We start from the raw sequence: 56,636 nt of genomic DNA on the forward strand, positions 1-56,636 counted from the left end.
GCGTTGGTGATCGTCTCGATCGTGGTGAACGTCTTCGAGGCGATGATGAACAGCGTCTCGGCCGGGTCGAGGTCACGGACGGCCTCGTGGAGGTCCGCGCCGTCCACGTTCGACACGAACCGCACTGTCAGACCGCGGTCGGTGAAGGAACGCAGCGCGTCATGAGCCATCGCGGGCCCGAGGTCGGAGCCGCCGATCCCGATGTTCACGACGTTCTTGATCCGCCGGCCGGTATGACCGGTCCACTCACCCGAACGCACCCGCTCGGCGAAACCCGCCATCCGGTCGAGGACCGCGTGGACCGCCGGGACGACATTCTCCCCGTCCACCTCGACCACCGCGTCCCGCGGCGCACGCAACGCCGTGTGCAGAACCGCACGCCCCTCGGTCACATTGATCTTCTCACCACGGAACATCGCGTCCCGCAGCCCGAACACACCCGTCGCCACGGCCAGCTCACGCAGCAGCCGCAGTGTCTCGTCCGTGACCAGGTGCTTGGAGTAGTCGACGTGCAGATCGCCTACCCGGAGGGTGTACCCGGAGCCGCGCCCGGGGTCGGCCGCGAAAAGGTCCCGCAGATGGGTGTCCGCGAGCTCCTCGCGGTGCTCCCCCAGAGCGGTCCACTCGGGCGTCCGGTCGAGCCTGGTACGGGTGTCTGCGTTCATCTCTGACTTCCGCCTTCTCTCCTGCGTGTGCTGCTTCGTACCTCGCCCCGCTGCCGGTCCCAACCTAATTGATCAGGGCTTGACGTGAGCTGTCGTCACGCCGTCGTCCGGCTCAACAACAGATACGTCCGGCTTGAGCGCGGGTATCAGCGAAACGACGGCGAGTGCGAAGAGCGCGGCCGCGAACAGCGCGGGCCCGTTCAGCCCGTACACCGCCGCGACCGTGCCGCCGAGCAGGGCGCCGGCGGGGGCTCCGGAGGTGGAGGCCGTGCGGAAGGCGGCGCTGATGCGGCCGACCATGGCCTGGGGGCTGCGCTGCTGCATCAGCGTGACCTGGTTGACGTTCCACACCATGTTCATCACTCCGAGCAGGACCATGCCCAGCAGGAGGGCGCCCAGTTGACGGACCGTGCCGATGAGCAGGAGGGACGCCGTCTGCACACTCCCGCCCAGGAGCAGGCCGCGGACGCGCCCGAACCGGCGTGCGACACGCTGTGCCAGCAGTGCTCCACCGGCCAGGCTTCCGGCCGAGTAGGCCGTCATCGCGGCGGCGAAGCCGGTGGTTCCCGCGTGCAACCAGCTGGTCACATGCAGTACCAGCGTGGCGATCAGGGCGCCCATGCCGATGTTGCACAGCAGCGTGGCCGTGCAGACGGCGCGCAGCACCCGGTCGCGCCACAGGGCGCGCAGTCCCTCGGCGACCTCCGTCCGCAGGGTGCTTCCGGCCCGCCGGGGCTCCCGCTCGGGCGCGGCGATCCGCAGGGACGCCACGAGCGCGGCGGCCAGCAGATAGGTGGCGGCGTCGGCGACGAACGGCACGGCTGCCCCGGCGGCGAGCAGCAGCGGCACGAACGGGCCGGCCAGGAAGCCGCCGGCGAGCTGTTGGCCGGTCATCAGCCGGGCGTTGGCGCTGCCCAGGGCCTCCTTGTCCACCAGGGACGGCAGCAGGGCCGTGGACGCGTTGTCGAAGAGCGTCTGAAGGGTGGTCAGGGCGAACGCGAGCGCGATCAGCAGCCCGATCGAGGCGTGGCCGAGCCCCACGGCGAGACCGAAACAGGCGACGAGCGTGCCCCGCAAGGTGTCCACGCTCCACATCGCCCGGCGTTGGTCCACCCGGTCCGCGACCGCGCCGCCGAGCAGCCCGAAGAGCAGCCAGGGGAGGTACCCGCAGGCGGTGACGGAGGCGATCACGAAGGGGTCGTCCGTGAGGCGCACGGCGATCAGCGGCAGCGCGGCGGTGCGCAGCGCGTCCCCGAAGCGCGACACCACCGCCGCGCTCCACAGTCGCCCGAATCCCCCGCGCCACGCTGGCGCCCGCACGACCGTCGCCTCGCTCACCGCCACAACGCCCCCTCCACCGCCGCCATTTCGACAACCGTAGAGGCCACCACTGACAATCGGGCGGAGAGCGTGCGTGCTCGGGCCGGCCCGAGCACGACCGGACCGCCACGCACGGGGACGCCCGGCCCGAACAACAGTCCGACGCCACGGGGAGCCACCGGGACGAGCCTCGGCCGGGACGAGAAGCCACCGGAACGCGGACCCCGCTCACGGCCCCCAGGGGCCCCACGCACACCACATGCTCACCGACGGCACCACACCGGCCACGTACCGTTCGCGCGCGGCCCCGCGTGGCCGGCGCCGGCGGACGGCCCCAGCGCGACCGGAGGCACGGGCCCGCGGCCGGACGCGTACGGTCGCCGGGCGCCCGGTCGCGGGCACGCCGATTCCGTACGCGGCCGTCGTGCGAAACAGCTCCGGCCAGACACCTCTCGGTGTCCGGCCGGTTCGCAACTCCTAGATCTCGCCCCGCAGTTTGGCGAGCGCCTCGGCGAGAATCGCCTCGCCGTCCGCGTCGCTGCGCCGCTCCCGTACGTACGCCAGGTGCGTCTTGTACGGTTCGGTGCGCGGCGGGTCCGGCGGGTTGTCCCGGTCCTGTCCGGCGGGAAAGCCGCAGCGCGGGCAGTCCCAGGTGTCGGGAACCTGCGCGTCGCTGGCGAAGCTGGGCACCGTCTCGTGCCCGTTGGAGCACCAGAAGGAGATGCGCAGCCGGGGCGCGGACTCGCCACGCTCGGCCTCGCCCATCGGCCCCGCCCCGACCCGGCTTCCTCGGATCGCGTTGCCACTTGCCACGGTCGTAACTCCCTGCGTGATGGTGCCGCGAAGCGAGTCGGCGTGACGCTTCGCCGCGAGCGCCTCAGTCTACGTAAGGCCCAACGCGCGTCCAGTGATGGGAGTTACACCCCACCCCTAGACGCAAGCCCCATGATAGGCCGCGCCCGCGGGCGCGTACCGGACATGGGGCCTTACGTGTGGACCGTGCTTGCGTACTGTGCGTTTGTGCGGCCGTACCGATGTCAGCCGTTGCTCAGTTGTTGACCTTCATCAGGATGCCGAGCACGATGATGCACGCGAACCACAGCAGACCGAGCACCACGGTGATGCGGTCCAGGTTGCGCTCGGCGACCGAGGAGCCGCCGACGGACGACTGCATGCCGCCACCGAACATGTCGGAGAGGCCGCCGCCCTTCCCCTTGTGCATCAGCACCAGCAGCATCAGCAGCAGGCTGAAGACGATCAGGGCGATCGAGAACCCCAAAACCACGGCTGGACCAACTTCCTCGGGACTGGATGGACGACAGGGGTCCGGTGACAGTCACCAGACCCCCGCAAGGGTACGACGGATCGTCGCTACCGCATACTCACTGGTCGCGGAAGCGGACGATCTTGACGAACTCGTCGGCGTCCAGGGACGCGCCACCGACCAGGGCGCCGTCGATGTCGGGGCTCGCCATGATCTCGGCGACGTTGCCGGACTTCACCGAGCCGCCGTACTGGATGCGGACCTTGTCGGCCAGCTCCTGGGAGTACAGCTCGGCCAGCCGGCCACGGATCGCCGCACAGACTTCCTGGGCGTCGTTCGAGCCGCAGACCTTGCCGGTCCCGATCGCCCAGACCGGCTCGTACGCGATCACGATCGACTCGGCCTGCTCGGCCGGGACGTCCTTGAGACCACCGTCGACCTGCGCCAGCGTGTGGGAGACGTGGTTCCCCGCCTCGCGGATCTCCAGCTCCTCGCCGACGCAGAGGATCGGGGTCAGGCCGTGCTTGAACGCGGACTTGACCTTGGCGTTGACGATCTCGTCGGTCTCCGCGTGGTACTGGCGTCGCTCGGAGTGACCGACCGACACGTAGGTGCACTTCAGCTTGGCCAGCATGGGTCCCGAGATCTCGCCGGTGAAGGCACCGGAGTCGTGCGCCGAGAGGTCCTGGGCGCCGTACTTGATCTTGAGTTTGTCGCCGTCGACCAGGGTCTGCACAGAGCGCAGGTCGGTGAAGGGCGGCAGGACGGCGACCTCACAGGCGTCGTAGTCCTTGTCGGCCAGGGCGAAGGCGAGCTTCTGGACGTGGGCGATGGCCTCGAGGTGGTTGAGGTTCATCTTCCAGTTGCCCGCCATCAGCGGCGTGCGCGTACTCATAAAAGGTCAGTCCTCCAGTGCGGCGAGGCCGGGGAGCGTCTTGCCCTCGAGGTATTCGAGGGAGGCGCCGCCGCCGGTCGAGATGTGGCCGAATGCCGTCTCGTCGAAGCCCAGGGTGCGGACGGCCGCGGCGGAGTCGCCACCGCCGACCACCGTGAAGGCCGGGGAGTCGAGGAGGGCCTGGGCGACCGCCTTGGTGCCCTCGGCGTAGTCGGGGTGCTCGAAGACGCCCATCGGACCGTTCCAGAACACGGTGGCCGCGTCGGCGAGTTTCGAGGCGTAGAGGGCACCGGTCTCGGGACCGATGTCGAGGCCCATCCCGTCGGCCGGGATGGCGTCCGCGGCGACGGTGGTGGGGTGGGACGGGGCCTTGGTCTTCAGGTCCGGGAACTGCGCCGCGGTCACGACGTCGACCGGGACGACCAGTTCGACACCGTTCTTCTCGGCGCGCTCGACGTACTCCTTGACCGCGGACAGCTGGTCGTCCTGGACGAGGGAGGTGCCGATCTCGTAGCCCTTCGCCTTGAGGAAGGTGAAGGCCATGCCGCCGCCGATGAGCAGCCGGTCGGCCTTGCCGAGCAGTTCGTCGATGACGGCGAGCTTGTCGGAGACCTTGGAGCCGCCGAGGGCGACGACGTAGGGACGCTTGACGTCCTCGGTGAGCTTCTTCAGGACGCCGACCTCGGTGGCGATGAGGTAGCCGGCGTAGTGCGGCAGGCGGGCCGGGAGGTCGTACACGGAGGCGTGCTTACGGTGCACTGCGCCGAAACCGTCGCCCACGTAGACATCGGCCAGCGCCGCGAGCTGGTCGGCGAACTCGCCGCGCTCGGTGTCGTCCTTGGACGTCTCGCCCGCGTTGAAGCGCAGGTTCTCGATGACCGCGACCTGGCCGGGCTCCAGGCCCTTCACGGCGTCGTGGGCGGCGGGGCCCACGGTGTCCTGGGCGAACGCGATCGGCGCGCCGAGGAGTTCGGCGAGGCGTTCGGCGGGCTGCAGCAGGGAGAAGGCGGGGTCCGGGGCGCCCTTGGGCCGGCCCAGGTGGGAGGCGACGATCACCTTGGCGCCCGCTTCGGCCAGCGCCCTGACGGTGGGCAGGACGGCGCGGATGCGGCCGTCGTCCGTGATGAGGCCGTCGGCCAGCGGCACGTTCAGGTCGGCGCGGACGAAGACCCGCTTGCCGTCCACGCCTTCGGTGATGAGTTCGTCGATCGTCTTCATGAGGGGACTCCTAGGAAAGCTCTTGAGATCCGGGAGGGCTGATCGATCCGTACGCGAGACAGGGCCCGGACAGCGCGGCCTTGCGCTGCCCGAGCCCTGTGCTCACATCGAGGTGCCTGGCTCCGGGACCTAGAGCTGGCCGCCGACGAAGACCGTGAGGTCGACGAGACGGTTGGAGTAGCCCCACTCGTTGTCGTACCAGCCGAGGATCTTCACCGAGGTGCCCTCCTGGACCATGGTCAGGGAGGAGTCGAAGGTGCAGGAGGCCGGGTCGCCGACGATGTCCGAGGAGACGATCGGGTCCTCGGTGTAGGTCAGGTAGCCCTTGAGGTCGCCGTCGTCGGAGGCCTTCTTGAACGCGGCGTTGACCTCGTCCTTGGTGACCTCGCGCTGCAGCGTCACGACCAGGTCGGTGGCGGAGCCGGTCGGGACCGGGACGCGCATCGCGATGCCGTCGAGCTTGCCCTTGAGCTGCGGGAGGACCAGGGCGGTGGCCTTGGCGGCACCGGTCGTGGTCGGGATGATGTTCTCGGCGGCGGCGCGGGCGCGGCGCAGGTCCGAGTGCGGGAAGTCCAGGATGCGCTGGTCGTTCGTGTACGCGTGGACCGTCGTCATCAGGCCCTTGACGATGCCGAAGTTCTCGTCGAGCACCTTGGCCATCGGCGCCACACAGTTGGTGGTGCAGGAGGCGTTGGAGATGATGTGGTGCTGCGCCGGGTCGTACTTGTCCTGGTTGACGCCCATCACGATGGTGATGTCCTCGTCCTTGGCCGGAGCCGAGATCAGGACCTTCTTGGCGCCGCCGGCGATGTGCTTCTCGGCGTCGGCCTTCTTGGTGAAGATGCCCGTCGACTCGATGACGATGTCGACGCCGAGCTCGCCCCACGGGATGTCGGAGGGGTTGCGCTCGGAGAGCACCTTGATGGTGTGGCCGTCGACGGTGATCGTGTCGGCGGTGTGCGACACCTCGGCCTTGAGACGGCCCAGGATGGTGTCGTACTTGAGCAGGTGAGCGGTGGTCGCGGTGTCACCCAGGTCGTTGACAGCCACGATCTCGATGTCAGCACCCTGCTCCAGCAGCGCGCGGAAGTAGTTACGACCGATGCGGCCAAAGCCGTTGATGCCTACGCGGATCGTCACGAACCGATCTCCTCGTTGGTACGCCGGCTCACGTGCCGGCGAGTTGTATGGGATGTCCCCGACCGCCTAGAACCCTACCTCCCTGAGACGCCTGGAGTGACATTGAGATGCCCCATACACGGCAGGGTGTTCCGTACCCACCAGTAGGGGTACGGAACACCCTCGATGTTGACGAGGCAGCCGCCCGGAATCAGCTCTTCAGAGCGGTGAGCGCCTTCCCGATGAGAGCCGCGCGGTCGGCCGCCGTGGTGACGTGCTCCAGGCCGAAGCCCAGCAGCACGGTGTCACCGGTGGTGATCCCGCCGTACGTCTTGAACAGCTCTCCGTAGCGCGCCCAGTCCTTGAAGACGGCCGGGCTGCCCGGGGGCGGTCCGGCGACGCTCCAGGGGCCGAGGGAGGTCTCGAAGCCCTCCGTCTCGGTGGCCGCCCCGGCGACGACGAGGGAGGTGTCGTCCGCGAGGACACCGTGGCCGCCGGAGCTCGGGTCGGTGATGTAGCTCAGGGACACCTCGACCGACTTCCCGGCGTACGCGCTCAGGTCGAAGGCGACCTGCTGCCAGCCGCTGGAGGCCCCGGTGAAGCTGTTCCAGGCCCCGCTGGTGCCGGTGTTGGCGCAGTCGGACGCGTTGACGGTCAGGTAGTGCTTGAGCCAGGGGTGCTCGTGGACCAGGAATCCGGCCTCGCACTCCGCGGGTGCCTCGCTGCTGGTGGCGCCGCCCGCCTCGGGCAGCGTCGTCCAGTCGTCGGCTCCGGTGGTGTGGATCTCGACGACGGCGTGGTCGTAGCCGGGCTCGGTGTCCCAAAGGAGTTGGGTGCGCAGCGCCGGCTTGTCGGCGGCGCTGACGCCGGTGAGGTCGATGGTGCGGGTGAGGCGTTTGTAGGCGTCGTCGGTGTGCACGGCGGCGACCATGGACGAGCCGGCGTAGGGCCCGTAGGGGTTGACGGTGCCGGCGAACCGGCCGGCGCCCGCGCTGGACGCGAACTGCGGGTACTGGGAGGCGGACAGCGTGTCCGAGGTGACGCCGTAGGTGCCCGCGATGTTCAGCGGGTTGCCGGGCGCGTCCCCGAGCGCTCCCGTGAAGCCGGTGAGCCTGCCGGAGCCGGTGAAGCCCTTGGCGCCCGGGGTGGACGTGCGGGAGTAGGCGCCGAGGTAGTACTGGCTGAAGTCGTTGGAGAGGTTGCCTCCGCCGAGGTCGACGTTGCCGCCGGCCTGCTCGCCCGCCTCGACCAGCTTCCCGCCCTCGTTGAGGAAGGCGCGCAGCTGGAGCTGGGTGGCGTTCGCGGGTCGTGCGGCTCCGGTGTAGTGGACGACCGTCCTGAAGTGGTCGAGCACGCCGAGCGCGTCGGGCGCGCCGAGGGTGGCCACGTCCCAGACGAGGGGCTTCTTCCCGTTGGCCTTCAGGGCGTCGACGTACGCCTGGGACTGCGTGGCGGCCGCGCCCTCCTCGGCGACGACGAGGGTGTCGGCCACGGGGCGTTCGGCCACGGTGTAGGTGAAGTGGGTGCTGGAGGTCTTCTTGCCGCTCCTGGTCTCACCGGTGAACCAGACCTCCACCTTGTCGCCCCGGTCGCCGTCCTTGACCTTGGCTCGGTACTCGTCGAAGTAGAGGTTGTCCTTGCCGCCGTAGGTCTCGCCGCCGTGCCAGGGCTTGAGTGCCATGTCCAGCGTCCGGCCGCCGTTGACGCGGTACTTGAGCTCCTTGTCGCGTACCGACTTGCGGACGACGACGGAGACCTCCTGGTCCGCTCCGCGGGAGTACGACGTGGTGAACGCGGCCGGGGTGAAGTCGGGCGCGTCGAGGCCGACCGAGGAGGTGGGCTGGTCGGGATGGGCGGCGGTCTCGGCGACGGAGAGCGCGAACGGGACGTTCTTCTCGAACTCCTGCTCTATCAGCTTCTCGTCGTCCGGGAAGGTGAAGACCGAGGCGCAGTCCGCCGCGTTCCAGGCGTCGTTCGGGTCGCCGTTCGACGCGCTCTGGCAGGTCGACATCTCGGGGGTGAACATCGCCATGCCGTTGACGTTGCCCGCGTGGCCGTCCGCCTCGCCGTTGGTGGTGTAGAGCTCCGAGGAGACCTGCGGGTGGTAGCCGGGGATCGCCGAGTTCTCCGGGGTTCCGGCGAGCGACTTGTAGAGCACGTCGTCCGGGGTCGGCGTCGCCACCTGCCAGCCCACTCCGTAGAGGAGCAGTTCGGCGGCCGAGTGGTAGTTGATGCCGTACGTGAAGTCGACCCGCTTCTCGAAGGCGTCGAGGGCCTGGGTCTCAGGCTCGGAGCCGGGGCTCGTGCCGCGGTAGGTCTCGCTGGTGGGGTTGGGGGACGAACCCTCGTCGTCGTAGCCCCACTTGTAGGCGAAGTTGCGGTTGAGGTCCACGCCGTCGCCGGTGGAGACGACACCGTCGCCGTTCACGTCCCGCAGGTTCTTGCGCCACTGGCGCTCGTCCTCGCCCTGGAACGTGTAGTCGTAGCCGTCCGGGTTGGCCGACAGCACGAACCACAGTTCGGTCGAGTCCACGATCTTCTTGATGCGCTTGTCCGTGGAGTAGTTGTCCAGGTAGTAGTGCATCAGGCGCCGGGTCATCTCGGGCGTGATCCACTCACGTGCGTGCTGGTTGGACATGTACAGCACGGACGGCTTGGAGCCGTCCTTCGTCTTCTTCGCGCCCTTGGTCAGCTTCAGCGCGAGGATGTCCTGGCCCTTGAGGGTCTTGCCGATGGAGACGACCTTGGTGAGGTCGGGATGGGCCGCGCCGGTCCTGACGATCTCCTCCTGGAGATTGCCCTTTCCGCTGTACGGCCGGAAGACGCCTTGAGCCGCGCCCTCGACGCGTGCCTCGGTCCTGGCCGAAAGCGTGTGCTCGGTGAGCTCGACGCCCTGCTTCTCCAGCTTCCGCGCCTGCTTGTCGGTCAGGTAGACCTCGACCGCGCTCTTGCCGTTCTTCGCAGCCCGGTCGCCGAGTTCGTGGCCGTCCTGCCCGGCCGCGAGCAGCAGGGGTATCTGCTGTTTCGTGACCTCCGCCTGGAACACCTTGACGGCGTTCGCGTCGGGTTGGGGCGAACTCCCGCTCTGCGCCTGGGCGATGGGCGCCATACCGGCACCGCCCAGCAGGAGTGCGCCCGCAGCGAGGATCGCTCTCGCTCTTGGTCTCATGAGCCCCCCTTGCATGTGTCCGCCACAGTGGCGAACAGATGCCAGGCTCATGACACTTCATGGTCAAGTCAAGAGCGCCTCACGGACAAGTAAACGCCGGCGCCGATGTCCCAAGTGGACATCGGCACCGGCGTGTTGGGCTTCCGGAGGTTCATCGGGCAGGTCAGCCCGCGAGGTTGTCGGCCATTTCCTCGGTGAGGTTGGACTCCGTACTCGGGATCCCCAGATCCTGGGCCCGCTTGTCGGCCATGGCCAGCAGCCGTCGGATACGGCCGGCGACGGCGTCCTTGGTCAGCGGCGGGTCGGCGAGCGCGCCCAGCTCCTCCAGGGAGGCCTGCTTGTGCTCCATGCGCAGCCGTCCGGCCGCGGCGAGGTGTTCCGGCACCTCGTCGGCGAGGATCTCCAGGGCGCGCTGCACGCGTGCACCGGCGGCGACGGCCGCGCGGGCGGAGCGGCGCAGGTTGGCGTCGTCGAAGTTGGCGAGCCGGTTGGCCGTGGCCCGGACCTCGCGGCGCATCCGCCGCTCCTCCCAGGCGAGCACGGACTCATGGGCGCCGAGGCGGGTCAGCAGCGCGCCGATCGCGTCCCCGTCCCGTACGACCACCCGGTCCACGCCGCGCACCTCGCGGGCCTTCGCCGCGATCGACAGCCGGCGGGCGGCCCCGACGAGTGCGAGCGCGGCCTCCGGGCCCGGGCAGGTCACCTCCAGCGAGGAGGAGCGGCCGGGCTCGGTCAGCGAGCCGTGCGCCAGGAAGGCGCCCCGCCAGGCCGCCTCGGCGTCGCAGGTGGCCCCCGAGACCACCTGCGGCGGAAGGCCCCTGATCGGGCGTCCACGGCCGTCCACGAGCCCTGTCTGACGGGCCAGCTGATCGCCGCCCGCCACGACGCGCACGACATAGCGGGAGCCGCGGCGCAGCCCGCCGGGCGCCATCACGATCAGTTCGGAACTGTGGCCGAAGATCTCCAGGATGTCCCGCTTCAGCCGACGTGCCGCCATCGCGGTGTCGAGCTCCGCCTCGATCACGATCCGGCCGCTCACCAGGTGAAGGCCGCCCGCGAACCGCAGAACGGCGGAGACCTCCGCCTTTCTGCAGCAGGTCCGGGTGACGGGAAGCCGGGAGATCTCATCCTTCACCGCTGCCGTCATCGCCATGGGCCGATCCTTCCATGCATCCGAAAAATACGGTCGTACGCGGCGGCCAACAGCTCCGGGTCGTGCCGCGGAGATCCGTCGGTCCGGGCCACCGGCGCCAGCTCGACCGCGGCACCGAGCCGCTTGGCAGCGTCGGTCAGTGAATCGCGGTCGGGCACGGCGGCCTCGTCGGCCAGCACCACGTCCAGGGCGAGTTTAGGGGCGTGTCGTCCCAAAACCTCCAAATGACGCTGCGGAGAGAAGCCCTCGGTTTCTCCGGGCTGCGGGGCGAGGTTCAGGGAGAGTACCCGGCGGGCCTTCGTCTGTGTGAGGGCGTCGAGCAGCTCGGGGACGAGAAGGTGCGGAATCACCGAGGAGAACCAGGAGCCGGGACCCAGTACCACCCAGTCCGCGTCGAGGACGGCCGCCACGGCCTCGGGGACGGCGGGCGGCCCGTGCGGCACGACGTGCACGGACTGCACCTCACCGGGAGTGAGCGCCACGGTGGCCTGCCCGCGGACCGTCTCCACGTCGTCGGGCCGCTCCGGCCGGTGCCCCTTCACCAGGGCCTGCAGCTCCAGGGGCACGGCGGACATGGGCAGCACCCGGCCGTGCGCGCCCAGCAGCCTGCCGACCAGGTCCAGGGCCTGGACGTGGTCGCCGAGCTGTTCCCACAGGGCGACGATCAGCAGATTGCCGACCGCGTGCTCGTGCAGGTCGCCCTTGGACTGGAAACGGTGCTGGATGACGCGGGCCCAGGTCTGGCCCCAGTCGTCGTCGCCGCACAGCGCCGCCAGGGCCTTGCGCAGGTCGCCGGGGGGCAGCACGCCCAGTTCGTCGCGCAGGCGGCCGCTGGAGCCGCCGTCGTCGGCCACGGTGACGACGGCGGTGAGGTCCCCGGTGATCCGGCGCAGCGCGGCGAGCGAGGCGGACAGGCCCATGCCGCCGCCCAGGGCGACGACCTTGGGCTGGGCGCCGCGGCGGCGCGGCTTTGCGCCGCGTGCCTCGGCGGGTCTGCCGCCCTGTCCCTCCGCGGTGATCCTCCGCAGCCTGCTGAGCCGCAGCGCGGCGCGTCCCGTCATTCCCGGCCCATGTCCCGGTGGACGACCACGGTCTCCACGCCCTGGGAGGCGAGGCGGGCGGCGAGCTTCTCGGAAGTGGCGACGGAGCGGTGCTTGCCGCCGGTGCAGCCGACCGCGATGGTCACGTAGCGCTTGCCCTCACGGCGGTAGCCGGCGGCGATCAGCTGGAGCAGCTCGGCGTAGCGGTCGAGGAACTCCTTGGCGCCGGGCTGGTTGAAGACGTAGGCCGCGACCTCCTCGTTGAGGCCGGTGTAGGGGCGCAGCTCCGGGACCCAGTGGGGGTTCGGCAGGAAACGCATGTCCACGACCAGGTCGGCGTCCACGGGGAGGCCGTACTTGAAGCCGAAGGACATGACGGTGGCCCGCAGCTCGGGCTCCTCCTCGCCCGCGAACTGGGCGTCCATCTTGGCGCGCAGCTCGTGCACGTTCAGACTGGAGGTGTCGATGACCAGGTCGGCGTCGCCGCGCAGCTCGCGCAGCAGCTCGCGTTCGGCGTCGATGCCGTCGACGATGCGGCCGTCGCCCTGGAGGGGGTGCGGGCGGCGCACGGACTCGAAGCGGCGCACCAGGACCTCGTCGGAGGACTCCAGGAAGACGATCCGCCGGGTGACGTTCTTCGACTCCAGGTCGGCGAGGGACTCGCGGAGGTTGTCGAAGAAGCGGCGGCCGCGTACGTCGACGACGACCGCGATCCGGGCCACGTTGCCCTGGGAACGGGCGCCGAGCTCCACCATGGTGGGGATCAGCGCGGGCGGCAGGTTGTCCACGACGAACCAGCCGAGGTCCTCCAGGCACTTGGCGGCCGTCGACCGGCCCGCTCCGGACATGCCGGAGATGATCACCAGTTCGGGGATGGCGGCTTCGGATGCCGCGGCCGTCTCCGCCGTCGTGTCTTCCGGTGTTCCCTCTGTCGCTTCGGCGCCCTGCGGGGCGTCCTCTTGTCGGTCCTGTCGTTCGCTGTCGCTCATGTCTCCTGCCCCCGTCGCTCGTACGAGGCGCCCGCGGTCACGGGCTCCTCCGGGGAGTCCGGTGTCGTCCCGGGCTCCTCGTCTTCCATGATCTCTCCAGTCGCCGTGTTCACGGCGGGCGCGGCCGGAGCCGCCTGGGCGAGGGCCACGGCGATCGCCTCGGCCGTCTTGCGGCCTATGCCGGGAACTTCGCAGATCTGGTCGATTGTCGCGGATCGCAGCTTTTTCACGGAACCGAAATGCTTGATCAGCGCCTGTTTACGTGTCTCGCCGAGACCTGGCACCTCGTCCAGCGGGCTCGCCTTGAAGCGCTTGGCCCGTTTGGCGCGCTGGTAGGTGATGGCGAAGCGGTGGGCCTCGTCACGCACGCGCTGGAGCAGGTACAGGCCCTCGCTGGTGCGCGGCAGGACCACCGGGTCGTCCTCGTCCGGCAGCCAGACCTCCTCCAGCCGCTTGGCCAGGCCGCAGACGGCGATGTCGTCGATGCCCAGCTCGTCCAGGGCCTTCCGGGCGGCCGCGACCTGCGGCCGCCCGCCGTCGACGACGACCAGCTGCGGGGGGTAGGCGAAGCGCTTGGGGCGGCCGTCGTCCTCGGTGAAGGCGCTCCCCCCGTCGCCCGTCCCCTCGTCCTCGCCGTCCGTCCATTCGCCGGTCCGCTCCTTCTCGGCGAGGTAGCGCCTGAAGCGGCGGGTGATCACCTCGTGCATGGACCGGACGTCGTCCTGGCCCGCGAAGCCCTTGATCTGGAAGCGGCGGTACTCGCCCTTGCGCTGCAGTCCGTCCTCGAAGACCACCATCGACGCCACCACGTCGTCGCCCTGGAGGTGCGAGATGTCGTAGCACTCGATCCGGAGCGGGGCGCTGTCCAGGGCGAGGGCTTCGGCGATCTCCTCCAGGGCCCGGGAGCGGGTGGTGAGGTCGGAGGCGCGCCTGGTCTTGTGCAGGGCGAGCGCCTGGAGCGCGTTGCGCTGCACGGTCTCCATGAGCGCCTTCTTGTCGCCGCGCTGCGGGATGCGCAGGGACACGTTCGACCCGCGGCGCGCGGCCAGCCACTCCTGGACGGGCTCCACGAGGTCGGGCAGCGCCGGGACGAGCACCTCCTTGGGGACGGAGTCGCCCGTCTCCTCCCCGTAGAGCTGCTGGAGCGCGTGCTCGACCAGGTCACCGGTGGTGACGGCCTCGACCTTGTCGGTGACCCAGCCGCGCTGTCCGCGCACCCGGCCGCCGCGTACGTGGAAGATCTGCACGGCGGCTTCCAGCTCGTCCTCGGCGACGGCCATCAGGTCGGCGTCGGTCGCGTCGGCGAGGACGACCGCGTTCTTCTCCATGGCCTTCTTCAGGGCCTCGATGTCGTCGCGCAGGCGGGCCGCCCGCTCGTACTCCATCTCCTCGGCCGCGTCCGTCATCCGCTTCTCCAGGCGGCGGATGTACGTCCCCGTGCGGCCGGCCATGAAGTCGCTGAACTCCTCGGCCAGTTCACGGTGCTCCTCGGCGGTGACGCGCCCGACGCAGGGGGCGGAGCACTTGCCGATGTACCCGAGGAGGCAGGGCCGGCCGGTGCGGGCGGCGTTCTTGAACACGCCGGCCGAGCAGGTACGGACGGGGAAGACGCGCAGCAGCAGGTCCACGGTGTCGCGGATCGCCCACGCGTGCCCGTACGGGCCGAAGTAGCGCACGCCCTTGCGCTTGTGGCCGCGCATCACCTGGACGCGCGGGAACTCCTCGTTCATGGTCACCGCGAGGTACGGGTAGCTCTTGTCGTCCCGGTACTTGACGTTGAACCGGGGGTCGTACTCCTTGATCCAGGAGTACTCCAGCTGGAGCGCCTCGACCTCCGTGGACACCACCGTCCACTCCACGGACGCCGCCGTGGTGACCATGGTGCGGGTGCGGGGGTGGAGGTTCGACAGGTCCTGGAAGTAACTGGCCACGCGCTGGCGCAGGCTCTTCGCCTTCCCGACGTAGATCACCCGGCGGTGCTCGTCGCGGAACTTGTACACCCCTGGAGAGTCCGGGATCTGTCCCGGCTTGGGGCGGTAGCTGGAGGGGTCGGCCATGTCACACACCCTACTGGCGCGGGCTGACACCGTGACGGCCTCCCGGCCCGCCGGTGGACGAGTCCGGCGGCGTCCGGGGCCCCGGCGGGACCCCGTGGACGCCGAGGACGGGACGGCGGGGCCGGGGACGCCCGGGACGCGGCAGCGAGGCCGGGGCGGGCCGGTGACCCGGTACCGGTCCGGGAGCCGGGCGGTGCCCCGGACCGTCATCCCCCGGGACGCCGGACCACCAGAGTGACGCGCTCCCGACAATCCGGTGCCACTCGTGACCGGTCCGGACCACGCGTTCCCGCCGAAGTCGGCTCCGGCCGCGCGGGCGCCCGGGGAGCTCCCCGGCCTCTCCGGCCCTGTCGGCGGGACGGGCGGGCGCGACGGACGAACGCATCCGCGCCACGGGGCCGACCGTGTTGGGCATCAGGTGTTGTCGGGACTTGGTCAACACGCTTCAATGCGGGGGAACTCGGGGGCGTGGGCGGCGAAAGGCGCGTGTGAACCGGAACCGCGCGCCGGCCGGGCGTCCCCGGGAACCCTCGCGCGACGGTCTGACCAGCCGTTGCGAACTCCACAGAAAGGCCCCTGCATGCGGCACGGCACACAGCACGCGGACGTCGCCACGGCGGAACTGGAGACGGCCCTCGCGGGCGGCCCCTTCCATATCGCGCTGCGCGCCGCGATCACCGCACGCGGCCTGCCCCTGCAGCGCGTCCAGCACCATCTCTCGCGGTACGGGGTGAAGGTCGGGGTGACCAGCCTGAGCTACTGGCAGCAGGGTGCGCGGCGCCCGCAGCGCCCCGAGTCGCTACGGGCCGTACGCGCCCTGGAGGAGATCCTCCAGCTCCCCGACGAGTCCCTGATCCGGCTGCTCACCAAGGCCGACGAACGCTCCGAGCCACAACGCCCGGGGGGCCGCTCGTACCGCTCCCTGGTGGAGGCCTCCGGCGTCCTGGAGGAGCTGCTGGCCGAGCTGGAGTCCACGCTCGACGGCGGGCTGCACACGATCGGCCACCACGAGCGCGTACGGATCGGCGCACACCGCGAGCTCCTGGCACGCGAGTCGCAGCACATAGTCCGCGCCCACAGAGACGGGGTGGACCGCTATGTGGCTATCCACCATGGTGATCCGGGCTGCGCTCCTGACCGAACGGGGGTCCACGCCCTGGAGAACTGCCGTACGGGCCGCGTGCGATGGCACCGTGACACGGGGGTGCTGGTCGCCGAGCTGCTCTTCGACACACGGCTGCGCGCGGGCGACACGTTCCTCTTCCGCTACGCCTTCGAGGACGGTACGGCGGGCGCGTCCAGCGAGTACGTGCGCGGCTTCAGCTTCGCGGGCGGGCAGTACGCCCTCCAGGTGGGATTCGCCGAGGAGTCGCTTCCGGTGCGGTGCCACCGCTTCACCCAGCACTCCGCCGCGGCGCCGCGCAGTGGCCGCCAGGAGCTGCCGCTGAGCGGGCACCACCGCTCGGTGCACCTCGTCGAGCCGCGGGTGCGGTCGGGCATCGTGGGGATCGGCTGGGACTGGGAGTGATCCGGTCCCCGTGTCCGCGGTGATCAGGCGCCGGGACCCGCGACGATCTTCCCGTCCTCCGCCTTCACGGACAGTTCCTTCAGCGGCGCGGTGGCCGGTGCCCGCAGCACCTGGCCCGTCGCCGCGTCGAACTCACTGCCGTGGCACGGGCAGACGAGCGTCGTTCCCCGCAGCCTGTCGATGGCGCACCCGGCGTGCGTGCAGATCGTGCTGAAAGCTTTCAGGGAGCCGTTCCCGGCGCGGCTGACCACGACGTTCTGGTCCCGGTACAGCTTGGCACCACCCTCGGCGACCTCGCTCTCGGCGCCCAGATCGACGGGCGCGGTCGGCGTCGCCGGCGACCCGCCGCCACTGCCGCCGGAGCAGGCGGTGAGAGCGATCCCGGCGACGGGGGCGAGAGCCGCTCCTCGCAGGACGGTACGGCGGCCGGGCATGGCGTCTCCACTGGTCGGGGCTGGATGCGAATCGACGATATCGGTACGCCCCGCTCGCTCCCGAGCGGGGCCGGAGACGGGTGCTCCTGGGCTTCCCTGAGCGGCGTAAACGTTTGCGCAAGCGTTTACGCAGGCCGCCGCGTGCGATAGGTTCCCGGCCGGGAAGAGCCACGGCCGGGAAGGGCCACGGCGGGGAAGGGCTGGGCGATGGCGACGATGGTCGACGTGGCGGCGCACGCCGGAGTGTCCGTGGCGACCGTGTCCCATGTCCTCAACGACACGCGCCCCGTGCTGCCCCGCACACGTCAGGCCGTCCTCGACGCCATCGACGCGCTCGGCTACACCCCCAACGCCCTGGCGCGTTCGCTGGTCACCTCGCGCACCCGCTCCATCGGCCTCGCGGTGTCGGCGATCAGCAACCCGTACTTCACGGACATCCTCCAAGGCGTCGAGGCGGGCGCCCTGGAGCAGGGCTACGGCCTGCTCCTCGCCGACCCGCACGACGATCCCGGGCACGAGCGGAAGGTCGTCCAGCTGCTGCACGAGCGGCGCGTCGACGGACTGATCGTCGCGCCCTCGGCGGACCCCGACGCGCTGCTGCGCTACCTCGGCCGGCACCGGGTCCCGACCGTCTTCCTGGACCGCCTGGTCGAGGCCCCGGCCGGCCACTCCTTCGCCTTCGATCAGGTCTGCACCGAGAACGCCGGTCCCGTGGCCCACCTGGTCACCCATCTCGCCGAGCGCGGCCACCGGCGCATCGGACTCGTCGCCGGCCTGCCGGGCCTGAGCACCACCACCGAGCGGATCTCCGGCTACCGTCACGGCCTCGCGGGGGCAGGGCTCCCGTACGACGAACGGCTCGTGGCGCACGGCGACTCCGTGACGGAGACGGCCGAACGCGCCACCGGAGCCCTGCTCTCCCTCGGCGCGCCACCCACCGCCCTCGTCACCGCGAACAACGCGATGACCATCGGCGCACTGCGCACCCTGCGCGAGCGCGGCCTGTCCGTACCGGACGACCTGGCGCTGTGCTGCTTCGACGACTTCGCCTGGGCGGACCTGTTCGCGCCCCGGCTGACCGTGATCTCCCAGCCCAGCAAGGAGATCGGGGAACAGGCCGTCCGGCTGCTCCTGGAACGGCTGGCCGCGCCGGAGCTGCCCGGCCGGACGGTCCGGCTCCCGTGCGTCTTCGTCCACCGCGGCTCGTGCGGCTGCGCGGAGACCCTCCGCCCCGAGTTTCCCGAGAGCCACGCGAAAGGATCCCTGTCGTGATCGTCGTCGCCGGTGAGGCCCTGATCGACCTGGTGCCGCAGGGCGCGGGCGCGCTCGTGCACCTGCGGCCCGCGCGAGGCGGTGGTCCCTACAACACCGCGGTGGCACTGGGCCGCCTCGGCTCCCCCACCGTCTTCTGCTCCCGTGTCTCGAACGACGCCTTCGGCGAGGCACTGCTGGGCGGGCTGCGCGAGGCGGGCGTCGACGTGTCCTCCGTGCAGCGCGGCGCGGAGCCGACGACGCTGGCGGTCGCCACCGTCGCCGCGGACGGTTCGGCCGCGTACTCCTTCTACGTCGAGGGGACGGCGGACCGTCTGTTCACCGCACCGGACCGGCTTCCCGACGCTGTGCGGGCGGTGTCCTTCGGCACTGTCTCCCTGGTCCTGGAACCCGGCGCGAGTGCCTACGAGGAGCTGCTGCGGACCGCTGCCGCGCGGGGTGTGTTCACCGCGCTCGACCCGAACGTCCGGGCGGGGCTGATCGCCGACGCGGACGCCTACCGCGCCCGTTTCAGGAACTGGCTTCCTTCGGTGTCGCTCCTCAAGCTCTCCGAGGAGGACGCCCGGTGGCTGGGCGGCACCCCGCGCGAGTGGCTGGCGTCCGGTCCCGCAGCCGTCGTGATCACCCGGGGCGGCGACGGTCTGACGGTGTTCACCCGGGACGGCGCGGCCCACTCCGTGCCCGGCGAACCGGTCGAGGTGGTGGACACCATCGGCGCCGGTGACACGGTGAACGCGGCCCTGCTGCACGGCCTGGCCGCGCGGGACGCTCTCTCTCCGGCCGCCCTGGCGGACCTGGACGCGGAGGGCTGGACCGAACTGCTGCGGTTCGCGGCCCGCGCGGCCGCGATCACTTGCTCACGCGCGGGCGCGGAACCGCCGTACGCGGCGGAACTCGACGCCCCCTGAGATCTCCAGGTCCCTTCCGGAACCGGCCTCCGGGCAGGGACCCGGCGGGCCGACGAGGGGCGGGCGACGGGCAAGTGCACGGGCCCCGCGGAGAGTTGCCGCGGGGCCCGTGCACTGCCGTCGTGTCAGGCCTTGCGCGCCCGCGTGGTCTTCTTCGCGGGGGTCGCCTTCGTGGCCGCGGCCTTCTTCGTGGCCGTGTCCTTTGTGGCCGCCTTCTTCGTGGCCGTGTTGTTGACGGCCTTCGTGGCCGTCTTCCTGGCCACCGTCCTGGCCGCCACCGCCTTCTTGGCCGCCGTCTTACGGGGGGCCTTCACGGCGGCGCCGTCACTGATCCGGTCGGCGCCCAGGATCTCGCGCAGGAACTTGCCCGTGTGACTGGTCGGGACCCCGGCGACCTCCTCGGGCGTGCCCTCGGCGACGACGAGACCGCCGCCGTTGCCCCCTTCGGGGCCCATGTCGACGACCCAGTCGGCGGTCTTGATGACATCGAGGTTGTGCTCGATCACGATGACCGTGTTGCCCTTGTCGACCAGGCCGGACAGCACCGTGATGAGCTTGCTGATGTCCTCGAAGTGCAGTCCGGTGGTCGGCTCGTCCAGCACGTACACCGTGCGTCCCGTGGAGCGCTTCTGCAGCTCGCTCGCGAGCTTGACGCGCTGGGCCTCGCCGCCGGACAGCGTCGGCGCGGACTGGCCGAGCCGGACGTAGCCGAGACCGACGTCGTTGAGCGTCCTGAGGTGGCGGTTGATGGCGGGGACGGCCTCGAAGAAGCCGAGTGCCTCCTCGATCGGCATGTCCAGGACCTCGGAGATGGACTTGCCCTTGTAGTGGACCTCCAGGGTCTCCCGGTTGTACCGCGCCCCGTGACAGACCTCGCAGGGGACGTACACGTCGGGCAGGAAGTTCATCTCGATCTTGATCGTGCCGTCGCCCGAGCAGTTCTCGCAGCGGCCGCCCTTGACGTTGAAGGAGAAGCGGCCGGGCAGATAGCCCCGCACCTTCGCCTCGGTCGTCTCGGCGAAGAGCCTGCGGACGTGGTCGAAGACTCCGGTGTAGGTCGCCGGGTTCGAGCGGGGGGTGCGGCCGATCGGCGACTGGTCGACGTGCACGACCTTGTCGACGAGGTCGTCGCCCTCGACGCGGGTGTGCCGTCCGGGAACGCTCCGGGCGCCGTTGAGCTCGCGCGCCAGGTGCGTGTACAGGATGTCGTTCACCAGCGTGGACTTGCCGGAACCCGAGACACCCGTGACGGCCGTGAGCACGCCCAGGGGGAAGGACACGTCGATGTCCTGCAGGTTGTTCTCCCGGGCGCCGTGCACCGTGAGGCTGCGGCCGGGGTCCGCGGGGCGGCGGATGTCGGGGAGCGGGATCTGCCTCTTGCCCGACAGGTACTGGCCGGTCATCGACTCGGTGTTGGCGAGCAGCTCCTTCAAGGGGCCGCTGTGCACGACCTTGCCGCCGTGTTCGCCCGCGCCGGGGCCGATGTCGACGACCCAGTCGGCGACCTTGATGGTGTCCTCGTCGTGCTCGACGACGATGAGCGTGTTGCCCATGTCGCGCAGCCGGACGAGGGTCTCGATCAGGCGGTGGTTGTCACGCTGGTGCAGACCGATGGAGGGCTCGTCGAGGACGTACAGGACGCCGACGAGTCCGGAGCCGATCTGGGTGGCCAGGCGGATGCGCTGGGCCTCACCGCCGGAGAGGGTGCCCGCCGCGCGGTTGAGCGAGAGGTAGTCGAGGCCCACGTCGACCAGGAAGCGCAGCCGTTCGTTGACCTCCTTCAGGACCCGTTCGGCGATCTTCTTGTCGCGGGCGTCGAGCCTCAGCTCGCCCAGGAAGTCCGCGCAGTCGCTGATCGACATCGCGGAGACCTCGGCGATCGACTTCTCCATGACGGTGACCGCGAGGATGAGGGGCTTGAGGCGCGTGCCCTCACAGGTGGGACAGGGCACCTCGCGCATGTAGCCCTCGAAGCGCTCACGGCTGGCGTCGCTCTCGGCCTCGCTGTGCCGCCGCTTGATGAAGGGGACGACTCCTTCGAAGGGCGTGGTGTAGACGCGCTCGCGCCCGTACCGGTTGCGGTACCGCACTTCGATCTGCGTTTTGTGGCCGTACAGCAGGGCCTTCCTGGCGCGCTGCGGGAGACCGGCGAAGGGCATGTCGGTCCGGAATCCCAACGCGTCGGCGAGGGCTCCGACGAGCCTCCCGAAGTACTCCTTCGTGTGTCCGTGCGACCAGGGGTGGATGGCTCCCTCGTCGAGCGACTTGTCCTCGTCGGGGACGATCAGCTCGGGGTCGACCTCCATGCGCGTGCCGATGCCGGTGCACTCGGGGCAGGCGCCGAAGGGCGAGTTGAAGGAGAAGGAGCGGGGCTCCAGCTCCTCGAAGGAGAGGTCGTCGTAGGGGCAGTACAGGTGCTCCGAGTACATGCGCTCGCGCTCGGGGTCGTCCTGCGGGAGGTCGACGAAGTCGAGCACGACCATGCCGCCGGAGAGCCCGAGGGCGGTCTCCACGGAGTCGGTGAGGCGGCGCTTGGCGGTGTCCTTGACCGTGAGGCGGTCGATGACCACCTCGATGGTGTGCTTCTCCTGCTTCTTCAGCGTGGGCGGCTCGGTGAGTTGGACCGTCTCGCCGTCGACCCTCGCCCTGCTGTACCCCTTGGTCTGGAGGTCGGCGAAGAGGTCGACGAACTCGCCCTTGCGCTCGCGCACCAGCGGCGAGAGCACCTGGAAACGGCTCCCCTCGGGCAGCTCCAGGACCCTGTCCACGATCGCCTGCGGCGACTGCCGCGTGATGGGGCGGCCGCACTCGGGGCAGTGCGGCTTGCCGATGCGCGCGAAGAGCAGGCGCAGGTAGTCGTAGACCTCGGTGATGGTGCCGACCGTCGAGCGCGGGTTGCGCGAGGTCGACTTCTGGTCGATGGAGACCGCCGGGGAGAGGCCCTCGATGAAGTCCACGTCCGGCTTGTCCATCTGGCCGAGGAACTGCCGGGCGTACGACGAGAGCGACTCGACGTAGCGCCGCTGGCCCTCGGCGAAGATCGTGTCGAAGGCCAGCGAGGACTTGCCCGACCCCGACAGGCCCGTGAAGACGATGAGCGAGTCGCGCGGGAGGTCGAGCGAGACATTCTTGAGATTGTGCTCGCGCGCTCCACGGACGATGAGACGGTCGGCCACGCCGGTCCGCACCTTTCTTGAGAGAAGTGACAGGGGCCGGGCCCCCGTCGTTTTCAGACTAGGGGGAGCCACTGACAGCGCCGGTTGCTTTCCTCTGGTTCACAACAATCCCGGACCCTCCAGCATGCCCGACGCCGCATCCGAGCTTATAGCACGCGCATTCGATTTACGGGTGCGGCCGACCACCTTCACCCAAACGTGTGGCGCGGCTAGGGTCGGGCTCATGATGGATCATGTGCGCGACCTGGCGTCTGTACGTGACGCGACCGAACGACTGCTCAGCGCGGCCGCCGAACTGGACAACGCCTCCGTGACCGACCCGTCACGGCTGCCCGGCTGGAACCGTGGCCATGTGCTCGCCCACCTCGCCCGCAACGCGGACGCACTGGTGAACGTCCTCGACGGGCGTCCCATGTACGTCTCCGGGGACGCCCGGGACGCCGACATCGAACGGGACGCCCCGCGCCCCCTGGACGTACAGCTCGCGGACGTCCGCGAGAGCGCGGCCCGTTTCCAGGAGACCGGGACCGCACCCGCGGACTGGTCGCGCACGGTGGAGCTGCGCAACGGGGTCACCGACACCGCGGCCCGGGTGCCGTTCCGGCGATGGGGCGAGGTCGCGCTGCACCATGTCGACCTCGGGATCGGGTACGAGCTGGAGGATCTGCCCGCGGAGTTCGTGACCCGGGAGATCGACTTCCTCGCGGCGCGCTTCGGCGGCCACAAGGACGTGCCGTCGACGGGGCTGGCCTCCGACGAGGGGCAGTTCTGGACGACCGGCGGCGGCGCCGGGGGCGGCCCGGTCGCCCTGCGCGGTCCGGCCACCGACCTGCTCGGCTGGCTCTGCGGCCGCCGGGACGGATCCGCGCTGCGGGTCGAGGGCGGAACGCTCCCGACGCTTCCGCCCCTGTAGGGGCCGGCACGGACCTCGGGCCCGCTCCCCCGCTATAGGCTGGCCGCCATGACGTACAGCGGAGCGGTGAAGGTCGGCGGACCCGCCGAAGTGCACGAGCTGCAGAACCTGATGATCTCCAAGGTCGCGGTCGGCCCGATGGACAACAACGCCTATCTGCTGCGCTGCCGGGCCACCGACGAGCAACTGCTGATCGACGCGGCCAACGACGCCTCGACGCTGCTCACGCTGATCGGTGACGACGGCATCGCGTCCGTCGTCACCACCCACCGGCACGGCGACCACTGGCAGGCGCTCGACGAGGTCGTGGCGGCCACCGGCGCCCGCACCTACGCGGGCCGGGACGACGCGGAGGGCATCCCGGTGCCCACCGACGTCCTGGTCGGCGACGGCGACACGATCCGGGTGGGGCGCGTGGAGCTCACCGCGCGCCATCTGGTGGGACACACGCCGGGCTCGATCGCCCTCGTCTACGACGACCCGCACGGGCACCCACATGTCTTCACGGGGGACTGCCTGTTCCCGGGCGGCCCTGGCCGGACAACACTTCCGGAAGAGTTCAACTCCCTGATGGGCGGCCTGGAGACCAAGCTGTTCGACGTCCTGCCCGACGAGGCGTGGATCTACCCCGGCCACGGCAACGACACCACCATCGGCACGGAGCGGCCCCACCTCGCGGAGTGGCGCGCACGAGGCTGGTAACCGCCCAACGGCGACCGCCCCCGTTTCGAGACCGAGCGGGGGCGGACGCGCGTTCAGGCCCGTCGGCGCTCGGGGAGCGTCATGCCCCACGGACGGTGGCGTCCAGACCTTGGGCCGTCCGCCGTGGCGGCCCCTGTCGCGAGCGGATGCCTGTCCTTCGAGGGACTTCTCGCGGATGTTCTCGCATTCGAACGCGGCCATGCCGGCGAAGAACGCGAAGATGGGGGTGTCACCGAGGTGAGCCCAGAAGCCGCCCCTGAACCCCAGCGGCACCGACTTCATCGGCTCCGTCGTCCGGGACAACTGGAAGAACGGGTACGGCTCGGTGAAGCTCTCCGGCCAGGGCTACTACTCGGGTGACCTGTCGATGTACCGCGTCGACGGCCCCAGTCTCGCCTCGGCCCGGATCTACAAGGGCGGCAAGACATCCAGCTCGTCCCGGGCCGTCCACGACTACTGGCGACGCTGGGCGCAAGAGGGCGACAAGGTCTGCACAGGCGGCATGATGACCGGCGAGCAGTGCGGTTGGAAGGTGACCGACACGCAGGCGACCGTCCACTACACCAGCGGCTCGACAGCCAAGAACATGGTCGTCGCCAGGGAGACGTCTGGAGCCTGCACTATCGGCGGCGACTCCGGCGGTCCCGTCTCCACCGTGGACAGCGCCGGACGCGCCTACGCGAAGGGTATTCGCTCGGGCGGTGGCGGCGGTGGCAGCGACAACAGCGGCGGGCTGTTCGACCCGTGCTCGCTGGTCTTCACCGACATCGGGCTGGCCAACAGCGCCTTCCCCGGCACAGTAGCGAGGTACTGACATGCGCCGTGCCCTCCTCATACCGTTCCTGGCGGCGGCCCTGCCGGGCTGCTCGGTCCTCGGCTCCGACACGCTGTGCACCCAGGCCGACGCGGACTCGGATGTCTCCATCCGTTGGCGGCCCGCCGACTTCGGCGGCCCGGACGCGGTGACGATCCGGCTCTGCGTGGACGGCACCTGCAAGGAGCGGACATCGGGCAGTCCTGAGGAACCGCTCGCCGTGATGCGGGTCCAACTTCCCGACGACATCGGTGCGTCCACCGTCCCTGTACGGCTCACCGTGACCTCGGTGAAGAGCGGTGACACGGTCGTCGAGGACAGCACCCGGGCCAAGCTGACGGAGCAGCACCCCAACGGCACGTCCTGCTCGCCCACCGTCTGGACAGCGACGTTCCGCGCCCACCCCGACAAGGGCCTCACCTCACCCGAGGGCCTGAAGCTCCAGTAGTGATCCCCCTAGGCAAGCGCCCGCCCTCCGGCCACCCCGGAGGGACGGGCGCTTCGCGCTGCACTCCCGCATCATCGGGGTCGAGTGGCCCAGAGGCGCGAATTCCCCTGTCGGCGGTCCCTGCACCTGGGTTCTGGATCACTTTCCGGGCCAGAGCCACGGAGAGTCACCACAACCGCGATCATGAACGGCCATCGGTGACGTGTTGCTCCAGGACCTGTGGTTCCCGGGTGGTGTGGGCAACACACGCAAGGACCCGGAGGCGTTCGCCAGCCTCATCCATGACGTGACGTGGAGACGAAGATCTTCGCCCCGCTGCCGGACGAGACCTGGGTCTACCCGAGGCACGGCAACGACACGACCCCGGGCGCCGAGCGGCCGCACCTGCCGGAGTGGCACGCGCGCGGCTGGTGATCGTCGCGGGCCGTCCGGCGGAATGCCGGCCGGGGGGCGTGAAGCCGCCGAGCTCGCGCCCGTGTGAATCGGACGCACGCGTCGGCACCCCGCACGCGCTCCCGGCGTACGCGGTGGTGCAGTCCACTGGAAGCAGCCCCGCACGGGATGACGGCTCCCGTTGTGGAACGGGCCGCCGGCCTTCATCCCCACCCTCGGCCGGCGGCTCCGGCGAAGCCTCCGCCGGACCGGTCGGCCGGGCTTCTCGCCGAGCGTTCACGGGACTGCAACACACGTTCCCACCATGCGGACATTTACCGCGGTGACCTCGACAGACGGCATGGTGCGCTGTCACTCTCCCGCCATGCCTCTCGCCCAACGCGCCCCCCGCCGCGCCGCGTCCACCGCCATCGTCGCCCTGCTCGCCGTCGCCGTGGGCTGTGCCCCGCAGCCGGAGGACAAGGCCTCCAGCGAGACTTCCGGGAAGACCGGGACGTCCAAAGAGACCTGCGCGAAGGGCGCGTTGGGCACCCGGACGTCCGGCGAACTGACGATCGCGACCGACGAACCCGCGTACGAGCCGTGGTTCAAGGACGACAAGCCCGCCAACGGCAAGGGCTTCGAGTCGGCGGTCGCGTACGCCGTGGCGAAGCGGCTCGGCTACGACAGGTCCGAGGTCGTCTGGCAGACCGTCCCCTTCAGCAAGGCCTTCGCGCCCGGTGAGAAGACCTTCGACTTCGACATCAACCAGGTGTCGATCAGTACCGAGCGCGAGAAGGCCGTGGACTTCTCGTCCGGCTACTACGACGTCCGCCAGGCCGTCGTCGCGCTCAAGGGCTCCAAGGCGGCCGGGGCGAAGAGCCTCGCGGACCTCAAGCACGTGAAACTCGGCGCCCAGGTCGGCACCACCAGCCTGAACTACATCGACGACGTGGTGAAGCCGGACCGGCAGCCCGCCGCGTACGCCAAGAACGACCAGGCCAAGTCCGCGTTGAAGAACGGTCAGGTCGACGCCATCGTGGTCGATCTGCCGACCGCCTTCTACATCACCGCGGCCGAGGTGACGGACGCGAGGATCGTCGGGCAGTTCGAGAACACCGGTGGCACACCCGAGCAGTTCGGCCTCGTCCTCGACAAGGGCAGCGCGCTCACCCCGTGCGTGACGAAGGCCGTGGACGCCCTGCGTGAGGACGGCACGCTCGCCTCCGTCGAGAAGCAGTGGCTGTCCGAGGCCGTCGACGCTCCGGTGCTCAAGTGACCGCCACGAAGGAGGAGTCGGGAGAGGACCCGGCAGAGGACCCCGGCGGGGCCGACCTGTCCGGGTCGTACGTTCCGTCGCGACGGCGCATCGAACGGGAACGCTACAAACGCGCCCGTGCCCGCCGTGCGACGGCGATCGCCGCGCTCTCCACCCTGGTGACCGGCGCCGCTCTCTGTCTCGTCGTCGTCGGCGCGCCGGGCTGGCAGCGCACGAAGGAGACGTTCTTCAACGGCCGGTACGCTCGCGAGGCGTTCCCCAAGGTCCTGGAAGGGCTCTGGCTCAACGTCCAACTGCTGCTGGTCTGCGGGGTCGCCGTCCTCGTCCTGGGCATGCTGATCGCCGTCGCCCGTACCCTGCGCGGCCCGGTGTTCTTCCCGGTACGCGCGCTCGCCGCCGCGTACACGGACTTCTTCCGCGGACTCCCGCTGATCATCAACCTGATGATCGTGGTCCTGGGCGTCCCCGCGCTGCGGTTGCAGGGCGTCACCGTGGACCCGGTGCTGCTCGGCGGCACGGCGCTCACCCTGACCTACTCGGCCTACGTCGCCGAGGTGTTCCGGGCCGGCATCGAGTCCGTCCACCCCTCGCAGCGCGCGGCGGCCCGTGCCCTCGGCCTCACCAACCGGCAGGCCCTGCGGTACGTCGTCCTCCCCCAGGCCGTGCGCCGCCAGGTCCCGCCGCTCCTCAACGACCTGGTGTCCCTCCAGAAGGACACCGGGCTCGTGTCGATCGGGGGCGCGGTCGACGCGGTGCGCGCCGCGGACATCATCGTGGGCCGCAGTCTCAACTACACGCCGTACATCGTCGCGGGACTGGTCTTCGTCGCACTGACCATCCCGATGACCCGCTTCACGGACTGGGTCACGGCCCGGATGGACCGTCAGCGGGCACAGGGAGGGGCCATATGACCGAGACTCCGGTGCTGCGGATGGAGTCCGTCCGCAAGACCTTCGGCGAGACGGTGGTGCTGCGGGACGTCGACCTCGACGTCACCCCGCACACGGTGACCGCGCTGATCGGCGCCTCCGGCTCGGGCAAGTCGACCCTGCTGCGCTGTGCGAACCTCCTGGAGGAGATCGACGACGGCGCGATCTGGCTCGACGACGAGGAGATCACCCACCCGCGGGCCGACCAGGACGCCGTGCGCCGTCGCATCGGCGTGGTCTTCCAGGCGTACAACCTCTTTCCGCACATGACGGTCCTGGACAACATCACGCTCGCACCGCGCCGTGTGCACGGCGCGAGCCGCGCCGAGGCGGAGGCGCACGCCCGGGAACTGCTCGACCGGCTCGGCCTCGGCGCCAAGGCCGGCGAGTACCCCGACCGGCTCAGCGGGGGCCAGCAGCAACGGGCCGCGATCGTCCGCGCGTTGGCCGTACGTCCCCGGCTGCTGCTGCTCGACGAGATCACCGCCGCCCTCGACCCGGAGCTCGTGGGCGAGGTCCTGGCCGTCGTCCGGGACCTGAAGGACGAGGGCATGACCATGGTGCTGGCCACCCACGAGATGGGCTTCGCCCGCGAGGTGGCCGACCATGTGTGCTTCCTGGACGGCGGTGTGGTCCTCGAACGCGGCACGGCCGGGGAGGTCTTCGGGAACCCGCGCGAGGAGCGCACCCGGCGGTTCCTGCGCCGGATCGTGGAGGCGGGACGGCTCTGACCGCGGCCGTGTCGGTCAGGCCTCCGACTTCCCCGTTCCCGCCAGCGCCGCGACCCGCTCCACCGCGAACACGTACCCCTGCACACCGCATCCGGCGATGACCCCGTCGGCCCGCAGCGAGACGTACGAGTGGTGCCGGAACTCCTCGCGCTGGTGGATGTTGGAGATGTGGACCTCCACCACCGGCAGACCGTCGCAGGTGTTGAGCGCGTCCAGGATCGCGACGGAGGTGTGCGAGTAGGCGGCCGGGTTGATCACGATCCCGGCGTGGTTCTGCCGCGCCTCGTGGATCCAGTCGACCAGTTCGCCCTCGTGGTTGGACTGGCGGAAGTCCACCGTGCCGCCGTGCGCGGCCGCCGCCTCGGCGCACAGTGCCTCGACGTCGGCGAGTGTGCCGGAACCGTAGATGTCCGGCTGCCGCTGCCCGAGAAGGTTCAGATTGGGCCCGTTGAGAATCATGATCGGGGCGGTGGCGAGGGTGCGGGGCACGGTTCCTCCGGTCCTTCCAGGTCTGCCGGCCCGTCAAGGACCGCTGCTCAGACCCACGTCTATCACGGTGCGCCCCTGCCGTGACCGTCCGTACGCCCCCTCATGGCTACGCCCCCGGCGCCACGATCGGCTTCGACGCGGACCCGCGGCACGACGATCCCCGACCGGTCATCACCCAAGGAGGAGCGACCCGTGTCGATGGACCCGCCCCGGCGCACCACCGTCACCTGCTGACACACCCTGCGCTTCCGCACGCCCCCCGTAACCGTTGATCACTGTGGGTAGTTGACGCGGCATGCACGACGTACGCACCGTAAGGGCGCCCTCCATGCTCAGGCTCGCGGCCGCCTCGCTGGTCGGGACGGCCATCGAGTTCTACGACTTCTTCGTCTACGGGACCGCTGCCGCGCTCGTCCTCGGGCCACTCTTCTTCCCCACCTTCTCGCCACTGGCGGGAACGCTCGCGGCCTTCGCGACGTTCGGCGTCGGGTTCGTCGCCCGCCCTCTCGGCTCGGTGCTGTTCGGGCACATCGGGGACCGGCGCGGTCGGCGGCCGGTGCTCGTCGCCTCATTGCTGCTGACCGGCGCGGCGACGGTCGCGGTCGGCTGTGTACCGACGTACGACACCCTCGGCGCGGCCGCTCCCGCGCTCCTTCTCGTGCTGCGGTTCCTGCAGGGGCTCGGGCTCGGCGGGGAGTGGGGCGGGGCCGTACTGCTGACCGCCGAGCACGCGCCCGCCGAGCGCCGCGGGCTGTGGTCCAGCTTCCCGCAGATGGGTCCCTCGCTCGGATTCGTGCTGGCCAACGGCGTGATGCTGGTGCTGTCGGCGACGCTGTCCGACGCCCAGTTCGCCGACTGGGGGTGGCGGGTGCCGTTCTGGGCCTCGGGCGTACTCGCGGCGGCGGGGCTGTGGCTGCGCGGCTCGCTGCCGGAGAGTCCGCGGTTCCTGGAGGTGCGGGACCACTCTCGCGCGCCGATCGTCGAGGTGGTGCGCCACCACTGGCGGCTCGTGCTGCTGACGGCCGGCGGCCTCGCGGTCGGCTACGCGGTCTTCTACGCGGTGACGACCTGGGCGCTCGCCTACGGTGTCGAGCGGCTCGGTGTGAGCCGTACGGTCATGCTGGCCTGCATCATGGCGGCCGTGGTGGTGAAGGGCTCCCTGACGCCCGTGGTCGCCCTGCTCGGCGACCGTTACGGACGGCGGCCGCTGTGCCTGGCGGGGTGCACGGCCGCCGCGCTGTGGATGTTTCCGATGATCGCGCTGCTGTCGACCGGCGAACCCCTGCTGATGTTCCTCGGGTTCCTGGTCGCGCTGCTCGCCTTCATCACGATGTTCGCCGTGATCGCCGCGTATCTTCCGGAGTTGTACGAGCCTCGGGTGCGCTGCACGGGAGCGGCCGTGGGCTACAACCTGGGCGGGGTCCTCGGGGGCGCGCTCACGCCGATCGTGGCGACGGCGGTGGCCGAGGGAGAACGGGTTCCGTGGGGTGTGGCCGCGTATCTGACGGGGGTCGCGCTGCTCAGTCTGGGGTGCTTCGCGCTGCTGCCGGAGACCCGGCCGGTGCCCCGCCTGGTCGTCTCGGCCGTCACCGAATGAACACCGGTCACCGGTTGAGTGCCGTCTAAGGGGTGACCGCCAGCTCCAGGTACGCGGCGAACAACACCAGATGGACGCCTCCCTGGAGAGGCGTGGCGCGTCCCGGGACGACGGTCAGGGAGCTCACGACCACCGTCAGCACGAGCAGCACCATATGGGTGGGGCCGAGGCCGAGGACAAGTGGCCCGGAGAGCCAGACGGACGCCAGCGCGACCGCGGGAATCGTCAGGCCGATGCTGGCCATCGCGGAGCCGAGGGCCAGGTTGAGACTGGTCTGCACGCGGTCGCGACGGGCCGACCGGAGCGCGGCGATGGTCTCGGGGAGCAGCACGAGCAGTGCGATGATCACCCCGACCACGGACTGCGGCATGCCGGCCGCCTCGACACCGGACTCGATCGTGGGCGAGACACCTTTGGCGAGACCGACCACGCCCACGAGCGCGAGGGCGAGCAGCGCCAGGCCGATCCTCGCGGCGCGGGCGGACGGGGCGTCCGCGTGGTCGTCCACGTCGATCACCTGGCCCTGGCGGGTGATCGGGAGGAAGTAGTCGCGGTGCCGCACGGTCTGGGTGGTCACGAACAGGCCGTACAGGACGAGTGAGGCGAGCGCGGCGAAGGTGAGCTGGGCCGTGGAGAACTCGGGGCCCGGCTTGCTGGTGGTGAAGGTCGGGAAGACCAGGCTGAGTGTGGCGAGCGTCGCGACGGTCGCGAGGGCCGCGCCGGTGCCCTCGGCGTTGAAGACGGCGAGCCCGTGGCGCAGGGAGGCGACGAGAAGACACACTCCTACGATGCCGTTGCAGGTGATCATCACGGCCGCGAACACCGTGTCGCGGGCGAGGGTCGAGCTCTTGGCTCCGCCGTCCGCCATCAGGGTGACGATCAGCGCGACCTCGATGATCGTGACGGCGACGGCGAGAACGAGGGACCCGAAGGGTTCACCTACCCGGTGCGCCACCACCTCCGCGTGGTGGACGGCTGCCAGCACCGCCCCGGCGAGGACCACGGTCACCAGCGCGACCATCGCGCCGGGCAGGTCGCGCCCCCAGGTGAGGACGAGCAGGACCACCGCGACCACGGGCACGACGGCCGTCCACCGTGTCAGAAGTGCCCGGAGCGGAACGATCATGCAGCGATCGTCGCAGGCGCGGACGGCCCCCGCATTCCGATGGCGCGCCGCCCCGGCGGCCGCAAGTACCGGGAGGGTTGCGCGGCACTTCACCGCGCAACCCTCCCGGGACGCTCGTCCCTACGCTCTTCGCTCTTCGCTCTTCGCCCTACGCGCTCAGACGTCGATGCTGTCCTTCCGAGCGCCTTCGGAGTTCTCCCGCGCCGCCCGCCTCCTGGTGGCCGTCAGGCTGGTGATCGTCGTGACGACCAGGACCGCGCAGATGACGCCGAGCGAGACCGGGATGGATATCTCGGGGACGTGGACACCGGACTCGTGGAGCGCGTGCAGCACGAGCTTGACGCCGATGAAGCCGAGGATGACCGACAGGCCGTACGACAGGTGGACCAGCTTCTTCAGCAGACCTCCGATCAGGAAGTACAGCTGGCGCAGACCCATCAGCGCGAACGCGTTGGCCGTGAAGACGATGTACGGGTCCTGGGTCAGGCCGAAGATCGCGGGGATGGAGTCCAGCGCGAAGAGCACGTCCGTGGTGCCGATCGCGAGCATCACGACCAGCATCGGCGTCATGACGCGCTTGCCGTTCTGCTGGATCCACAGCTTGGTGCCGTGGTAGCGGTCGGCTACCCCGAAGCGCTTCTCCGCGGCCTTGAGCAGGCGGTTCTCCTCGAACTCCTCCTCGTCCTCGTCGGTCCGGGCCTCCTGGATCAGCTTCCAGGCCGTGTAGATGAGGAACGCGCCGAAGATGTAGAAGACCCACGCGAAGTTCGCGATGATCGCGGCGCCCGCGGCGATGAAGATCGCGCGCAGGACGAGCGCTATGAGCACACCGACGAGGAGCACGCGCTGCTGGTACCGCGAGGGCACCGCGAACTTCGCCATGATCAGGACGAAGACGAAGAGGTTGTCCACGCTCAGCGACTTCTCGGTGATGAAGCCCGCGAAGAATTCGCCGGCCGGCTGGCCGCCGGAGAAGACGAGCAGTCCCAGTCCGAACAGTCCGGCCAGAGCGATCCAGACGAGCGTCCAGATTCCCGCTTCCTTGATCGATACGTCGTGCGGTTTGCGGCCGATGAAGAAGTCGACCGCGATGAGGGCGGCAAGGCCCAGGATCGTGAGGACCCAAAGGGTCAGGGAAACATTCACTGCGCCTCCGGCAGTACGTAACGGCAGATTTCAGCGTCGTCGCTACCGGAGGTCTCTTCCACCCGTGTCCGGTGGGGCGCGTGGTGCGCCTTACGGTCACGGGCCGACGCCCCGGGATCTGGCCAGATCCGTATTGACGGGTACGCCGCAGCAGGTAGGGAGTACTCCCCTCCGTGAGAACGAGAGTACCCGAATTACCAAGCGGAGGTAAAGGGATTAGTAAAAGAAATACCAAGTTGGCTGGTCAGAGCTCTTTACTGATACTTGGCGAAGCGCTTCGAAGGGGCAGCGATTCTACGGGCGGCGGGCCGCCGCGACCTGGGAGAGCACCTGCTCGAGCACCCGGCTGCCCGAGGGGACGAGTGCGGGCTCGTACGTCCAGGCGTGACCGACCCACGGGTCGGCGAGGTGGTCGTCGGGCACCGGCGTGAGCCGCAGCAGCGCACGCCACAGAGGGTCCAGCAGAGGCCCGTAGCCGGCGGCGTCCTCCCGGTCGGCCACCAGCATCAGGTGAACGCCGACGGCCGGTCCCTCGTCCGCGAGATAGCGCAACTGGGTCACGGCGCGGTCGTCGAAGCCGTGCGGGAAGTCGTTGACGATCAGCAACTGCTCGGCGGTGTCCAGGCCGGGCGGCAACGAGTCGGCGGCTCCGCCGCGCACCGCCATCTGCACCAGGTCCACACGCTGGGTGAGCCGGGCCAGGACGTCGGCCACGCCGGTGGCGCCGGCGGCGGGCGGACCGTCCAGCACCCCGGAGCGCACCAGCGGTGCGAGGGACGAGGCCGCGGAACCGGCCGGGTCGATGACGTGCACCGTGAACTCGCCCGCGGGATAGACGGCGAGCAGCCGGGCGGCGTTCGCCACCGCCGTGTCCATCGCGAGCCGGCGCACCTCGTCGGAGTCGGCGAGCGAGTCCTCGAGAACGGCTCGTCCGCTGTCGATCCACAGACCGCGCTCCAGCGGCAGCCGGACCAGCATCGGAATGCTCAGCTCCTCGCTCTCGGGCAGATGGAGGTCGCCGAGGCGCACGGCCATGGGAATCTCCATGGGCACGCGGTAGCCGTGCCAGACCGGGTTGTCCCAGCGTGCGTACGCCGCGGGCAGCGCGGGCTCGACGACGTCCGCCTCGGCTGCGAGCTGGGCGAGGTCCCGGTCGAGCGCCGCGCGGGCCTGGTCGACCAGGTCGGCGTGTTTTGCCTGGGCGGCCTCGCGGGCGGCGTCGCCATGGCCGCCGATCCGGCTGCGCGGGTCGGACAGTGCCTTGTCGAGTTCCTGCTCCATGCGCGAGTCGGCGAAGTCGACGGCGCTGCGATAGGCGGCCGTGCTGCGGGCCAGATCCTCGAACATCCCCCACACCTGGTTGTAGAGGCGCTCCTCCATGGACCAGCCCGTCGCGTCACCCGCCACGGGCCGCGCGGGCTGTCCGGGCGGGGCCGGCGGTGCGGTCGGCGGGGGCGGAGGCGGCGCCGAGGTCTGCCGGCCGGGGTGGCTGTAGTCGACCGGGCCGGAGGTGGGCGCGGACGGCTGGGGGACCGCGGAGGGATCGGTCTGCGCGGGGCCGCCGCCCTGGTACCCCGGCTGCGGCCCGCTGGCTCCCTGGTCGCCGGGCGTGTCGTACGGGGACGAGGCCGGGGGCTGGAGCGGCGGTACGGTCCCCGAGGCGCTCTGCGGTCCGGCGTACGGCTGATCCGGTCCCGGTGCCGAGGCGGCCGCCTGCCGTGAGCGGTCCGCGTCCGGTGTGCGGGGCGGGGGCGCCGACACCGAGCGGGCCAGCCCCTGTGCCACCGCCTCGTTGATGCTGTCCGCGAGCCGGCGGGCCTCGGGCAGTCCCTGGTCGGTGAGGAGTTCGGCGAGGCCGCCCGCGTACCCCTGGCCGACCGCGCGCACCTTCCAGGCGCCCTGCCTGCGGTAGAGCTCCAGGGCGACGACGGCCGACTCGGTGTCCAGGCCGGTGACGGTGTAGCTGGCGACCTCGGAGCCGTCGAGACCGGTCACGGCGACGAACGGGGCGGCCACGGCGCCGAACCGGACCGGACCGACACCGGCCGGCAGCGCGAGCAGCACGCTGACCCGGTGCACGGTCCCTGGCAGGGCGTCGAGATCGAACGCCAGGCGGTGGTCCGCCGCCGCCTGCTTCGAGACCTCCAGCCCGGGAAGGGTGGGCGCGCCCGGGTGCGCCACCCATTCGACGCCCCGGACCCTGCCCTGCTCGTCACTGAGCGTGGCACCGGCCACGACCGGCCTGCCGGCCGATACACGGACCTCAAGACGGACCTGGGAGAGCGGGTGGTTCTCCCCCCGGACCAGCTCGGCCGTCATCCCCTTGTCCCCCTGTGTCGCTTCGTGCCTACGGTCGGGCTGCCTACAGGTGCGGCAGGATCGCGGGCATCAGGTCCTGGAACGTACGGCCGTTGGCCGGGGTGCCGAGGGCCGTCATCTGCCAGCCCGGGCCGGAGCGGTGCACCTTCGCCATGATCTGGGCGGTGTACTGGCCGCCGCCCGCGAGCGTGTAGCGGGCGAGCTCCTGGCCGTTGGTCTCGTCGACCAACCGGCAGAACGCGTTCTGCACCTCCTGGAACGTCTGGCCCGTGAAGGAGTTCACGGTGAAGACGATCTGGTCGATGTGGACCGGGAGGCGCTGCAGGTCGACGAGGATCGCCTCGTCGTCCCCGCCCTGGCCCACGCCGCCGACCACATTGTCACCGGTGTGCCGCACGGACCCGTCGTCGCTGACGAGGTGACGGAAGAACACCACGTCGACCGGCTGCTTGTCGGCGAACAGCACGGCCGAGGCGTCGAGGTCGATCTCCCGGGTGCGTGAGCCGAACAGGCCGCGCCTGGGTGCCGCCTGCCAGCCGAGCCCCATGCGCACCGCGGTGAGGGTGCCCCCGTCGTTCTTCTGCAGACTGATGGCCTGACCCTTGGTCATGTTGACCGTCACGCGCTGATCCCCTCTCGAGCTGTCCCCTGTTGCCGCGGAATCCACGGATGCCCAGAACCCTACGCAGCGCCACCGACAGTGCCGAACCCCGCGGCGCGCTTTGTGTCGGTCTTGCAACACAGCGCGCCTGCGCCGGGGTCCGGCGCGGTCGAAGGGGCGTCAGGCCAGGCCCCCCTCCCTCATCTGACGCAGTTCCTTCTTCATCTCCGACACCTCGTCGCGCAGTCGGGCCGCGATCTCGAACTGGAGGTCCGCCGCGGCGGCCCGCATGCGCTCCGTCAGCTCCTCGATCTGCTCGGCGAGCTCGGCCGCGGGGCGGTCGGTCGGGACCTTCGCGGCGCTCTTCGCGGACTTGGCCGCCTTGCCGCCGAGCGAGGGCACCGGGGCCTTGGCTCCCTTGCCGTCCTTCGCCTTGCGGTAGCCCGAGCCGAGCAGCTGCTCCGTGTCGACGTCCTCGCGGGCGATCTGCGCCACGATGTCGTTGATCTTCTTGCGGAGGGGCTGCGGGTCGATGCCCCTCTCCTCGTTGTACGCGACCTGCTTCTCGCGGCGCCGGTTGGTCTCGTCGATGGCCCTCTCCATGGCCGGGGTGATGCGGTCGGCGTACATGTGGACCTGTCCGGAGACGTTGCGGGCCGCGCGGCCGATGGTCTGGATCAGGGAGGTGCCCGAGCGCAGGAAGCCCTCCTTGTCGGCGTCGAGGATCGACACGAGGGACACCTCGGGCAGGTCGAGGCCTTCGCGCAGCAGGTTGATGCCGACCAGGACGTCGAACTCGCCCGCGCGCAGCTCGCGCAACAGCTCGACCCGGCGCAGGGTGTCGACGTCGCTGTGCAGATAGCGCACCTGGATGCCGAGTTCCAGGAAGTAGTCGGTGAGGTCCTCGGCCATCTTCTTGGTGAGCGTGGTGACCAGGACGCGCTCGTCCTTCTCGGTACGCTTGCGGATCTCGTGCACCAGGTCGTCGATCTGGCCCTCGGTGGGCTTGACGACGACCTCGGGGTCGATCAGGCCGGTCGGCCGGATGATCTGCTCGACGTAGCCGTCCGCGCGGGAGAGCTCGTACTTGCCCGGGGTCGCCGACAGATAGACGGTCTGTCCGATGCGCCCCTGGAACTCCTCCCACTTCAGGGGGCGGTTGTCCAGGGCGGAGGGCAGCCGGAAGCCGTGGTCGACGAGCGTGCGCTTGCGGGAGGCGTCGCCCTCGTACATGGCACCGATCTGCGGCACCGTGTTGTGCGACTCGTCGATGACGAGCAGGAAGTCGTCCGGGAAGTAGTCGATGAGCGTGTTCGGCGGGGAGCCGGGCTCACGTCCGTCGAAGTGCATCGAGTAGTTCTCCACGCCGGAGCAGGAGCCGATCTGGCGCAGCATCTCGAGGTCGTACGTGGTGCGCATGCGCAGCCGCTGGGCTTCCAGGAGCTTGCCCTGCTTCTCCAGCTCGGCGAGACGCTCGCCGAGCTCCTTCTCGATGTCGTTGGCGGCGCGCTCCATGCGCTCGGGACCCGCCACGTAGTGGGTCGCCGGGAACACGTAGATCTGTTCGTCGTCGCTGATGACCTCGCCGGTGAGCGGGTGCAGCGTGGAGAGCGCCTCGATCTCGTCACCGAACATCTCGATGCGGACGGCGAGCTCCTCGTAGACCGGGAAGATCTCGATGGTGTCGCCGCGGACCCGGAAGGTGCCGCGGGCGAACGCCACGTCGTTACGGGTGTACTGGATGTCGACGAAGCGGCGCAGCAGGTCGTCGCGGTCGATCTCGTCGCCGACCTTGAGGGGGACCATCCGGTCGACGTATTCCTGCGGCGTACCCAGACCGTAGATGCAGGAGACCGAGGCGACCACCACGACGTCGCGTCGGGTGAGCAGTGAGTTGGTCGCGGAGTGACGCAGCCGCTCGACCTCCTCGTTGATCGAGGAGTCCTTCTCGATGTACGTGTCCGACTGGGGGACGTAGGCCTCGGGCTGGTAGTAGTCGTAGTACGAGACGAAGTACTCGACCGCGTTGTTCGGGAGCAGCTCGCGGAACTCGTTGGCCAGCTGGGCGGCCAGCGTCTTGTTCGGTGCCATGACGAGCGTGGGGCGCTGGAGCTTCTCGATCATCCACGCGGTGGTGGCGGACTTGCCGGTGCCGGTCGCACCCAGCAGGACGACGTCCTTCTCACCTGCGCGCACGCGCTTGTCCAGCTCGGCGATGGCCGCCGGCTGGTCACCGCTCGGCTGGTAGGAGCTGACGACCTCGAAGGGCGCCACCGAACGTTCGATCTTTGATACGGGCCGCATGGGTTCCACCGTACGACCCCGCACTGACAACGGGGTCCGATCACCGGCTCTGCGGGGTGCGTACGCTCCGGCGCGCGCGGTCGTGGCCGGGGTGCCGCCGCGGCCGGTGACCGGAATGGAGACCGCCGGGGTGGGCCGGAATGCCGGGTACGCGTTCCACGGGGGTCCGGTCCGGCTTGCCCGTCACCATCAGGGGGTCGAACATCACGACGGCGCCGGCCAGACAGAGGAAGACCAGCGGGCCGATCATCATGGGCGCGAGCAAGGAGGTGGCCGAATCGCCCGCGGGGGTGCTGGAGGTGTGGTGGAGATGGACACTGAGGGCGGCCATACCCGTGTAGTGCATGCCGCTGACAGCCAGCCCCATGACGAGGCTGGCGCCCACGCTCCAGAGGAATCCCCGGACCTGGCCCGCCGCCCACAGCGCGGTGATGGCGGCGACGACGGCTATGACGACCGAGGCGGAGACGGTGAGGGTGTTGTACTCCAGCTTCCCGTTCAGACGCATGCCCTCCATGCCCAAATAGTGCATGGACGCGACTCCCAGACCGGTGATGGTGCCCCCGGTGAACAGTGCCGTCCCGGTGGCGCCGCGGTGGCCCACGATGAAGATCCCGACGCCGACCATCACGATGGCCACACCCAGGCTCGCGAACGTCGTGGGCCTGTCGTAGTGGATGGGGGTCTCCTCGACCGAGAACCCCATCATGGCGATGAAGTGCATGGTCCAGATGCCCGAACCGATCGCGGCCGAGCCGAGGGCGAGCCAGCCGGCCCGCCAGGAACGGGTGGCGAGCATCGATCTGGTGGTGCACCGCAGGCCGAGCGCTCCACCCAGGCAGGCCATGAGGAACGCCACCACCGGTGTGACGAGTCCGTAGCTGAAGCCGTCGATCGTGCCCTGCATGTACGGCTGTCCTTCCCGCCCTTTTGCACCGGAATTCCCAGAAATGCCCCCACCCTCCAGGCCGCGTCAACGGCCGGAGGTGAGGCAGAGAGTATGACCCCCACCGGAATGGTCGAACGATTTTCCGGCAAAGAATCACGATGTCACCGCACTTGTGCGTTGCCGGTGAGCGGACTTGGTCAACTCCATTCGATCCGCGCCCGGCGCACCTCCCCCACCTCTCACTCTCTGCTGTCACTCTTGAGCTGTACGTGATCGATCGACGCGAGGAGTACGCATGCACGCGCGCGTTGCCGCCGCCACGACCACCGCGATTCTCGGGGGCACCGTGCTTCTCGGGGGCACCGCCTCGATACTGCCCGCTCCCCCCACGCGGGCCGGCTCCCCGGACGGCGGTGTCGTCATCGTCGCGCACCGCGGCGCCTCCGGCTACGCGCCCGAGAACACCCTGGCCTCCATCGACAAGGCCGCCGCGATGGGTTTCGACTGGGTCGAGAACGACGTCCAGCGCACCAAGGACGGCGAACTCGTCGTCCTCCACGACGCCACACTCGCGCGCACGACCGATGTCGAGAAGGTCTATCCCCACCGGGCTCCGTGGAAGGTGAAGGACTTCACCGCCGCGGAGATCGGACGTCTCGACGCGGGCAGCTGGTACGGCCGTCGGTACGCCGGTACGCGCGTGCCGACGCTGCGCCAGTACATGGAGCGGGTCTCGCACAACCACCAGAAGCTCGTCCTGGAGATCAAGAACCCCGACCTCTATCCGGGCATCGAGCGGGAGACCCTCAAGCTGCTGGGCAACGAGGGCTGGCTCGACCCGGAACACCTCCGGCACCGGCTGGTCGTCCAGAGCTTCAGCGCGCGGAGCGTGCGAACGGTCCACGACCTGCGTCCAGGGATCACGACGGCATTCCTGGGGAAGCCTACGTACGCGCAGTTGCGCGAGTACGCGCGGTTCGCCGACCTGATCAACCCGGACAGCGCCTCCCTCACCTCCGGTTACGTCTACACGGTCCATGCCTTCAAGGGACCGCACGGCAGGCCGCTGGGGGTCTTCGTCTGGACCGTCGACGACGCGGACACCGCCCAGCGGCTGGCGGGCTACGGCGTGGACGGCGTCATCACGAACAAACCCGACGTGGTCCGCAGCGCGCTGCAGGAGTCCTGATCGGTCTCCCGGGGCCCTGGGGTGTGGCACGGACGCCGACCGGCGCCTGTGCCACCCCCCGGACCACGGGCGGACCACGGCGGCCCGCGGGCGTTGTCAGTGGCGCGCCGTACGGTGGAGCTCATGAACAGCCATGGGCAGGACGAGCATCGGGTCGTGTGGAGCGTCGTCGGCACGGACATCGGTCCGCTGCTGCTGGCGGCGACGGACGACGGCCTGGTGAACGTGGTGTTCCACGCCACGGACGCGGTCCGCGACAGGGCCCTCGAGCGGCTCGCCTCGCGCCTGGGCACCGAGCCGGTCGAGGCACCTGCATCGCCGCTCCTGGCCGAAGCTATACGCCAGGTCGGGGCGTACTTCGCGGGTGAGCGACGTGACTTCGAACTGCCGCTGGACTGGTCGCTCATCTCCGGGTTCAACCGCCAGGTGCTGCGTGAGCTGGAGTCCGGCGTCGCGTACGGCGCGGTCGTGGGTTACGGCGACCTCGCCCGGCGGGTGGGGCAGCCGGGCGCGGCGCAGGCGGTCGGCGTGGCGATGGGCTCGAACCCGCTGCCGGTCGTCGTGCCGTGCCACCGGGTCGTGGAGAGCGACGGCGGCATCGGAGGGTTCGGGGGCGGGCTGGAGACGAAGCGGAAGCTGCTGGCGCTCGAAGGGGTGCTGCCGGAACCGCTGTTCTGAAGCGGGGACCGGGGACCGGGAACGGCGGTCCTGAACGGCCCTCCCGCTGTCGTCGCTCGCCCGGCGAGGTGTGCCGGCGCCCGCGGAGACAGGTGGCCGGCCACCCCCGCCTGCTCCCTCTTGCCCGCACACAGCACGGAATGGACACTGCGCCGGTGACCCGAGCCCGTTCCACCGCATCCGCACGCCCCGTGGCCGCACACCCCGCTGTCGCGTCTCCCGTAGCCCCTCGTTCCACTTGTCGGATGTCGGGGTGTTCGCGGTGACCGCCGTCGGACGGCAGGCTGCCGTGCCCGTGGACATCGAGCGGATACCGGCCCTGCGGCGCCGTATCACCGCCGTGCTGATCGCCGGCCAGATCCTCGGCGGGCTCGGTGTCGCCACCGGCATCGCGCTCGCCACCGTGCTGGCCAAGCAGGTCAGCGGGACCGAGTCACTGTCGGGGCTCGCGCCCACCGCGACGGTCACCGGCACGGCGGTGCTCTCCGTACCGCTGGCCGCGCTGATGACCGCACGCGGGCGTCGGCCCGGGCTCGTCCTCGCGTATCTCATCGGCGCGTCGGGGGCCTGCCTCGTCGTGGTCGCCGCCCGCGTCGGGAGCTTCCCGCTGCTGCTGCTCGGCATGGCGGGGTTCGGCGCGGCCTCGTCGGCGAACCTCCAGGCACGGTTCGCGGCCGCCGATCTGGCCGAACCGCAGCGGCGCGCCCGCGCCATCTCGAACGTGGTGTGGGCCACCACGATCGGAGCGGTGCTGGGGCCCAACATCGCCGCGCCCGCGGGACGCAGCGTGTCCGGGCTCGGCATACCGCAGGCGGCCGGGCCGTTCGTCTGGGCGGCCGGGGTCTTCCTGCTCTCGGCGCTGCTGGTGGCCGTCCTGCTGCGGCCCGATCCGCTGCTGACCGCCCGGGCGCTCGCGCCGGCCGGGGAGCGGTCCGCCGCCGCGCGGTCGATCCGCGCCGGTTTCGCCGCCGTCGCCGCCTCGCCACGGGCCCGGCTGGCGCTCGTGACCGTGGCCGTGTCGCACACGGCGATGGTCTCGATCATGTCGATGACCCCCGTCGACCTGGGGCACCACGGGGCGAGCATCGATCTGATCGGGCTGGTGATCAGCGCGCACATCGCGGGCATGTACGCGTTCTCACCCCTCATGGGACGGCTCTCCGACCGCTTCGGGCGTCTCTCCGGGATAGCGCTCGCCGGGGGCCTGCTCGCCTGCGCGGCACTGCTCGCGGGCACGGCGGGCGGCAGCCACGGACAGACCGCCGCGGGCCTCTTCCTCCTGGGCCTGGGCTGGTCGTCCGGACTGGTGTCCGGGTCGGCACTCCTCACGGACTCCGTGCCCCAGGCCGCGCGGGCCGCCGCACAGGGGGTCTCCGACCTGACCATGAACACGGCGGCCGGCGTGGGTGGGGCGACCGCCGGTCTCATCGTCGCGGAGGCGAGTTACGCCTGGTTGAACCTCGCCGCCGCGTGTCTGCTGCTCCCGCTGGGCGGGCTGGCGCTGTTCACCCGCGGAAGGCACGACCGGTCCTCGGCGGGCCTCCAGGACACCGCAGGCCAGAAGCCCACGGCCCTGGGTTAGGGACGAGCGCTCCGGGCTCCGGGGCAAGGTCCCGGCGGGCGGGCTCCCAGGCAGGGTGCGGGCGGCGCTCGCCAGGCCCGAGGAAGTCGGATAGGAAGTCGGAGGCTACAGGCTGATGTGGTAGGCCTTGCGGAGCGTCTCGTGCACGGTCCACGTCGTACGGTCGCCCTCGCGCAGGATCGCCGCGTCGCCCGGGCCGACCTCGATGGGTCCGCCACCCTCGATCTCGATCGTGGCGCGGCCGCTGACGACGACGAAGAGCTCGTTCGCCTCGGTGTCGGTCACCACGCCGGGGGTGATCTGCCAGATGCCGCGCGACTGCTTGCCGTCGGCCGACTCCCACAACACCTTGCCGGTCACGACCGGGGTGCCGGAGACGATCTGGTCCGGGTCGAGCGGCTCCGGTTCGAGCTCGGCGTCGGGAACGTGGACGGCGAAGGACGGGGTGGCCTGGCTGTTCTCGGTCATGAGCGGTCACCTTAAAGGCATTCGAGAAAGGCGTCGCGCGGAGGGTGGCCGGAACGCGTGACCGGTAGCAGACTCCGCCCTGCGCACAGCCGCTGGCATCCGAAGACACGGGGGCCGAAGGGACGGCGATCACGCATGAGCGAGAGCGGAAACAGGGCAGTCGCATATCTCAAGCCGGGTGCGGTGGAGGTCAGGACCATCGACCATCCGACGCTTGAACTGCAGGACGGGCCGGGAGTGGCCGCCGAGAACGTCGGGCGCAAGTGCCGGCACGGGGTCATTCTCAAGGTGCTCGCCAGCAATATCTGTGGCAGTGACCAGCACATGGTGCGGGGCCGTACGACCGCGCCCGAGGGGCTGGTCCTCGGACACGAAATCACCGGAGAGGTACTGGAACGCGGTCCGGACGTCGAGTTCATCGAGGTCGGGGACATCGTCTCGGTACCGTTCAACATCGCCTGCGGCCGGTGCCGCAACTGCAAGGAGCGCAGGACCGGCATCTGCCTGAACGTCAATCCGGCCCGGCCGGGGGCCGCCTACGGTTATGTCGACATGGGCGGCTGGGTCGGAGGCCAGGCCCAGTACGCCATGGTCCCGTACGCGGACTTCAACCTCCTGAGGTTCCCCGACCGCGACCAGGCGCGCGAGAAGCTCCTCGACCTGACCATGCTGTCGGACATCTTCCCGACCGGCTTCCACGGCGCGGTCACCGCGGGCGCCGGGGTCGGTTCCACGGTGTACGTCGCCGGGGCGGGCCCGGTCGGTCTGGCAGCGGCCGCGTCGGCGCAGCTCCTGGGTGCCGCCGTCGTCATCGTCGGAGACCTCAACGCCGAACGCCTCGCCCAGGCCCGGAGCTTCGGGTGCGAGACGGTGGACGTCTCGGCGGGCCCGGTGGAGGACCAGATCGCGCAGATCCTCGGCGAACCCGAGGTCGACGCGGCCGTCGACGCGGTCGGTTTCGAGGCACGCGGGCACGGCCTCGACGCCGCGGAGGCACCCGCGACCGTCCTCAACTCGCTGATGGGCATCACCCGCGCGGGTGGGGCTCTGGGCATCCCCGGTCTGTACGTCACGGACGACCCCGGCGGGATCGACCAGGACGCGCGGACCGGAACACTGAAGGTGCGGCTCGGTCTGGGGTGGGCGAAGAGTCATCGCCTCAGCACGGGACAGTGCCCGGTGATGCGGTATCACCGGGGGCTGATGCAGGCGATCCTGCACGAACGGGTGCACATCGCCAAGGCGGTCAACGCGACCGTGATCGGCCTGGAGGACGCACCGCGCGGCTACGCCGAGTTCGACCAGGGCGCCGGCCGCAAGTACGTACTCGATCCGCACGGGGAACTGGCCGGCGTACGGCCTGTCTGACCCGGGGCGTACGGGAGGGGTGCTTCCCCGAGTCCGGGAAGCACCCCTCTCCCGTTCTAGTCGTAGTGCCGCGCCTCGAAGACGTTCCCGTCCGGGTCTCGGAAGTAGAAGCTGCGCTTGGCCATGCCCCGGGCGCCGAACGCGTCGTAGGAGAAGCCCGAGACGGGGACGGCCCCTTCCTCCAGGCGCGTCCGCAAGGCGTCGAAATCGTCTGCCCCCAGGGACAGGCACACGTGGTTGACGGGGTGGCCGGCGCTGTCCGCACCCCCGGGGACCATGTTCATGTACGCCGCCAGAGGGAGCGGCGCGAGGTCGAAAACGGTCTCCTCGTTGAGGCGCACGGAGGGGAACGGCTCCTTCCCCTCGGCGTATTCGGTGACCCTCAGGGGCTCCAGGCCGACCGACCTCTCGTAGAAGTCGGCCGACGCGACCGGATCACGTACCCAGAGAACGACATGGTCGAGACGTGGCGAGTTGTCCGTCATGCCCCCAGGCTGGTGCCGTGGGCCGCGGCTCGCAAGGGTTTGACCGGGCGCGCCGCCCGCCAGAGATGAGGAAAGGCGACAGACAGGAGGCAGGCGCGTGATCGTGGTGTCCGAAGAGGTGCGGGAGGCGCTCGACGCGCGCCGGCCGGTGGTGGCCCTGGAGTCGACGATCATCGCGCACGGGCTGCCGCGTCCTCGCAATCTGCAGGTCGCGCTGGAGCTGGAGGACGTGGTGAGGCGGGAGGGGGCCGTACCCGCGACGATCGCCGTGCTGGACGGGCGCCCCCATGTCGGACTGGACAAGAAGCAGTTGGAACGGGTCGCGAACGAGGACGGCATCCGCAAGCTCGGGCACCGCGATCTGCCGCTCGCGGTGGCGACGGGCACCAGCGGGGCGACGACCGTGTCCGCGACGGCACTGCTGGCCGCCGTCGCGGGCGTACGGGTGTTCGCGACGGGCGGGCTCGGCGGTGTGCACCGGCAGTGGACCGCGACGCAGGACGAGTCGGCCGACCTGGGCCTGCTGGCGCGTACCCGGATCACGGTGGTGTGCGCGGGCGTGAAGTCGATCCTCGACGTGCCGGCGACCTTGCAGCGCCTGGAGACGCTGGGCGTCGCGGTGGCCGGGTACGGCACCGGTCGCTTCCCCGGCTTCTATCTGTCCGACTCGGGCCATCCCGTGGACTGGACACTGGGTTCTCCCGGTCAGGTGGCGGATGTCATGCGCGCGCAGGACACGCTGGACGGACCGGAATCGGCGCTGATCGTCGCGAACCCCGTCCCTGAGGAGGAACAGCTCGATCCGGCGCTCCACGCGCGCGTGCTCGCCGACGCGCTGCACGCGTGCGAGGCCGAGGGCGTGACCGGACAGGCCGTGACGCCGTTCCTGCTCGACTATCTGGTGCGGCACACCGACGGTGCGTCGCTGAGCGCCAATCTGGCGGCGGTGCGCGGCAACGTACGACTCGCGGGACGGATCGCGACGGCCTGGGCCGGGGCGTGAGCGGGACGGATCGCGGCGACCCGGGCCGCTTCGCCGGCCGGGCCGACGGCAACGATCAGCCCGACGCCCGAGCCGACCACCTCGCCCGGGCCGACCGGGCCGGCGAATCAGGCACGGCCGGTGCGGGGAGACGTACGCGGAGTGGGGCGGGGCAGCACGCGGGGCCGCACCCGGATGTCCCCGGGGCACTGCTCGTCGTCGGTGATGTGATCACGGACGTGGTCGCCCGGCATCGAGGGCCGCTCGCGGCGGGGACCGACACGGCCGCCGCGGTCCGCACCCTGCCGGGCGGGGCCGGTGCCAACGTCGCCTGCTGGGCGGCCCATCGGGGCTGTCCGGACGTACGGCTGCTCGGCCGGGTGGGGGCGGATGCCGCCGCCTGGCACGAACGCGAGCTGTCGGCCTGCGGTGTACGTCCCCTGCTCGTCGTCGATCCCGAGGCGCCGACCGGGACGGTGATCTGCCTGGTGGACCAGGGCGCCTCGGCCGAGCGGACGTTCCTCACGGACAGCGGGGCCTCGCTGCGGCTCGATCCCGGTGACTGGTCGTCCACGCTGCTCGACGGTGTCGCGCGGCTGCATCTGTCGGGCTATCTGTTCTTCTCCGAACCGAGCCGGGCGCTGGCCTCGGCGGCCCTGGAGTCCGCACGCGCCCGGGGTGTACCGGTCAGTCTGGACCCGGCGTCGGCGGGCTTCCTCGCGAAACTGGGCGTGGACCGCTTCCTCGCGCTCGCCGAGGACGTCGATCTGCTGCTGCCCAGCCGCGACGAGGCGTGCCTGCTGACCGGTCTGCCCGATCCGGCGGACGCGGCGGCCGAGTTGAGCCGTCGCATCCCGCTGGTCGTCGCGAAACTGGGCGGCGACGGCGCCGTCGTGGCCCGCTCGGGCACCGTGCGGGCGCACGTTCCGGCGGCGCCCGCGACGGCCCGGGACACCACGGGCGCCGGTGACGCGTTCACCGGCGCGTTCCTCGCCGCCCTGCTCGCGGGCGCCGAACCGGAGGCGGCGGCGGTGGACGGGTGCGGGGCCGGAGCGATGGCGGTGGAGCGGGTCGGAGGAAGACCGGAAGCGGCGCCCCGGGCCCGGTAGCCCCCACGCGCGTGGCCTACTTGCGCCCCCACGCCGAGATCATGGGCGCCGTCGCCAGATCCATCGAGCCGGTGGCCACGTTGGCCAGGTGACGCTCGATGTCCTGGGGGGTGGCGAGGCCCGCGGTGACGAGCTGCCCGCCGATCTGCCGGACCGTGGCCGCCTCGAGAGCGGCGCAGGCGGGCGAGGTGACGGGGAAGTACGCGTCGGCCTCCACCTCGCGCAGCCCCGCCTCACGCAGCAGACGGGGGAGTTTGCGGCCGTAGGCGAGGTCGGCGCCGCGCTCGGCGAGCAGCTTGCGGAAGCCCTGGCGCAGCCGGTTGGCGAGTTGCTGCTCGGGGCCGTGTTCGTCGGGGCAGAGCAGGGGCTGCAGCGCCGGGTCGGCGTCCTCGACGAGAAGCCGGCCGCCGGGCCGCAACGCCTTGATCATCGACCTCAACGCCTTTTCCCTGTCCGGAACATGGACCAGGACGAGTCGTGCGTGCACGAGGTCGAAGCACTCCCCCGGCGGTTCCTCCGCGGCCACGTCGTGCACCCGGACCTCGACCGGCGTTCGGGCCGCCGAGGCAGCCCAGGACGTGTCGATGTCGGTCGCGACGATCTTTCCGGTCGGGCCGACCTTCTTGGCGAGCCAGGACACCACCGACGTGCCGCCCGCGCCGACCTCCCAGCAGCGCCAGCCGGGCCCGATGCCGAGGCGCTCGATGTGCCGGAACGTGGTGGGGTCGAAGAGGGTGGCGAAGGCCTCGAAGCGCTGTCCCGCCTCGGTCTGCTGGTTGTCGAGGAGATACTCGTCGGTTCGCGTCATGCAGGGATCATCCCAGTTGACCCCCTTGTCCGGAATCGACGACGCTTCCCGATCTCCCGAAAGCGAAGCGGAAGATTCCGTTCCCACAGGCTTTCCCGGAGATCGAAGGTGCCTGGCAGACTGGCAGGCGACGGCGCGGAATGCGGCGCGGGAAGATCCACGCAAGGGGGTCCTGATGTCCATGGCAGGGAATCTGCGGAAGGTCACGAGCCTCGGCGGGGTCGGCGGCCTGCGCAAGGTGGCGCGACTGGCCAGGCGGCGCGTCCGCGTCGACCTGAGTCACCCCGCCCGGTCCCCGCTGGGCTCCGCGGTGGTGAACTGCGTGGCCTACCGGGACGGCGTCAGGGTTCCCGGAGGCCGCGACCTGGTCGACACCGTGGAGCGCATCCGCAAGAGCGACGAGGGCTTCGTCTGGCTCGGACTGCACGAGCCGACCGACCAGGAGTTCGCCGGCATCGCCGACCTCTTCGACCTGCACCCCCTGGCCGTCGAGGACGCGGTGGAGGCCCACCAGCGCCCGAAGCTGGAGCGGTACGGCGAGACGCTGTTCGCGGTGTTCAAGACCGTCTGTTACGTCGAGCACACAGAGCTGACGGCGACGAGCGAGGTGGTGCACACCGGCGAGATCATGGTCTTCGTGGGTGCCGACTTCGTGATCACCGTGCGGCACGGACGGCACGGTTCGCTGGGCCCGCTGCGGGAGGAGCTGGAGGCCGACCATCGCCAGCTCGCCAAGGGCCCGGCCGCGGTCCTGCACGCGATCGCGGACCACGTGGTGGACGACTACGTACATGTCACGGACTCGGTTCAGGAGGACATCGACGCGGTCGAGGCCGATGTGTTCGCCGAGAACGGCGCGCGGGCGGACGCGGGCCGCATCTACCAGCTCAAGCGTGAACTGCTGGAGCTGAAGCGTGCCGTGGTCCCGCTCGCCCGCCCCGTCCAGGAACTCGCCACCCGGCCGATCCGCGTGGTCGATCCGGAGATCCAGGCGTACTTCCGGGACGTCTCCGACCATCTGATCCGGGTGACCGAGCAGATAGCCGCGTTCGACGAACTGCTCAACTCGATCCTGCAGGCGCATCTGGCCCAGGTCACCGTGGCGCAGAACGAGGACATGCGGAAGATCACGGCCTGGGCGGCGGTCATCGCCGTTCCGACGATGGTCTGCGGGGTGTACGGCATGAACTTCGACAACATGCCGGAGCTGCACTGGCGGTTCGGCTACCCCCTCGTCATCGGCGTGATCACCGTGGGCTGCCTGGTCCTGTACCGGGGGTTCCGGCGCAACGGCTGGCTCTGACCCGCTTCTCGCCCGGCACGGCCGGCCGGACGAGAAGCGTGACGGGAGCACTCCGCAGGGTCAGCGGGTCATGCTCGTCGAGTAGACGCTCTCGACCCAGCCCGCCAGCTGATCGTCCGTCAGATGCTGGGCGAGATCGGCTTCGCTGATCATGCCGACCAGGCGTTTGTTCTCGATCACGGGGAGCCGGCGGATCTGGTGTCCCTTCATCTCCTGGAGCACCTCGCCCACGTCGGCCTCCGACTCGATCCAGCGTGGGGTGCCCTGGGCCATCTCGCCCGCGGTGATCCGGGCCGGATCGCGGCCCATGGCCACGCAGCCGACGACGATGTCGCGGTCCGTGAGGATGCCGCAGAGCCGTTCGTTCTCGTCACTGATGGGCAGCGCGCCCACGTTCAGTTCGCGCATCAGCTGAGCGGCGCGGTCAAGGGTCTCGTGGGCGGGAATCCACTGGGCACCACGGTGCATGATGTCTCCGGCAGTGGTCATGAAGTACCTCCCGGTGCCGGACGGCCGGCGCGGCGCGGAACACACCGCTAGTCCCGGCGCCCTCATTCTTGCCGCGTCCCGGGGGATGTGCACCCGGAGGTCCTCGCCGAGGTCCTTGCCGGGGGGCCGGTACCCGCGCTCGGCGGGGGGACGGGCGAACCGGCACCGTCAGCGGCCGGCTCTGCCCTCAGCCGTTCCAGGCCGGGTGGCGCGGATCGTCCGCGCGGACCAGCACATCGGCCGCGGTGCCCGGGGCCACTTCCGTCTCGTAACGCTGGAAGGCGGGGAGGGTCCAGTGCTCGGGCTCCGGCGTACGGCGGCTCAGGGCACCCGGGGAAAGGAGGACATGGACGCTCAGGTCGAACGGGAACCAGTGCCGCAGCAGGAAGGGGCCATGGAACAGGAGCAGCCCGCCGGGCGGGAGTTGGACGTAGGAGCTGCGGGTGGCGCGGTCGGTGGCCGAGTCCCAGAGGTCGGGCAGGACACGGCCGTTCCCGCCGGGATCGAGGGGACCGAAGACCTCGCGCCACAGGGCGCCGGTGTCGAACCAGCCGTCGTAGTACGCGTCGACGTCCTCGTGACCGTATTCGAACCGGAGCGACGCGGGCCGCAGGAAGTCCTGGGCGCCGACGACGAGCGAGGACCGGCCGCGTATGCGCAGCGCCTCGGAGACACGGTGCGCGAGGTAGCCGGGGCGGGCGGCCGGGGCTCCGTCGAAGGCGATCCGCCGCCAGGGACCGCCGTCGTCGGGCTTCAGGTCGAGCAGGCGCTCGGCGAGGACGTCGCCGAGCCGTTCCCAGGTGATCGCTTCGAGTCGCACAGGCCCATGATGCCGCGCCCGGGCATCGCGCTCCGCGGCCCGGGGAGGCGGACCGGACGGCGGCCCCGGGGCGGGCCGGGGCCGCGGGCCTGCGGGAGAGACGACCGGCCGTGGCGTGGGTCCCGGGCCGGGCCGGGGAATGAACTGCATATGGCACCGATCGCGACTCCCGCGTCCCGCGGCGGACTTCTCGTCATCCAGCCGCTCAGGAAACGGCACTGTGCCGAGTGCCGGACCGGACCGCTGGCACTGCTGGTGCTGGAGGAGGGATCGCCGCGCTGCGTGGACTGCGCGGACCTGGGGCATCTGGTGTTCCTGCCGCGCGGTGACACCGCGCTGACCCGCAGATCACGGGAAGGCAGCGTGCTGTCGGCGGTGGTGGTGCGGTTCAACCGGCGACAGAGCCGGTACGAGCGGCAAGGCGTGCTCGTCGAGGAGACGGCGCTCGCCCGGGCCGAGGAGTGGTGCCTGGAGGACGCCGAGGCGCGACGGCGGCGGCGTGCGCGGGACGCGCGGCGCAGGGAGGCCGAGGACCAGCGGTTCACGGACGCGTTCGGGGGGGAGATACGCCGGCTGTTCCCCGGCTGTCCGGCCGAGCGGGCGCGGGAGATCGCCACGTACGCCTCGGTACGTGGGAGCGGAAGGGTGGGGCGCAGTGCGGTGGGCCGCGCGCTGTCCGAGGGGGCGGTGGCCTCCGCGGTCCGGGCGTCCGTACGGCACGTCGACACGCCGTACGACCAGCTGCTGATGAGTGGCGTGCCGCGGCACGAGGCGCGGCGGCGGATCGCGCCCGCCGTGGAGGCTCGGCTCCAGGGGTGGCGCGACGAACTGACGGCGGGCGCGTGACGGGTGACCTCAGCCGCGTGCGCGCCACCATGCGCGCCACCCCATGCGCGACAGCGTGCGAGGCGGCGTGCGAAGGGGGCGTGGGTGGCGGCGGTGACCTGCTCGTGGACGGCTCGTGGACGCTCGCGCATGGGTCCGGGCACCTCGGCCATGGTCGCGGTCGCCGCGAGGGATTTCACTTGTGGGGACCGGGGGGCGCCGTGCAGGATCTTTGGCTTCGGGGAACGACGACACGGGGGTTGTCATGATCGATGGGCCGTATCTCGTGCTGACGGTGCTGGGGGTGCTCGGCTGCGGGTCGGTGGCGGGGGTGTTCTACGGGTTCTCGGCCTTCGTGATGCGGGGGCTGGCCGCGCTGCCGCCCGCACAGGGTGTGGCGGCGATGAACGCGATCAACACGGCCGCGGTCCGACCGGCGTTCATGCTGCTGTTCGTCGGGTCGGCCGGGCTGTGCGCCGTGCTCGGCGTGGTCACCTTCGTGCTGCTGCCCGAGGACGGGACGGTGGAGCTGCTGCTCGGCAGCGCTCTGTATCTGTTCGGGTCGTTCGGGGTGACGGTCGTCGCGAACGTCCCGCGCAACGACGCGCTCCTGCGGTTGGACCCGGGCAGCCCGGAGGCCGCCGTGCACTGGCGCTCGTACGTACGCGGGTGGACGAGATGGAACCACGTGCGCGCGGTCGCGTCGGCCGCCGCGGCGATCTCGTACACGCTGGCCCTCACCTGAGCACGCGAGGGTGACGGGGCGCTCACACCCTGAGCACACGGGGGCGCTCTCGCCCGTGGCGCGCGGCGGGCTCCGTCCGGGGGGCGGGCCGGTCGTCACCTGAGCGGCAGGGCCAGGTAAGGCGTCGTATCGTGGCGGGAGAGGGGTGCCGCCCGAAGAGCGTGGCCGAAGGTGTCCGACGCCCGTGCGGCTCCGTGACGGTACGCGCACGCAAGGGGGACGGCCATGGCCGATCCCAAGGGATTCATGACCACTCCGCGCGAGGAGTACCCGCGCCGGCCCGTCGAGGAACGGGTGCGGGACTGGAACGAGGTGTACGTCCCCGGCGCGCTGCTGCCGATCATCAGGAGCCAGGCCGACCGCTGCATGGACTGCGGCGTCCCCTTCTGTCACGAAGCCTGTCCGCTCGGCAACCTGATCCCCGAGTGGAACGACCTCGTCTCCCGCGACGACTGGCGTGCGGCGAGCGACCGGCTGCACGCGACGAACAACTTCCCCGAGTTCACCGGGCGGTTGTGCCCCGCGCCGTGCGAGTCGGGCTGTGTCCTCGCGATCAACCAGCCCGCGGTGACCATCAAGAACGTCGAGGTGGCCATCGCCGACCGTGCCTGGGCGGACGGCTTCACGCCACCGAGCCCGCCGGAGCGGCTCTCCGGGCGGACGGTCGCGGTGGTCGGATCGGGGCCCACCGGGCTCGCCGCCGCCCAGCAGTTGACCCGGGCCGGTCACACCGTCGCCGTCTACGAGCGGGCCGACCGGATCGGCGGCCTGCTGCGGTACGGCATCCCCGCGTTCAAGATGGAGAAGCGCCACCTGGACAGACGCCTCGAGCAGATGCGCGCGGAGGGAACCAAGTTCCGTACCTCGACGACGATCGGGCGGGACCTCACGGCGTCGGAGCTGCGGACCCGCTACGACGCCGTGGTGCTCGCCACGGGAGCCACGGCCTGGCGCGAACTGGACGTGTCAGGAAGGGAGTTGAGCGGCATCCATCAGGCGATGGAGTATCTGCCGTTCGCCGACCGGGTGTGCGAGGGCGATCTGGAGGTCTCGCCGCTGTCCGCGGCCGGCAAGCACGTCGTCATCGTCGGCGGCGGCGACACGGGAGCGGACTGTCTGGGGACGGCGGTACGTGAGGGCGCGGCGTCCGTGACCCAACTCGACATCTATCCGCAGCCGGAGGACGAGCGCGACCACGACATCGAGCCGTGGCCCACCTATCCGAAGATCTACCGGCTCTCGGCCGCGCACGAGGAGGCCCGGGACCTGGAGACGGCGCCGACGGCGCACGCGGACGCGCGTGTCTTCGCCGCGTCCACGCTCCACTTCACCGGGGACGCCCGGGGACGGGTGCGCTCGCTGCACCTGGTCGAGGTGGACGCGGGCCGCCGCCCCGTCCCGGGTTCCGGCCGGACCCTCCCGGCCGACCTCGTGCTGCTCGCCCTCGGCTTCTCGGGCCCGGACCGGCACGACGGTCTGATCGACCAGCTCGGTCTGGCCCTCGACACGCGCGGCACGATCACCCGGGACGCCGGTTTCGCGACCAATGTTCCGCGGGTGTACGTCGCCGGGGACGCGGCCCGTGGCCAGTCCCTCATCGTGTGGGCCATCGCCGAGGGCCGCGCGGTGGCGGCCGCGGTGGACCGCGCACTGACGGGAGCCTCCAATCTGCCGGCGCCGATCGGCCCGTACGACCGCCCCATGACGGCGTAGGCGGGTCCGTACGACCGGGGGCGGGTCCGTACCGACTGCGGGCGGGTCCGTACCGACCGGGGGCCGGGTCCGTGTGACCGGCGGACGACGGCACAGGGCGCCCTCCCGGCCGCACCCGGTTCCCGCGACGGCCCCCGGGCCTCCCCTCAGCGGGTGTCCGTCCCCGCGATCTTCGCCGTCGACAGCGCGACCCGGTTCCAGGTGTTGATCGTGAGGATCAGGGCGAGGACGTGGGCCAGTTCCTGGTCGTCGAAGACCGCGGCGGCCCGTGCGTAGACGTCGTCCGGGACACCGCCGTCGGCGACCAGGGTGACCGCCTCGGTGAGGGCGAGGGCGGCGCACTCCCGTTCGGTGAAGAAGTGGCGGGCCTCGCGCCACACCGGGACCATGTGCAGCCGGTCCTCGCTCTCACCGGCCTTGCGGGCGTCGTTGGTGTGCATGTGGAGGCAGTACGCGCAGTGGTTGAGATGCGAGGAACGGATCTGGATCAGTTCGACGAGGGCGGGATCGAGTCCCTCCCGGGCCGCCGCGTCGAAGCCGATCAGGGCCCGGAAGACCTTCGGGGCGGACTTCGCGAGGTCGAGGCGGGGACGCCCGGCGACGGCGGGCGCGGGCGCCGATCCCGCGGGGACGCCCGCCGCACGCTCCGAGCCGGTGTTCGTGCCCGTGTTCGTGCCCGCGCTCGGGCCCGTGTTCGCCTTCGTGTTCGCCTTCGTGTTCGTCGTCATGACCATGAATCTAGAGGGCGGAAAGACCCGTTGTAGGGTTCATTTCGATGGCGGAAACATGGGTCAATTCTGCGGAACGGATCGGCGCGGACCTGCACTTGGAGCTGTCCGGGCCGGGCGGCCGCCGGGCCGCCCTGATCCGGGCGCTGCGCGACGCCGTGCGCGGCGGAAGGCTGGCGCCGGGCACGCGGCTGCCGCCGTACCGCTCGCTCGCCGCCGATCTGGGCATGGCGCGCAACACGGTCGCCGACGCGTACGCCGAACTCGTAGCCGAGGGCTGGCTGACCGCCCGCCAGGGCTCGGGCACCCGGGTCGCCACGCCCTTGAGGCAGTGGGGGAACACCGCACCGCCGGGCGCCGCCGCGCGGGTACCGAAGAAGGCGCCCGCGCCCGCCCGGGGCCCCCGGCACGATCTGCGGCAGGGCACGCCCGACGCGTCGTCGTTCCCGCGGTCCGCCTGGCTCGCCTCGTACCGCCGGGCCCTCCAGCAGGCACCCAACGAGGCCTTCGGGCCGGGTGATCCGGCGGGGCGGCGCGAGCTGCGCGAGGCCCTCGCCGAGTACCTGACACGGACCCGCGGCGTACGCGCCGAACCGGGGCGGATCGTGATCTGCTCCGGGTTCGCGCACGCTCTGCGGCTGCTGTTCCCTCAGGTCCTGCGGGGGCCGGTGGCCGTCGAGTCGTACGGTCTCGGCTTCCACCGTGAGTTGCTGACCGCCGCGTCCGTACGGACCGTGCCGCTGCCCCTGGACGAGGACGGCGCCCAGGTGGACGGACTGGACCGGGAGCGGGCCGTACTGCTCACGCCCGCGCACCAGTTCCCGACCGGCGGCCCGCTGCATCCGGCGCGGCGGGCCGCGGTGGTCGACTGGGCACGCGCGCGCGGCGGGCTGATCCTGGAGGACGACTACGACGGGGAGTTCCGCTACGACCGCAAGCCCGTCGGCGCCCTGCAGGGAATGGACCCGGAGCGGGTCGTCCACATCGGCTCGGTCAGCAAGAGCCTGTCGCCCGCGCTGCGGCTGGGCTGGATGGTCCTTCCGGAGCGGTACGTCGACGCCGTCCTCGCGGCCAAGGGTGAGCGGGAGGCCTGGGCGAGCGCCCCGGACCAGCTGGCGCTCGCGGACTTCCTCGCCTCGGGGTCGTACGACCGCCATGTGCGCCGTATGCGGCAGCGGTACCGGAAACGGCGCGACCGGCTCGTCGCGGCGCTCGCCGAGCGGGCGCCGCACATCGACGTCACCGGGATCGCGGCCGGACTGCACGCGGTACTGGGACTGCCGCCCGGGACCGAGCGGTCGGCGGTCAAGGCCGCGACGTGGCAGGGCGTCGCGCTGGACGGACTCGCCGAGTTCCGGCACCCGCGGGCGACGACGCCCGTGCCGGACGGGCTGGTGGTGGGGTACGCGACGCCCTCGGAACACGCGTACGGGGCGGCCTTGGAGGCGTTGTGCGAGGCGCTGCCACCGGGTTGACCAGTCCGCCGTCACCGGCGACGGCCACGCCCCGCACCGTCATGCCTCCGGGTCCGCGTCATGCCTCCGAGTCCGTATCGGGCCTCCGAGTCGGTATCGGGTCTCCGAGTCCGCGTCGGGCCTCCGGGTTCTTCCCTATCTCGATGGGTGGTCAATTGTGGTCAATTCGACACTGTCTTAGGGGGGTTCAACTGCATTCAACAGAGTTCAGGAGGAGGGCAAGGGGGTCAGGAGAGAAGGAAGTCCGCCACCCCTTCCTTGGCCCCCTGGATGAACGCGGTCATCTCGCCGGGCGTGTAGATCAGTGCGGGTCCGTCCGGGTCCGCCGACTGGCGCACCGCGATCCGCCCGTCGGCGAGTTTCATCGCTTCCAGGCAGTTGCCGCCGTTGCCTCCGCTCCAGGGCTTGTGCCAGCCCTCGCTGCCGAGTTCACGGGCCGGCATTCCGTTGTAGATCCGCTCGTTGCGCATCCGCTGCTTGATGTTGTCCATTCACAACTCCTTGCGGAGATCCACGAGGATCTCCTTCGTACGATGTGCCGTCGCGGCCTGAGCCGCCATGCGGTCCATGACCTCGAGGTGGGTCGCCACCTCGGAACGCCCGTCCAGATAGACGGCGCCGGTCAGGTACTCGCTGTAGACCATGTCCGGGAGCTCCGGCATGGCAAAACGAAACAGCACGAAGGGCCCGTACGTGCCGGGGTGCGGCCCCGTGGAGAACGGGACGACCTGGAGGGTGACGTTGGGCAGCTTCGTGGCCTCGATGAGCCTGTCGACCTGGGCGCGCATCACCTCGGGGCCGCCGACGGCGCGGCGCAGGGCCGTCTCGTCCATCACGGCCCAGATCCGGGGTGCGCCCTCGCGGGTGAGCAGATCCTGGCGTTGCATACGCAGCGCCACGTGGCGCTCGATGTCCTCGGGTCTGGTCTGGCCCACGGCGCCCGACTTCATGACACCTCGGGCGTACTCCTCGGTCTGCAGGATGCCGGGGACGAAGTGGGGTT

At 70.7% G+C, this 56,636-nt stretch carries 50 protein-coding genes and 2 pseudogenes (1 of these 52 running past the window's edge); 23 read left to right on the forward strand and 29 right to left on the reverse strand.

Annotation, left to right across the window (positions count from 1 at the left end):
- The 12 genes and pseudogenes from ABZV34_RS17980 to uvrC form a co-directional block, all read right to left on the reverse strand.
- Positions 1 to 665, reverse strand: a pseudogene (locus tag ABZV34_RS17980) (glucose-6-phosphate isomerase); the annotation flags it as partial.
- 72 nt (positions 666 to 737) lie between these two features.
- A complete protein-coding gene (locus ABZV34_RS17985) occupies positions 738 to 1,934 on the reverse strand; it encodes an MFS transporter (protein WP_356277330.1) in 1,197 nt (398 codons plus the stop codon).
- A 528-nt stretch (positions 1,935 to 2,462) separates the two neighbouring features.
- Complete coding sequence (locus ABZV34_RS17990; protein ID WP_078077905.1) at positions 2,463 to 2,798, reverse strand: RNA polymerase-binding protein RbpA; 336 nt, start codon at positions 2,796 to 2,798, stop codon at positions 2,463 to 2,465.
- A 235-nt stretch (positions 2,799 to 3,033) separates the two neighbouring features.
- Positions 3,034 to 3,264, reverse strand: a complete 231-nt coding sequence (secG, locus tag ABZV34_RS17995; RefSeq protein ID WP_153293182.1) for a preprotein translocase subunit SecG — start codon at positions 3,262 to 3,264, stop codon at positions 3,034 to 3,036.
- A gap of 103 nt (positions 3,265 to 3,367) precedes the next feature.
- The gene (tpiA, locus tag ABZV34_RS18000) at positions 3,368 to 4,144 is read right to left on the reverse strand and encodes a triose-phosphate isomerase (RefSeq protein WP_356276985.1); all 777 of its coding nucleotides are present in this window, start codon (positions 4,142 to 4,144) and stop codon (positions 3,368 to 3,370) included.
- 6 nt (positions 4,145 to 4,150) lie between these two features.
- Complete coding sequence (locus tag ABZV34_RS18005) at positions 4,151 to 5,362, reverse strand: phosphoglycerate kinase (protein WP_356276988.1); 1,212 nt, start codon at positions 5,360 to 5,362, stop codon at positions 4,151 to 4,153.
- A gap of 129 nt (positions 5,363 to 5,491) precedes the next feature.
- Entirely contained in the window at positions 5,492 to 6,502 is a 1,011-nt protein-coding gene (gap, locus tag ABZV34_RS18010; RefSeq protein WP_356276991.1) for a type I glyceraldehyde-3-phosphate dehydrogenase, read from the reverse strand.
- A gap of 190 nt (positions 6,503 to 6,692) precedes the next feature.
- Positions 6,693 to 9,650, reverse strand: coding sequence for a M14 family zinc carboxypeptidase (locus tag ABZV34_RS18015; protein WP_356276994.1), 2,958 nt, complete (start codon positions 9,648 to 9,650; stop codon positions 6,693 to 6,695).
- Positions 9,651 to 9,813: 163 nt separating this feature from the next.
- The gene (gene whiA, locus ABZV34_RS18020; protein WP_356276997.1) at positions 9,814 to 10,803 is read right to left on the reverse strand and encodes a DNA-binding protein WhiA; all 990 of its coding nucleotides are present in this window, start codon (positions 10,801 to 10,803) and stop codon (positions 9,814 to 9,816) included.
- Positions 10,794 to 11,864, reverse strand: a complete 1,071-nt coding sequence (gene yvcK, locus ABZV34_RS18025) for a uridine diphosphate-N-acetylglucosamine-binding protein YvcK (protein ID WP_356277000.1) — start codon at positions 11,862 to 11,864, stop codon at positions 10,794 to 10,796. Before yvcK ends, whiA begins: the two co-directional genes overlap by 10 nt.
- On the reverse strand, positions 11,861 to 12,832 hold the full coding sequence (gene rapZ / locus ABZV34_RS18030) for an RNase adapter RapZ (protein ID WP_356277003.1): 972 nt from the start codon (positions 12,830 to 12,832) through the stop codon (positions 11,861 to 11,863). Before rapZ ends, yvcK begins: the two co-directional genes overlap by 4 nt.
- Positions 12,829 to 14,889: an excinuclease ABC subunit UvrC gene (uvrC, locus tag ABZV34_RS18035; RefSeq protein WP_356277006.1), complete on the reverse strand. Its 2,061-nt coding sequence runs from the start codon at positions 14,887 to 14,889 to the stop codon at positions 12,829 to 12,831. Before uvrC ends, rapZ begins: the two co-directional genes overlap by 4 nt.
- A gap of 580 nt (positions 14,890 to 15,469) precedes the next feature.
- Here uvrC and ABZV34_RS18040 point away from each other — a divergent pair.
- Positions 15,470 to 16,417, forward strand: coding sequence for a hypothetical protein (locus tag ABZV34_RS18040; protein ID WP_356277009.1), 948 nt, complete (start codon positions 15,470 to 15,472; stop codon positions 16,415 to 16,417).
- A gap of 23 nt (positions 16,418 to 16,440) precedes the next feature.
- Here the strand turns inward: ABZV34_RS18040 and ABZV34_RS18045 are convergent, their stop codons facing one another.
- Positions 16,441 to 16,851, reverse strand: coding sequence for a Rieske (2Fe-2S) protein (locus tag ABZV34_RS18045; RefSeq protein ID WP_356277012.1), 411 nt, complete (start codon positions 16,849 to 16,851; stop codon positions 16,441 to 16,443).
- Positions 16,852 to 17,058: 207 nt separating this feature from the next.
- Here ABZV34_RS18045 and ABZV34_RS18050 point away from each other — a divergent pair, with 207 nt between their 5' ends.
- A complete protein-coding gene (locus tag ABZV34_RS18050) occupies positions 17,059 to 18,123 on the forward strand; it encodes a LacI family DNA-binding transcriptional regulator (RefSeq protein WP_356277015.1) in 1,065 nt (354 codons plus the stop codon).
- Positions 18,120 to 19,031: a carbohydrate kinase gene (locus ABZV34_RS18055; protein WP_356277018.1), complete on the forward strand. Its 912-nt coding sequence runs from the start codon at positions 18,120 to 18,122 to the stop codon at positions 19,029 to 19,031. The genes ABZV34_RS18050 and ABZV34_RS18055 overlap by 4 nt, the downstream gene beginning before the upstream one ends.
- Positions 19,032 to 19,156: 125 nt before the next feature.
- On the opposite strand, the gene uvrA is transcribed toward ABZV34_RS18055, so the two are convergent.
- The gene (gene uvrA, locus ABZV34_RS18060; RefSeq protein ID WP_356277021.1) at positions 19,157 to 22,207 is read right to left on the reverse strand and encodes an excinuclease ABC subunit UvrA; all 3,051 of its coding nucleotides are present in this window, start codon (positions 22,205 to 22,207) and stop codon (positions 19,157 to 19,159) included.
- 223 nt (positions 22,208 to 22,430) lie between these two features.
- Here uvrA and ABZV34_RS18065 point away from each other — a divergent pair, with 223 nt between their 5' ends.
- From ABZV34_RS18065 to ABZV34_RS18100, 8 genes and pseudogenes are all read left to right on the forward strand, one after another.
- Positions 22,431 to 23,120 (forward strand): maleylpyruvate isomerase family mycothiol-dependent enzyme, encoded by a 690-nt coding sequence (locus tag ABZV34_RS18065; RefSeq protein ID WP_356277024.1) that lies wholly within the window; start codon positions 22,431 to 22,433, stop codon positions 23,118 to 23,120.
- Between the two features lie 48 nt (positions 23,121 to 23,168).
- Positions 23,169 to 23,822 (forward strand): MBL fold metallo-hydrolase, encoded by a 654-nt coding sequence (locus ABZV34_RS18070; protein ID WP_356277026.1) that lies wholly within the window; start codon positions 23,169 to 23,171, stop codon positions 23,820 to 23,822.
- Between the two features lie 325 nt (positions 23,823 to 24,147).
- Entirely contained in the window at positions 24,148 to 24,636 is a 489-nt protein-coding gene (locus ABZV34_RS18075) for a hypothetical protein (RefSeq protein ID WP_356277029.1), read from the forward strand.
- A gap of 1 nt (position 24,637) precedes the next feature.
- On the forward strand, positions 24,638 to 25,084 hold the full coding sequence (locus tag ABZV34_RS18080; protein WP_356277032.1) for a hypothetical protein: 447 nt from the start codon (positions 24,638 to 24,640) through the stop codon (positions 25,082 to 25,084).
- A 223-nt stretch (positions 25,085 to 25,307) separates the two neighbouring features.
- Positions 25,308 to 25,498 (forward strand): annotated as a pseudogene (locus ABZV34_RS18085) (MBL fold metallo-hydrolase); the annotation flags it as partial.
- A gap of 343 nt (positions 25,499 to 25,841) precedes the next feature.
- The gene (locus ABZV34_RS18090) at positions 25,842 to 26,735 is read left to right on the forward strand and encodes an ABC transporter substrate-binding protein (RefSeq protein ID WP_356277035.1); all 894 of its coding nucleotides are present in this window, start codon (positions 25,842 to 25,844) and stop codon (positions 26,733 to 26,735) included.
- Positions 26,732 to 27,646, forward strand: coding sequence for an amino acid ABC transporter permease (locus ABZV34_RS18095; RefSeq protein WP_356277038.1), 915 nt, complete (start codon positions 26,732 to 26,734; stop codon positions 27,644 to 27,646). The genes ABZV34_RS18090 and ABZV34_RS18095 overlap by 4 nt, the downstream gene beginning before the upstream one ends.
- Complete coding sequence (locus ABZV34_RS18100; RefSeq protein WP_356277041.1) at positions 27,643 to 28,395, forward strand: amino acid ABC transporter ATP-binding protein; 753 nt, start codon at positions 27,643 to 27,645, stop codon at positions 28,393 to 28,395. The genes ABZV34_RS18095 and ABZV34_RS18100 overlap by 4 nt, the downstream gene beginning before the upstream one ends.
- A gap of 15 nt (positions 28,396 to 28,410) precedes the next feature.
- On the opposite strand, the gene aroQ is transcribed toward ABZV34_RS18100, so the two are convergent.
- Positions 28,411 to 28,884: a type II 3-dehydroquinate dehydratase gene (gene aroQ, locus ABZV34_RS18105; RefSeq protein WP_356277044.1), complete on the reverse strand. Its 474-nt coding sequence runs from the start codon at positions 28,882 to 28,884 to the stop codon at positions 28,411 to 28,413.
- 295 nt (positions 28,885 to 29,179) lie between these two features.
- Between aroQ and ABZV34_RS18110 the strand changes: the two genes are divergently transcribed.
- Positions 29,180 to 30,481 (forward strand): MFS transporter, encoded by a 1,302-nt coding sequence (locus ABZV34_RS18110; RefSeq protein ID WP_356277047.1) that lies wholly within the window; start codon positions 29,180 to 29,182, stop codon positions 30,479 to 30,481.
- Between the two features lie 25 nt (positions 30,482 to 30,506).
- On the opposite strand, the gene ABZV34_RS18115 is transcribed toward ABZV34_RS18110, so the two are convergent.
- The 6 genes from ABZV34_RS18115 to ABZV34_RS18140 all read right to left on the reverse strand — a co-directional run bounded on the left by ABZV34_RS18115 (position 30,507) and on the right by ABZV34_RS18140 (position 38,884).
- Positions 30,507 to 31,607: an ionic transporter y4hA gene (locus ABZV34_RS18115; RefSeq protein ID WP_356277050.1), complete on the reverse strand. Its 1,101-nt coding sequence runs from the start codon at positions 31,605 to 31,607 to the stop codon at positions 30,507 to 30,509.
- Between the two features lie 156 nt (positions 31,608 to 31,763).
- Positions 31,764 to 32,753 (reverse strand): TerC/Alx family metal homeostasis membrane protein, encoded by a 990-nt coding sequence (locus ABZV34_RS18120; RefSeq protein ID WP_356277053.1) that lies wholly within the window; start codon positions 32,751 to 32,753, stop codon positions 31,764 to 31,766.
- A gap of 294 nt (positions 32,754 to 33,047) precedes the next feature.
- Positions 33,048 to 35,072, reverse strand: a complete 2,025-nt coding sequence (locus ABZV34_RS18125) for a TerD family protein (protein WP_356277056.1) — start codon at positions 35,070 to 35,072, stop codon at positions 33,048 to 33,050.
- 43 nt (positions 35,073 to 35,115) lie between these two features.
- Positions 35,116 to 35,694: a TerD family protein gene (locus ABZV34_RS18130; protein ID WP_351718665.1), complete on the reverse strand. Its 579-nt coding sequence runs from the start codon at positions 35,692 to 35,694 to the stop codon at positions 35,116 to 35,118.
- 159 nt (positions 35,695 to 35,853) lie between these two features.
- Complete coding sequence (gene uvrB, locus ABZV34_RS18135) at positions 35,854 to 37,977, reverse strand: excinuclease ABC subunit UvrB (protein ID WP_356277059.1); 2,124 nt, start codon at positions 37,975 to 37,977, stop codon at positions 35,854 to 35,856.
- A gap of 40 nt (positions 37,978 to 38,017) precedes the next feature.
- A complete protein-coding gene (locus tag ABZV34_RS18140) occupies positions 38,018 to 38,884 on the reverse strand; it encodes an MHYT domain-containing protein (protein ID WP_356277062.1) in 867 nt (288 codons plus the stop codon).
- 277 nt (positions 38,885 to 39,161) lie between these two features.
- Here ABZV34_RS18140 and ABZV34_RS18145 point away from each other — a divergent pair, with 277 nt between their 5' ends.
- The 3 genes from ABZV34_RS18145 to ABZV34_RS18155 all read left to right on the forward strand — a co-directional run bounded on the left by ABZV34_RS18145 (position 39,162) and on the right by ABZV34_RS18155 (position 42,315).
- Positions 39,162 to 40,055: a glycerophosphodiester phosphodiesterase family protein gene (locus ABZV34_RS18145; RefSeq protein ID WP_356277065.1), complete on the forward strand. Its 894-nt coding sequence runs from the start codon at positions 39,162 to 39,164 to the stop codon at positions 40,053 to 40,055.
- Positions 40,056 to 40,178: 123 nt separating this feature from the next.
- On the forward strand, positions 40,179 to 40,733 hold the full coding sequence (locus ABZV34_RS18150) for a methylated-DNA--[protein]-cysteine S-methyltransferase (RefSeq protein WP_356277068.1): 555 nt from the start codon (positions 40,179 to 40,181) through the stop codon (positions 40,731 to 40,733).
- A gap of 262 nt (positions 40,734 to 40,995) precedes the next feature.
- Positions 40,996 to 42,315, forward strand: a complete 1,320-nt coding sequence (locus ABZV34_RS18155; protein WP_356277071.1) for an MFS transporter — start codon at positions 40,996 to 40,998, stop codon at positions 42,313 to 42,315.
- Positions 42,316 to 42,420: 105 nt separating this feature from the next.
- Here the strand turns inward: ABZV34_RS18155 and ABZV34_RS18160 are convergent, their stop codons facing one another.
- Positions 42,421 to 42,783, reverse strand: coding sequence for a cupin domain-containing protein (locus ABZV34_RS18160; RefSeq protein WP_356277074.1), 363 nt, complete (start codon positions 42,781 to 42,783; stop codon positions 42,421 to 42,423).
- Positions 42,784 to 42,918: 135 nt separating this feature from the next.
- On the opposite strand from ABZV34_RS18160, the gene fdhA reads away from it, so the two are divergent.
- Complete coding sequence (gene fdhA, locus ABZV34_RS18165; protein WP_356277077.1) at positions 42,919 to 44,151, forward strand: formaldehyde dehydrogenase, glutathione-independent; 1,233 nt, start codon at positions 42,919 to 42,921, stop codon at positions 44,149 to 44,151.
- A 56-nt stretch (positions 44,152 to 44,207) separates the two neighbouring features.
- Here fdhA and ABZV34_RS18170 read toward each other — a convergent pair whose 3' ends face one another.
- Positions 44,208 to 44,636, reverse strand: a complete 429-nt coding sequence (locus ABZV34_RS18170; protein WP_356277080.1) for a VOC family protein — start codon at positions 44,634 to 44,636, stop codon at positions 44,208 to 44,210.
- 97 nt (positions 44,637 to 44,733) lie between these two features.
- Here ABZV34_RS18170 and ABZV34_RS18175 point away from each other — a divergent pair, with 97 nt between their 5' ends.
- Both ABZV34_RS18175 and ABZV34_RS18180 read left to right on the forward strand, forming a co-directional pair.
- The gene (locus ABZV34_RS18175) at positions 44,734 to 45,639 is read left to right on the forward strand and encodes a pseudouridine-5'-phosphate glycosidase (RefSeq protein WP_356277083.1); all 906 of its coding nucleotides are present in this window, start codon (positions 44,734 to 44,736) and stop codon (positions 45,637 to 45,639) included.
- Between the two features lie 188 nt (positions 45,640 to 45,827).
- On the forward strand, positions 45,828 to 46,727 hold the full coding sequence (locus tag ABZV34_RS18180; protein ID WP_356277333.1) for a PfkB family carbohydrate kinase: 900 nt from the start codon (positions 45,828 to 45,830) through the stop codon (positions 46,725 to 46,727).
- A 16-nt stretch (positions 46,728 to 46,743) separates the two neighbouring features.
- On the opposite strand, the gene ABZV34_RS18185 is transcribed toward ABZV34_RS18180, so the two are convergent.
- Positions 46,744 to 47,535, reverse strand: coding sequence for a methyltransferase domain-containing protein (locus ABZV34_RS18185; protein WP_356277086.1), 792 nt, complete (start codon positions 47,533 to 47,535; stop codon positions 46,744 to 46,746).
- A gap of 175 nt (positions 47,536 to 47,710) precedes the next feature.
- On the opposite strand from ABZV34_RS18185, the gene corA reads away from it, so the two are divergent.
- A complete protein-coding gene (gene corA / locus ABZV34_RS18190) occupies positions 47,711 to 48,838 on the forward strand; it encodes a magnesium/cobalt transporter CorA (protein ID WP_356277089.1) in 1,128 nt (375 codons plus the stop codon).
- 60 nt (positions 48,839 to 48,898) lie between these two features.
- Here corA and ABZV34_RS18195 read toward each other — a convergent pair whose 3' ends face one another.
- Entirely contained in the window at positions 48,899 to 49,327 is a 429-nt protein-coding gene (locus ABZV34_RS18195) for a CBS domain-containing protein (RefSeq protein ID WP_356277091.1), read from the reverse strand.
- Between the two features lie 187 nt (positions 49,328 to 49,514).
- Positions 49,515 to 50,147 (reverse strand): uridine kinase, encoded by a 633-nt coding sequence (locus ABZV34_RS18200; protein WP_356277094.1) that lies wholly within the window; start codon positions 50,145 to 50,147, stop codon positions 49,515 to 49,517.
- Between the two features lie 150 nt (positions 50,148 to 50,297).
- On the opposite strand from ABZV34_RS18200, the gene ABZV34_RS18205 reads away from it, so the two are divergent.
- The 3 genes from ABZV34_RS18205 to ABZV34_RS18215 all read left to right on the forward strand — a co-directional run bounded on the left by ABZV34_RS18205 (position 50,298) and on the right by ABZV34_RS18215 (position 53,430).
- Positions 50,298 to 50,993: a DUF2293 domain-containing protein gene (locus ABZV34_RS18205; protein ID WP_356277097.1), complete on the forward strand. Its 696-nt coding sequence runs from the start codon at positions 50,298 to 50,300 to the stop codon at positions 50,991 to 50,993.
- A gap of 244 nt (positions 50,994 to 51,237) precedes the next feature.
- The gene (locus ABZV34_RS18210) at positions 51,238 to 51,717 is read left to right on the forward strand and encodes an anthrone oxygenase family protein (RefSeq protein ID WP_356277100.1); all 480 of its coding nucleotides are present in this window, start codon (positions 51,238 to 51,240) and stop codon (positions 51,715 to 51,717) included.
- A gap of 225 nt (positions 51,718 to 51,942) precedes the next feature.
- A complete protein-coding gene (locus ABZV34_RS18215) occupies positions 51,943 to 53,430 on the forward strand; it encodes a glutamate synthase subunit beta (RefSeq protein ID WP_356277103.1) in 1,488 nt (495 codons plus the stop codon).
- A gap of 146 nt (positions 53,431 to 53,576) precedes the next feature.
- On the opposite strand, the gene ABZV34_RS18220 is transcribed toward ABZV34_RS18215, so the two are convergent.
- Positions 53,577 to 54,158: a carboxymuconolactone decarboxylase family protein gene (locus ABZV34_RS18220; RefSeq protein WP_356277106.1), complete on the reverse strand. Its 582-nt coding sequence runs from the start codon at positions 54,156 to 54,158 to the stop codon at positions 53,577 to 53,579.
- A gap of 47 nt (positions 54,159 to 54,205) precedes the next feature.
- Here ABZV34_RS18220 and ABZV34_RS18225 point away from each other — a divergent pair, with 47 nt between their 5' ends.
- Positions 54,206 to 55,633, forward strand: a complete 1,428-nt coding sequence (locus ABZV34_RS18225) for a PLP-dependent aminotransferase family protein (protein WP_356277109.1) — start codon at positions 54,206 to 54,208, stop codon at positions 55,631 to 55,633.
- A 227-nt stretch (positions 55,634 to 55,860) separates the two neighbouring features.
- Here the strand turns inward: ABZV34_RS18225 and ABZV34_RS18230 are convergent, their stop codons facing one another.
- Positions 55,861 to 56,124: a DUF397 domain-containing protein gene (locus tag ABZV34_RS18230; RefSeq protein ID WP_148013473.1), complete on the reverse strand. Its 264-nt coding sequence runs from the start codon at positions 56,122 to 56,124 to the stop codon at positions 55,861 to 55,863.
- On the reverse strand, positions 56,125 to 56,636 hold the 3' portion of the coding sequence (locus ABZV34_RS18235; RefSeq protein WP_356277112.1) for a helix-turn-helix transcriptional regulator. The gene runs 349 nt beyond the window's last position; 512 of the gene's 861 nt are visible here — the last part of the coding sequence; its start codon lies off the right edge, out of view — the gene reads right to left on this strand; the stop codon is at positions 56,125 to 56,127.

It is taken from the genome of Streptomyces sp. NPDC005195, assembly GCF_040608315.1.
Taxonomy (GTDB): domain Bacteria; phylum Actinomycetota; class Actinomycetes; order Streptomycetales; family Streptomycetaceae; genus Streptomyces; species Streptomyces kaempferi.

Excerpts from the sequence above, each read along its gene's own strand:
- uvrC (WP_356277006.1), bottom strand. The coding sequence starts at position 14,889 with ATGGCCGACCCCTCCAGCTACCGCCCCAAGCCGGGACAGATCCCGGAC.
- ABZV34_RS18005 (WP_356276988.1), bottom strand. The coding sequence starts at position 5,362 with ATGAAGACGATCGACGAACTCATCACCGAAGGCGTGGACGGCAAGCGG.
- whiA (WP_356276997.1), bottom strand. The coding sequence starts at position 10,803 with ATGGCGATGACGGCAGCGGTGAAGGATGAGATCTCCCGGCTTCCCGTC.
- ABZV34_RS18125 (WP_356277056.1), bottom strand. The coding sequence starts at position 35,072 with ATGACGGCCGAGCTGGTCCGGGGGGAGAACCACCCGCTCTCCCAGGTC.
- ABZV34_RS18015 (WP_356276994.1), bottom strand. The coding sequence starts at position 9,650 with ATGAGACCAAGAGCGAGAGCGATCCTCGCTGCGGGCGCACTCCTGCTG.
- ABZV34_RS18185 (WP_356277086.1), bottom strand. The coding sequence starts at position 47,535 with ATGACGCGAACCGACGAGTATCTCCTCGACAACCAGCAGACCGAGGCG.
- ABZV34_RS18080 (WP_356277032.1), top strand. The coding sequence starts at position 24,638 with ATGCGCCGTGCCCTCCTCATACCGTTCCTGGCGGCGGCCCTGCCGGGC.
- ABZV34_RS18115 (WP_356277050.1), bottom strand. The coding sequence starts at position 31,607 with ATGATCGTTCCGCTCCGGGCACTTCTGACACGGTGGACGGCCGTCGTG.
- corA (WP_356277089.1), top strand. The coding sequence starts at position 47,711 with ATGTCCATGGCAGGGAATCTGCGGAAGGTCACGAGCCTCGGCGGGGTC.
- tpiA (WP_356276985.1), bottom strand. The coding sequence starts at position 4,144 with ATGAGTACGCGCACGCCGCTGATGGCGGGCAACTGGAAGATGAACCTC.
- ABZV34_RS18110 (WP_356277047.1), top strand. The coding sequence starts at position 29,180 with ATGCACGACGTACGCACCGTAAGGGCGCCCTCCATGCTCAGGCTCGCG.
- ABZV34_RS18150 (WP_356277068.1), top strand. The coding sequence starts at position 40,179 with ATGAACAGCCATGGGCAGGACGAGCATCGGGTCGTGTGGAGCGTCGTC.
- yvcK (WP_356277000.1), bottom strand. The coding sequence starts at position 11,864 with ATGACGGGACGCGCCGCGCTGCGGCTCAGCAGGCTGCGGAGGATCACC.
- ABZV34_RS18210 (WP_356277100.1), top strand. The coding sequence starts at position 51,238 with ATGATCGATGGGCCGTATCTCGTGCTGACGGTGCTGGGGGTGCTCGGC.
- ABZV34_RS18230 (WP_148013473.1), bottom strand. The coding sequence starts at position 56,124 with ATGGACAACATCAAGCAGCGGATGCGCAACGAGCGGATCTACAACGGA.
- ABZV34_RS18045 (WP_356277012.1), bottom strand. The coding sequence starts at position 16,851 with ATGCCCGGCCGCCGTACCGTCCTGCGAGGAGCGGCTCTCGCCCCCGTC.
- ABZV34_RS18170 (WP_356277080.1), bottom strand. The coding sequence starts at position 44,636 with ATGACGGACAACTCGCCACGTCTCGACCATGTCGTTCTCTGGGTACGT.
- ABZV34_RS18050 (WP_356277015.1), top strand. The coding sequence starts at position 17,059 with ATGGCGACGATGGTCGACGTGGCGGCGCACGCCGGAGTGTCCGTGGCG.
- ABZV34_RS18065 (WP_356277024.1), top strand. The coding sequence starts at position 22,431 with ATGATGGATCATGTGCGCGACCTGGCGTCTGTACGTGACGCGACCGAA.
- ABZV34_RS18225 (WP_356277109.1), top strand. The coding sequence starts at position 54,206 with ATGGCGGAAACATGGGTCAATTCTGCGGAACGGATCGGCGCGGACCTG.
- ABZV34_RS18040 (WP_356277009.1), top strand. The coding sequence starts at position 15,470 with ATGCGGCACGGCACACAGCACGCGGACGTCGCCACGGCGGAACTGGAG.
- ABZV34_RS18070 (WP_356277026.1), top strand. The coding sequence starts at position 23,169 with ATGACGTACAGCGGAGCGGTGAAGGTCGGCGGACCCGCCGAAGTGCAC.
- ABZV34_RS18205 (WP_356277097.1), top strand. The coding sequence starts at position 50,298 with ATGGCACCGATCGCGACTCCCGCGTCCCGCGGCGGACTTCTCGTCATC.
- ABZV34_RS18220 (WP_356277106.1), bottom strand. The coding sequence starts at position 54,158 with ATGACGACGAACACGAAGGCGAACACGAAGGCGAACACGGGCCCGAGC.
- fdhA (WP_356277077.1), top strand. The coding sequence starts at position 42,919 with ATGAGCGAGAGCGGAAACAGGGCAGTCGCATATCTCAAGCCGGGTGCG.
- ABZV34_RS18195 (WP_356277091.1), bottom strand. The coding sequence starts at position 49,327 with ATGACCACTGCCGGAGACATCATGCACCGTGGTGCCCAGTGGATTCCC.
- ABZV34_RS18140 (WP_356277062.1), bottom strand. The coding sequence starts at position 38,884 with ATGCAGGGCACGATCGACGGCTTCAGCTACGGACTCGTCACACCGGTG.
- rapZ (WP_356277003.1), bottom strand. The coding sequence starts at position 12,832 with ATGAGCGACAGCGAACGACAGGACCGACAAGAGGACGCCCCGCAGGGC.
- ABZV34_RS18100 (WP_356277041.1), top strand. The coding sequence starts at position 27,643 with ATGACCGAGACTCCGGTGCTGCGGATGGAGTCCGTCCGCAAGACCTTC.
- uvrB (WP_356277059.1), bottom strand. The coding sequence starts at position 37,977 with ATGCGGCCCGTATCAAAGATCGAACGTTCGGTGGCGCCCTTCGAGGTC.
- ABZV34_RS18215 (WP_356277103.1), top strand. The coding sequence starts at position 51,943 with ATGGCCGATCCCAAGGGATTCATGACCACTCCGCGCGAGGAGTACCCG.
- ABZV34_RS18145 (WP_356277065.1), top strand. The coding sequence starts at position 39,162 with ATGCACGCGCGCGTTGCCGCCGCCACGACCACCGCGATTCTCGGGGGC.
- ABZV34_RS18090 (WP_356277035.1), top strand. The coding sequence starts at position 25,842 with ATGCCTCTCGCCCAACGCGCCCCCCGCCGCGCCGCGTCCACCGCCATC.
- ABZV34_RS18160 (WP_356277074.1), bottom strand. The coding sequence starts at position 42,783 with ATGACCGAGAACAGCCAGGCCACCCCGTCCTTCGCCGTCCACGTTCCC.